At 71.3% G+C, this 55394-nt stretch carries 50 protein-coding genes and 1 pseudogene (2 of these 51 only partly in view); 28 read left to right on the plus strand and 23 right to left on the minus strand.

Translation table 11 applies throughout. The features are described 5' to 3' along the window. Together AC2D8W_RS19245 and AC2D8W_RS19250 are read left to right on the plus strand one after the other, a co-directional pair. A protein-coding gene (locus tag AC2D8W_RS19245; protein ID WP_484672880.1) for a UDP-glucose dehydrogenase family protein crosses the window boundary here: on the plus strand, positions 1–506 show its 3' portion. The gene continues 793 nt to the left of window position 1, outside the view; 506 of the gene's 1299 nt are visible here — the last part of the coding sequence; its start codon lies off the left edge, out of view; it ends in the stop codon at positions 504–506. A gap of 97 nt (positions 507–603) precedes the next feature. Beyond that, positions 604–1116: a DUF6886 family protein gene (locus AC2D8W_RS19250; RefSeq protein WP_484672881.1), complete on the plus strand. Its 513-nt coding sequence runs from the start codon at positions 604–606 to the stop codon at positions 1114–1116. Here AC2D8W_RS19250 and AC2D8W_RS19255 read toward each other — a convergent pair. Both AC2D8W_RS19255 and glmM read right to left on the minus strand, forming a co-directional pair. Next, positions 1113–1274, minus strand: a complete 162-nt coding sequence (locus tag AC2D8W_RS19255; protein WP_293483928.1) for a hypothetical protein — start codon at positions 1272–1274, stop codon at positions 1113–1115. The genes AC2D8W_RS19250 and AC2D8W_RS19255 overlap by 4 nt on opposite strands. Positions 1275–1393: 119 nt before the next feature. Then, the gene (gene glmM / locus AC2D8W_RS19260; protein WP_484672882.1) at positions 1394–2746 is read right to left on the minus strand and encodes a phosphoglucosamine mutase; all 1353 of its coding nucleotides are present in this window, start codon (positions 2744–2746) and stop codon (positions 1394–1396) included. 132 nt (positions 2747–2878) lie between these two features. Here glmM and glmS point away from each other — a divergent pair, with 132 nt between their 5' ends. After that, positions 2879–4699: a glutamine--fructose-6-phosphate transaminase (isomerizing) gene (gene glmS, locus AC2D8W_RS19265; RefSeq protein WP_484672883.1), complete on the plus strand. Its 1821-nt coding sequence runs from the start codon at positions 2879–2881 to the stop codon at positions 4697–4699. Between the two features lie 94 nt (positions 4700–4793). Here glmS and AC2D8W_RS19270 read toward each other — a convergent pair whose 3' ends face one another. Continuing rightward, positions 4794–5042, minus strand: coding sequence for a hypothetical protein (locus tag AC2D8W_RS19270; RefSeq protein WP_293483932.1), 249 nt, complete (start codon positions 5040–5042; stop codon positions 4794–4796). A 159-nt stretch (positions 5043–5201) separates the two neighbouring features. Here AC2D8W_RS19270 and AC2D8W_RS19275 point away from each other — a divergent pair, with 159 nt between their 5' ends. Both AC2D8W_RS19275 and AC2D8W_RS19280 read left to right on the plus strand, forming a co-directional pair. Continuing rightward, the gene (locus AC2D8W_RS19275) at positions 5202–6071 is read left to right on the plus strand and encodes a UTP--glucose-1-phosphate uridylyltransferase (RefSeq protein WP_484672884.1); all 870 of its coding nucleotides are present in this window, start codon (positions 5202–5204) and stop codon (positions 6069–6071) included. Positions 6072–6097: 26 nt separating this feature from the next. After that, the gene (locus AC2D8W_RS19280; RefSeq protein ID WP_484672885.1) at positions 6098–6961 is read left to right on the plus strand and encodes an SDR family oxidoreductase; all 864 of its coding nucleotides are present in this window, start codon (positions 6098–6100) and stop codon (positions 6959–6961) included. A 161-nt stretch (positions 6962–7122) separates the two neighbouring features. Here AC2D8W_RS19280 and AC2D8W_RS19285 read toward each other — a convergent pair whose 3' ends face one another. Continuing rightward, positions 7123–7869, minus strand: a complete 747-nt coding sequence (locus AC2D8W_RS19285) for an alpha/beta hydrolase (RefSeq protein ID WP_484672886.1) — start codon at positions 7867–7869, stop codon at positions 7123–7125. A gap of 45 nt (positions 7870–7914) precedes the next feature. On the opposite strand from AC2D8W_RS19285, the gene AC2D8W_RS19290 reads away from it, so the two are divergent. From AC2D8W_RS19290 to AC2D8W_RS19325, 8 genes are all read left to right on the plus strand, one after another. After that, complete coding sequence (locus AC2D8W_RS19290; RefSeq protein ID WP_484672887.1) at positions 7915–9078, plus strand: glycosyltransferase family 4 protein; 1164 nt, start codon at positions 7915–7917, stop codon at positions 9076–9078. Next, positions 9078–10061 (plus strand): glycosyltransferase family 9 protein, encoded by a 984-nt coding sequence (locus AC2D8W_RS19295; RefSeq protein WP_293479217.1) that lies wholly within the window; start codon positions 9078–9080, stop codon positions 10059–10061. The genes AC2D8W_RS19290 and AC2D8W_RS19295 overlap by 1 nt, the downstream gene beginning before the upstream one ends. 110 nt (positions 10062–10171) lie before the next feature. Next, a complete protein-coding gene (gene infC / locus AC2D8W_RS19300; protein WP_293479219.1) occupies positions 10172–10693 on the plus strand; it encodes a translation initiation factor IF-3 in 522 nt (173 codons plus the stop codon). Further along, positions 10690–11559 (plus strand): subclass B3 metallo-beta-lactamase, encoded by an 870-nt coding sequence (gene bla, locus AC2D8W_RS19305; protein WP_484672888.1) that lies wholly within the window; start codon positions 10690–10692, stop codon positions 11557–11559. The genes infC and bla overlap by 4 nt, the downstream gene beginning before the upstream one ends. A gap of 177 nt (positions 11560–11736) precedes the next feature. Beyond that, complete coding sequence (locus tag AC2D8W_RS19310) at positions 11737–12066, plus strand: GIY-YIG nuclease family protein (protein WP_484672889.1); 330 nt, start codon at positions 11737–11739, stop codon at positions 12064–12066. Between the two features lie 168 nt (positions 12067–12234). After that, positions 12235–13470, plus strand: coding sequence for an MFS transporter (locus AC2D8W_RS19315; RefSeq protein WP_484672890.1), 1236 nt, complete (start codon positions 12235–12237; stop codon positions 13468–13470). A gap of 186 nt (positions 13471–13656) precedes the next feature. After that, positions 13657–13956 (plus strand): hypothetical protein, encoded by a 300-nt coding sequence (locus AC2D8W_RS19320; RefSeq protein ID WP_293484033.1) that lies wholly within the window; start codon positions 13657–13659, stop codon positions 13954–13956. Between the two features lie 138 nt (positions 13957–14094). Beyond that, entirely contained in the window at positions 14095–14937 is an 843-nt protein-coding gene (locus AC2D8W_RS19325) for a hypothetical protein (RefSeq protein WP_484672891.1), read from the plus strand. Positions 14938–15106: 169 nt separating this feature from the next. Here the strand turns inward: AC2D8W_RS19325 and AC2D8W_RS19330 are convergent, their stop codons facing one another. Then, positions 15107–16375, minus strand: coding sequence for a cytochrome P450 (locus AC2D8W_RS19330; protein WP_484672892.1), 1269 nt, complete (start codon positions 16373–16375; stop codon positions 15107–15109). 100 nt (positions 16376–16475) lie between these two features. On the opposite strand from AC2D8W_RS19330, the gene AC2D8W_RS19335 reads away from it, so the two are divergent. Further along, positions 16476–17081: an NUDIX hydrolase gene (locus AC2D8W_RS19335; protein WP_484672893.1), complete on the plus strand. Its 606-nt coding sequence runs from the start codon at positions 16476–16478 to the stop codon at positions 17079–17081. Positions 17082–17118: 37 nt separating this feature from the next. On the opposite strand, the gene AC2D8W_RS19340 is transcribed toward AC2D8W_RS19335, so the two are convergent. Further along, positions 17119–18360: an LLM class flavin-dependent oxidoreductase gene (locus AC2D8W_RS19340; protein ID WP_293484039.1), complete on the minus strand. Its 1242-nt coding sequence runs from the start codon at positions 18358–18360 to the stop codon at positions 17119–17121. Between the two features lie 106 nt (positions 18361–18466). Here AC2D8W_RS19340 and AC2D8W_RS19345 point away from each other — a divergent pair, with 106 nt between their 5' ends. Continuing rightward, positions 18467–19711 carry an MFS transporter gene (locus tag AC2D8W_RS19345; RefSeq protein ID WP_484672894.1) on the plus strand — a complete coding sequence of 415 codons (1245 nt, stop codon included), beginning with the start codon at positions 18467–18469 and terminating at the stop codon, positions 19709–19711. 52 nt (positions 19712–19763) lie between these two features. After that, a complete protein-coding gene (gene aptA / locus AC2D8W_RS19350; protein WP_484672895.1) occupies positions 19764–21092 on the plus strand; it encodes an omega-aminotransferase AptA in 1329 nt (442 codons plus the stop codon). On the opposite strand, the gene AC2D8W_RS19355 is transcribed toward aptA, so the two are convergent. From AC2D8W_RS19355 to dgcA, 5 genes are read right to left on the minus strand one after another with little or no spacing between them, the layout of a single operon-like run. Next, a complete protein-coding gene (locus AC2D8W_RS19355) occupies positions 21076–21855 on the minus strand; it encodes an aminotransferase class IV (RefSeq protein WP_484672896.1) in 780 nt (259 codons plus the stop codon). The genes aptA and AC2D8W_RS19355 overlap by 17 nt on opposite strands. Continuing rightward, positions 21852–23189, minus strand: coding sequence for an anthranilate synthase component I family protein (locus AC2D8W_RS19360; protein WP_484672897.1), 1338 nt, complete (start codon positions 23187–23189; stop codon positions 21852–21854). Before AC2D8W_RS19360 ends, AC2D8W_RS19355 begins: the two co-directional genes overlap by 4 nt. 55 nt (positions 23190–23244) lie before the next feature. Continuing rightward, positions 23245–25557 carry a TonB-dependent receptor gene (locus AC2D8W_RS19365; protein ID WP_484672898.1) on the minus strand — a complete coding sequence of 771 codons (2313 nt, stop codon included), beginning with the start codon at positions 25555–25557 and terminating at the stop codon, positions 23245–23247. 22 nt (positions 25558–25579) lie between these two features. After that, positions 25580–27400, minus strand: a complete 1821-nt coding sequence (locus AC2D8W_RS19370; RefSeq protein WP_484672899.1) for a tetratricopeptide repeat-containing sulfotransferase family protein — start codon at positions 27398–27400, stop codon at positions 25580–25582. A 51-nt stretch (positions 27401–27451) separates the two neighbouring features. After that, positions 27452–28519 (minus strand): N-acetyl-D-Glu racemase DgcA, encoded by a 1068-nt coding sequence (gene dgcA, locus AC2D8W_RS19375; protein WP_484672900.1) that lies wholly within the window; start codon positions 28517–28519, stop codon positions 27452–27454. Between the two features lie 117 nt (positions 28520–28636). On the opposite strand from dgcA, the gene AC2D8W_RS19380 reads away from it, so the two are divergent. Continuing rightward, positions 28637–29329: a class I SAM-dependent methyltransferase gene (locus AC2D8W_RS19380; RefSeq protein WP_484672901.1), complete on the plus strand. Its 693-nt coding sequence runs from the start codon at positions 28637–28639 to the stop codon at positions 29327–29329. Between the two features lie 43 nt (positions 29330–29372). Beyond that, entirely contained in the window at positions 29373–30386 is a 1014-nt protein-coding gene (locus tag AC2D8W_RS19385; RefSeq protein WP_484672902.1) for an adenosine deaminase, read from the plus strand. A 48-nt stretch (positions 30387–30434) separates the two neighbouring features. Here AC2D8W_RS19385 and AC2D8W_RS19390 read toward each other — a convergent pair whose 3' ends face one another. Continuing rightward, positions 30435–30854 (minus strand): GNAT family N-acetyltransferase, encoded by a 420-nt coding sequence (locus tag AC2D8W_RS19390; protein ID WP_484672903.1) that lies wholly within the window; start codon positions 30852–30854, stop codon positions 30435–30437. 117 nt (positions 30855–30971) lie between these two features. On the opposite strand from AC2D8W_RS19390, the gene AC2D8W_RS19395 reads away from it, so the two are divergent. The 4 genes from AC2D8W_RS19395 (at position 30972) to AC2D8W_RS19410 (ending at position 35254) form a co-directional block, all read left to right on the plus strand. After that, positions 30972–32183, plus strand: coding sequence for a parallel beta-helix domain-containing protein (locus tag AC2D8W_RS19395; RefSeq protein WP_484672904.1), 1212 nt, complete (start codon positions 30972–30974; stop codon positions 32181–32183). A 15-nt stretch (positions 32184–32198) separates the two neighbouring features. After that, positions 32199–33254, plus strand: a complete 1056-nt coding sequence (locus tag AC2D8W_RS19400; RefSeq protein ID WP_484672905.1) for an SO2930 family diheme c-type cytochrome — start codon at positions 32199–32201, stop codon at positions 33252–33254. Beyond that, complete coding sequence (locus AC2D8W_RS19405) at positions 33251–34057, plus strand: CAP domain-containing protein (protein WP_484672906.1); 807 nt, start codon at positions 33251–33253, stop codon at positions 34055–34057. Before AC2D8W_RS19400 ends, AC2D8W_RS19405 begins: the two co-directional genes overlap by 4 nt. A gap of 108 nt (positions 34058–34165) precedes the next feature. Beyond that, the gene (locus AC2D8W_RS19410; RefSeq protein ID WP_484672907.1) at positions 34166–35254 is read left to right on the plus strand and encodes an NADH:flavin oxidoreductase; all 1089 of its coding nucleotides are present in this window, start codon (positions 34166–34168) and stop codon (positions 35252–35254) included. Positions 35255–35311: 57 nt separating this feature from the next. On the opposite strand, the gene AC2D8W_RS19415 is transcribed toward AC2D8W_RS19410, so the two are convergent. The 3 genes and pseudogenes from AC2D8W_RS19415 to AC2D8W_RS19425 form a co-directional block, all read right to left on the minus strand. After that, positions 35312–37264, minus strand: a complete 1953-nt coding sequence (locus AC2D8W_RS19415; RefSeq protein WP_484672908.1) for a tetratricopeptide repeat protein — start codon at positions 37262–37264, stop codon at positions 35312–35314. A gap of 7 nt (positions 37265–37271) precedes the next feature. Further along, positions 37272–37370: pseudogene (locus AC2D8W_RS19420) on the minus strand (PEPxxWA-CTERM sorting domain-containing protein); the annotation flags it as partial. Positions 37371–38708: 1338 nt separating this feature from the next. Continuing rightward, positions 38709–39821 (minus strand): S-(hydroxymethyl)glutathione dehydrogenase/class III alcohol dehydrogenase, encoded by a 1113-nt coding sequence (locus AC2D8W_RS19425; RefSeq protein ID WP_484672909.1) that lies wholly within the window; start codon positions 39819–39821, stop codon positions 38709–38711. A gap of 68 nt (positions 39822–39889) precedes the next feature. On the opposite strand from AC2D8W_RS19425, the gene AC2D8W_RS19430 reads away from it, so the two are divergent. Next, complete coding sequence (locus tag AC2D8W_RS19430; protein WP_484672910.1) at positions 39890–40717, plus strand: phytanoyl-CoA dioxygenase family protein; 828 nt, start codon at positions 39890–39892, stop codon at positions 40715–40717. Here the strand turns inward: AC2D8W_RS19430 and AC2D8W_RS19435 are convergent. Then, complete coding sequence (locus tag AC2D8W_RS19435) at positions 40714–41478, minus strand: terminase small subunit-like protein (RefSeq protein WP_484672911.1); 765 nt, start codon at positions 41476–41478, stop codon at positions 40714–40716. The two genes, AC2D8W_RS19430 and AC2D8W_RS19435, sit on opposite strands and share 4 nt — an antisense overlap. Positions 41479–41767: 289 nt before the next feature. Between AC2D8W_RS19435 and AC2D8W_RS19440 the strand changes: the two genes are divergently transcribed. Both AC2D8W_RS19440 and AC2D8W_RS19445 read left to right on the plus strand, forming a co-directional pair. Continuing rightward, entirely contained in the window at positions 41768–42001 is a 234-nt protein-coding gene (locus tag AC2D8W_RS19440; protein WP_484672912.1) for a hypothetical protein, read from the plus strand. Between the two features lie 119 nt (positions 42002–42120). Then, complete coding sequence (locus AC2D8W_RS19445; RefSeq protein WP_484672913.1) at positions 42121–42534, plus strand: endonuclease domain-containing protein; 414 nt, start codon at positions 42121–42123, stop codon at positions 42532–42534. A gap of 209 nt (positions 42535–42743) precedes the next feature. Here AC2D8W_RS19445 and AC2D8W_RS19450 read toward each other — a convergent pair whose 3' ends face one another. From AC2D8W_RS19450 to AC2D8W_RS19475, 6 genes are all read right to left on the minus strand, one after another. Then, a complete protein-coding gene (locus AC2D8W_RS19450) occupies positions 42744–43832 on the minus strand; it encodes an acyl-CoA dehydrogenase family protein (protein WP_484672914.1) in 1089 nt (362 codons plus the stop codon). Positions 43833–44044: 212 nt separating this feature from the next. After that, positions 44045–45250, minus strand: coding sequence for an acyl-CoA dehydrogenase family protein (locus tag AC2D8W_RS19455; protein WP_293482764.1), 1206 nt, complete (start codon positions 45248–45250; stop codon positions 44045–44047). A 173-nt stretch (positions 45251–45423) separates the two neighbouring features. Beyond that, positions 45424–46626 (minus strand): acyl-CoA dehydrogenase family protein, encoded by a 1203-nt coding sequence (locus AC2D8W_RS19460; RefSeq protein WP_484672915.1) that lies wholly within the window; start codon positions 46624–46626, stop codon positions 45424–45426. A 192-nt stretch (positions 46627–46818) separates the two neighbouring features. Further along, the gene (locus AC2D8W_RS19465; protein ID WP_484672916.1) at positions 46819–48018 is read right to left on the minus strand and encodes an acyl-CoA dehydrogenase family protein; all 1200 of its coding nucleotides are present in this window, start codon (positions 48016–48018) and stop codon (positions 46819–46821) included. Positions 48019–48066: 48 nt separating this feature from the next. After that, positions 48067–49278 carry an acyl-CoA dehydrogenase family protein gene (locus tag AC2D8W_RS19470; protein ID WP_484672917.1) on the minus strand — a complete coding sequence of 404 codons (1212 nt, stop codon included), beginning with the start codon at positions 49276–49278 and terminating at the stop codon, positions 48067–48069. Between the two features lie 11 nt (positions 49279–49289). Then, positions 49290–50489: an acyl-CoA dehydrogenase family protein gene (locus AC2D8W_RS19475; protein WP_293482759.1), complete on the minus strand. Its 1200-nt coding sequence runs from the start codon at positions 50487–50489 to the stop codon at positions 49290–49292. 122 nt (positions 50490–50611) lie between these two features. Here AC2D8W_RS19475 and AC2D8W_RS19480 point away from each other — a divergent pair, with 122 nt between their 5' ends. Then, positions 50612–52288 (plus strand): phosphatidylglycerol lysyltransferase domain-containing protein, encoded by a 1677-nt coding sequence (locus AC2D8W_RS19480; protein ID WP_293482758.1) that lies wholly within the window; start codon positions 50612–50614, stop codon positions 52286–52288. Here AC2D8W_RS19480 and AC2D8W_RS19485 read toward each other — a convergent pair. Further along, a complete protein-coding gene (locus AC2D8W_RS19485; protein WP_484672918.1) occupies positions 52285–52491 on the minus strand; it encodes a hypothetical protein in 207 nt (68 codons plus the stop codon). The two genes, AC2D8W_RS19480 and AC2D8W_RS19485, sit on opposite strands and share 4 nt — an antisense overlap. A gap of 132 nt (positions 52492–52623) precedes the next feature. Between AC2D8W_RS19485 and AC2D8W_RS19490 the strand changes: the two genes are divergently transcribed. Together AC2D8W_RS19490 and AC2D8W_RS19495 are read left to right on the plus strand one after the other, a co-directional pair. Further along, positions 52624–55086, plus strand: a complete 2463-nt coding sequence (locus AC2D8W_RS19490) for an SEL1-like repeat protein (protein ID WP_484672919.1) — start codon at positions 52624–52626, stop codon at positions 55084–55086. A 32-nt stretch (positions 55087–55118) separates the two neighbouring features. Then, on the plus strand, positions 55119–55394 hold the beginning of the coding sequence (locus AC2D8W_RS19495) for a sulfite exporter TauE/SafE family protein (protein WP_484672920.1). 648 nt of this gene lie beyond the right edge of the window; 276 of the gene's 924 nt are visible here — the first part of the coding sequence; it begins with the start codon at positions 55119–55121; its stop codon lies off the right edge, out of view.

Raw genomic sequence — 55394 nt, forward strand, 5'->3', positions numbered from 1 at the left:
CGAAGGACACCATCGCCCTTGTGCGCACGGCCCGCGACGCCGGGGCGCCCGTGGAGCTGGTCGAGACCACCGTCAAGGTGAACGACGAGCGCAAGCGCGCCATGGCCCGCAAGGTCATCAAGGCCCTCGACGGCGACGTGAAGGGCAAGACCGTCGGCGTCCTGGGCCTGACGTTCAAGCCGAACACGGACGACATGCGCGACGCCCCGTCGCTGTCGATCATCCCCGCCCTGCAGGACAAGGGCGCCCGGATCCAGGCCTTCGACCCCGAGGGCCACGAAGCGGAGAAGCTGCTGACGGGCGTGGACTTCAAGACCGACCCCTACGCCGTGGCCGAGGGCGCCGACGCGCTGGTGATCATCACCGAGTGGGACCAGTTCCGGGCGCTCGACCTGGACCGCATCAAGCTGCTGATGAAGCAGCCGGTGCTGATCGACCTGCGCAACATCTACAAGCCCGCCGACATGCAGGCGCGCGGGTTCAGCTACTCCAGCGTCGGCCGATAGGGCGGCCTCGAACCCGTCGCCCCTGCCCGTCTGCGGACCCGTTGGGCTCGGCTCCGCCGGATGATATCCGGCGGGCTCACAGCCCGGCGGAGGCGGCGTGAGACTGTTCCACGTCAGCGAGGACTTCACGATCGGCCGCTTCGACCCGCGGCCGTCGCCGTCCAGCAACACGACCCTCGGGACCTGCGTCTGTGCGATCTGCGAGGCGCACCTTCCCAACTACCTGCTGCCGCGGGACTGTCCACGCGTCTGCTTCCGCCGCGGGCCGCAGACGACGGCCGAGGACGCCGAGCGGTTCCTGGGCGGCGCGACGCAGGTGGTGGCGTTTCCGGTGGAGGGGCTGGCGACCGTCAGGACGACCCGGCTCGCGCTCTATGAGTTGCCGCCGGAGACGTTCGTCGAGGCCGACGTCGAGGCCGGCTACTGGATCTCGCGCGAGGCGGTTGAACCCCTGAGGGTCTCGGCGGTCGACGACGTGCTCGCCGCCCTGGCGCGCTCCGGAGCGGAGGTGCGCATCGTGCAGGACATCTGGCCGCTTCGGGATGCGGTGGTGGGATCGAGCCTACGGTTCTCGATCATCCGGTATCGGAACGCCAAGCCGCGGGCCTAGAACCCGGCGCCGGCCATCCGAAGGAAGTTCTCCGCGATCCACGCGGCGCCCGCCCAGAAGGCCGCGCCCAGAACCGCCACGAAAGCGAGGCAGGCCACGGAGCGGACGGGCCGCTCAGCCTGCCGCGCGACGCCCGAAAGGGCGAGATCGCGCCGCATGTATTCCTCCCAAACCGTCTTCTGTCGCCGCCCCCGGGTCGAGCCGGGGACATTGTGTCCAGACTGACACAGCAGATACGGCTTGGCGACCCCCTTTGGTTGCGGCCGCGCTAACCCTGTCAGGCGGCGGCGCGCTTCACGGCGCCGGCGATCTCCTTGACGAGCTGGCTGACCAGCTTCTCGTCGTCGCCCTCGGCCATGATCCGGATCAGGGGCTCGGTGCCCGAGGGGCGGATGACCAGCCGGCCCGATCCGTTCAGCCGCTGCTCGGCCTCGGCCACCACCTGCTTGACCGCGGCGTCCTCCAGCGGCTTGCCGCCGGCGAAGCGCACGTTCTCCAGCTTCTGCGGCACGGGGTCGAACTGGCGGGCGAGCTCGCTCATCCGCTTCTTGCCGGCCTTTAGCACCGCCAGCACCTGCAGCGCCGCCAGCAGGCCGTCGCCGGTGGTGGAGAAATCCGACAGGATCAGGTGCCCGGACTGCTCTCCCCCGACGTTGAAGTCGCCCTGGCGCATGCGGGCCATGACATAGCGGTCGCCCACCTGCGTGCGCTCCAGCTTCAGCCCCCGCGCGCCCAGGAACCGTTCCAGGCCGAGGTTCGACATCACGGTGGCGACGACGCCGCCGCCGCGCAGGATCTGGCGCGCGGCCCATTCGCCCGCGATCAGGGCCATGATCTGGTCGCCGTCGACGATCTGGCCCTTCTCGTCGCAGATCACCAGCCGGTCGGCGTCGCCGTCCAGCGCGATGCCGATGTCCGCGCGGTACTCCTTCACCGCCTTCTGCATGGCGGCCGGCGACGTCGAGCCGCACTCCTGGTTGATGTTGAAGCCGTTGGGGCTCACGCCCACCGGAATCACCTCGGCGCCCAGCTCGTAGAGCGCGGTGGGCGCGACCTTGTAGGCGGCGCCGTTGGCGCAATCGATGACGATCCGCATGCCGGCGAGGTTTAGGCCTCGGGGGAAGGTCGCCTTGGCGATCTCGATGTAGCGGGCCTGGGAGTCGTCGATCCGCTGCACCCGGCCCAGCGCGTCGGGCGGGCACAGGTTCTGCTGCAGGCCCTCGTCCATGCGGGCCTCGATCTCGAGCTCCTGCTCGTCCGAGAGCTTGTAGCCGTCGGGGCCGAACAGCTTGATGCCGTTGTCCGAGAACGCGTTGTGCGAGGCCGAGATCATCACGCCCAGGTCGGCCCGCAGGCTGCGCGTCATCATCGCCACGCCGGGGGTCGGAAGCGGCCCGAACAGGCGCACGTCCATGCCCACCGAGGTGAACCCCGCCACCAGCGCCGGCTCGATCATGTAGCCCGACAGCCGCGTGTCCTTGCCGATCACCACCAGGTGCCGCCGGTCGTCCTTCGACATGAAGAGCTTGCCGGCCGCCATGCCGACGCGCAGGGCCACCTCCGCCGTCATGGGGTGGCGGTTGGCCTCGCCGCGGATGCCGTCGGTGCCGAAATAGGCGCGCTTGCTCATGAGGGATGGCTCTCGGGGACCAGAACGTTCCGCAACAGACTTTTCGTGGGTCAGACCTTAGCTGATGCTAAAGCGCCGCAGGACCGGCGACCCCTCGGGATTCGCCTCTATCACAAAGGACGCTTGGGCCACATGTGCGGCATCATCGGCATCGTCGGGACCCTGCCCGTCCAGGATCGGCTGATCGAGAGCCTCAAGCGGCTGGAGTACCGCGGCTACGACTCGGCCGGGATCGCCGGCGTCGTGGACGGCCGGCTGGTCCGCCGCCGGGCCGAGGGCAAGATCCGCGCGCTGGAGGAGGTGCTCGCCGCCGAGCCGCTCACCGCGACCGTGGGGATCGGCCACACCCGCTGGGCGACCCATGGCGCGCCGTCGGTCCGGAACGCGCACCCCCACGCCCAGGGCCGCGTGACCCTGGTGCACAACGGCATCATCGAGAACTTCGCCGAATTGCGGGACCGCCTGCGCGAGACCGGCCACACGTTCGAGAGCGACACCGACACCGAGATCATCGCCGCCCTCCTCGACAGCGAACTCGCCGGCGGCCGCACGCCGCTCGAGGCGCTGAAGGCGACCCTCGACCAGCTGACCGGCGCCTACGCCCTGGCCGTGCTCGTGGAGGGCCACGACGGCCTCATCATGGGCGCCCGGCGCGGCAGCCCGCTCGTGGTGGGCTATGGCGACGGCGAGATGTTCCTGGGCTCGGACGCCCTGGCGGTGGGCCCGTTCACGAACCGGGTCTGCTACCTCGAGGAGGGCGACTTCGTCGCCATCGACCACCACGAGGCCCGCATCTTCGACGCCGCCGGCCGCCCCGCGAAACGCCCCGTCAAGACCGTCGCCGCCTCCGCAGCGCTCGTCGAGAAGGGCAACTACCGCCACTTCATGGAGAAGGAGATCCACGACCAGCCCGAGGGGTGCCAGCGCACCATTTCGGCCTACGTCGATGCGCTGACCGCGACCACCGCCATCCCCGGCGGCGCCGACTTCGCCGCGCTGGAGCGGATCCAGGTCGTGGCCTGCGGCACGAGCTACATCGCGGGCCTGCTGGGCAAGTACCTGATCGAGCGGCTGGCCGACCTGCCGGTGGACGTCGAGATCGCGTCCGAGTTCCGCTACCGCCAGCCGTCGCTGCGCGCCGGATCGCTGGTGATCGCCATGTCGCAGTCGGGCGAGACCGCCGACACCCTGGCGGCGCTGCGCTACTGCCAGGCCCGCGGGATGGCGAGCGCGGCCGTCGTCAACGCCACGGAGTCCACCATGGCCCGCGAGGTGGACGTGGTCTGGCCCATCCACTGCGGTCCCGAGATCGGCGTCGCCTCCACCAAGGCCTTCACCGCCCAGGTGGCGGTCCTGACGGCGATCGCGGTCGCCGCCGCCCGCGCCCGCGGCCGCATCGACGCCGCCGAGGAGCAGCGCTGCGTGAGGGTGCTGCTGGAGGCGCCCCGCCTGATCGCCGAGTCCATCGAGCTGGAGGACGCGGTCCGCGGCGTCGCCCAGGAGGTCGCCAAGGCGCGCGACGTCCTCTACCTGGGCCGCGGCCCCATGTACCCGCTGGCCCTGGAAGGCGCCCTGAAGCTCAAGGAGATCAGCTACATCCACGCCGAGGGCTACGCCGCCGGCGAGCTGAAGCACGGGCCCATCGCCCTCGTCGACGAGGCGACGCCGATCGTCATCCTCGCGCCGTCCGACAGCTACTTCGAGAAGTCGGCCTCGAACATGAACGAGGTCATGGCCCGCGGCGGCCAGGTGGTGTTCATCACCGACCCGCAGGGCGCCCAGCACGCCCCGAAGGGCGCCCGGGTGGTGGTGACCGCGCCGCCCTGCGACCCGCTCATCGCCCCCATCGTCTACGCCCCGCCCATCCAGCTGCTGGCCTACCACGTGGCCGTGCTGAAGGGCGCCGACGTGGACCAGCCGCGCAACCTGGCCAAGTCCGTCACGGTGGAGTGAGACGCGGCGCCGGACGCGGCCGAGCGCGCAAAGAAAAACGGCCGCCCCATCCGGGACGGCCGTCTTCCAAGCAATCTCGCTCGAAGGAGAAGGCTTACTTCTTCTCGGGCTCGGCGGCCGGCGGAGTCGCGGCCATGGAGCCTTCGGCGGCCGGAGCGGCGGCGGCGTCCGCGGCCGGAGCGGCGGCGGCGTCGGCGGGCGGCGCAGCCGGAGCAGCTTCCGCGGCCGGAGCAGCGGCGGCGTCGGCGGCCGGAGCGGCCGGGGCCTCTTCCTTCTTCTGGCAGGCAGCCAGGCTCAGCGCCAGGACGCCCGCGGCGGCGACGGTCAGAATGCGAAGCTTCATTGAGTTGGCTCCCCTTGGGGGTGAATCCCCGAGCGTCGTGGAGCCTACACAAGTTCGTGCGATCTCAAAATCGTGATCGCGCCGCCCTCCTGAAAAAACCTCGCGCCGCGGCGGGAGGAACGCTTTAGGTGGTCGTTCAACAGCTTCTGGAGGATGCGGATGGCGAGGCGGGTGACGAAGGCGGTGCTGCCGGTGGCGGGCCTGGGGACGCGAGTGCTTCCCGGGGCGAAGACCACGCCGAAGAACCTGCTGAACGTCGTGGATCGCCCCATCCTCAGCTACATCGTCGAGGAGGCGCGGGCCGCCGGCATCGAGCACTTCGTGTTCATCGTCGGCCGCGGCCAGGGCGCCATCGAGGACTATTTCGACTCCATCCCCGAGATCGAGCAGGCGCTGCAGGCCAAGGGCAAGCTGGACATCCTCGAGGACGTCCGGCGCGATCTTCCGGAGCCCGGCCAGATGAGCTTCATCCGCCAGATGGCGCCCCTGGGCCTGGGCCACGCCGTCTGGTGCGCGCGCCACGTGGTGGGCGACGAGCCCTTCGCGGTGATGCTGCCCGACATGCTGATGGCGGCGACGCCCCCCGCGCTGAGCCAGGCGGTCGCGGCCTACGAGCAGGTGGGCGGCAACATCGTCGTCGTGGAGCCCGCCCCCGAAGGCGAGGCCCACAAGTACGGCATCGTGGCCCTCGATGGCCAGGACGGCCGCCTGAACCGCATGGTGGGCATGGTGGAGAAGCCGCCGCCCGGGACCGAGCCCTCGAACCTGTTCATCTCGGGTCGCTACATCCTCCAGCCCGACATCTTCGAGATCCTCGAGACCCAGGAGCGCGGCGCGGGCGGCGAGATCCAGCTGACCGACGGCATGGCCAACCTGATGAAGACCCAGGCCTTCCACGCGCTGGAGTACGAGGGGAACACCTACGACTGCGGCGACAAGATCGGCCTGCTGCGCGCCAACGTCGCCTTCGCCCTGGCCCGCCCCGACCTCGCCGACGCGGCCCGCAAGGCGATCGCCGAGCTCTTGTGAGCGGCGGCCGCCATCCGCCGTCCGACATGAAGCGCCTGTTGATCTTCGGCTACGGCTTCAGCGGCCGGGCGCTGGCCGGGCGGGTGGCGCGGGAAGGCTGGACGACCGCGGCGACCTTCCGAAGGCCCGAGGTCCAGGCCCAGCTGGCCGCCGACGGCGTCGCCGGCGTCGATCTGGCCGACCGTGACGCCCTCACCGAGGCGCTGGCCGAAGCCTCCGCCCTGCTGATCACGCCGCCGCCGGGACCGCAGGGGTGCCCGGCGCTCAACACCCTCGTCGGACCGCTCGCCGAGGCGGGCGCGTTCCCGGACTGGGTGGGCTACCTCTCCACCACGGGCGTGTACGGCGACCGGCGCGGCCGCTGGGTGACCGAGCGCAGCGCCCTGAGCGCCCAGTCCGTCGAGGGCGCCCGCCGCGTGCGGGCCGAGCGCGACTGGCTGGAGGTCGGCCGCGGCATGGGCCTGACCGTGACGGTGTTCCGCCTGCCCGGCATCTACGGACCGGGACGCTCGGCGCTGGACCGCGTCCGCGAGGGCCGCGCCCGCCGCATCGCCGCGCCCGGGCAGGTCTTCTCCCGCATCCACGTCGACGACCTGGCGGCCGGCCTGGCGGCCTCCATCGCCCGCCCTCGCGCCGGGGCCGCCTACAACCTCTGCGACGACGAGCCCGCGCCGAACAGCGAGGTGATCGCGTTCGCCGCGGGCCTCCTGGGCGTCGAGCCCCCGCCGGAGATTCCGCTGGCCGAGGCGGGGCTCTCGCCCGCCGCGATGCGGTTCTACGCCGAGAGCAAGCGGGTCTCGAACGCCCTGGCCAAGGCCGAGCTCGGCTGGCGGCCCGCCTACCCCACCTACCGCGAAGGCCTGCGCGCCATCCTGGCCGGCGGCGGCTGAGGGTCCGGACTCAAGACCCGGTCATCCCCACAAATGGCTCAGATGGGGTTGCGCAGGTTCGGAGCCCCTCCCGGCACGATCTCGCACCTGGATCTGGGTCCCGGCGTTCGCCGAACGGTCGGACGCTGTTGAAATCACGGATCGAATTTGGCCCGAACCCTTCAGGGCAGCTCTTCCACCGCCGCGATCAGGCGGGCAAGGTCCTGGGGACGGGACAGGCGGTGGTCGCCGTCGCGGATCAGGGTGAAGACCACGTCCTCGCCCCTGAGGGTGTTCGCCAGTTCCAGGGCGTGGCCCCACGGCACGTCCGGATCGGCGGCGCCCTGCAGGATGCGGACAGGAACCTCGATGGGGATCGGCTCGCCGCCCAGGATCGACCAGCGGGCGCCGTCCTCGAGCAGGGCCCGGGTGATGGGATAGGGGTCGCCGTACTCGCTGGGCCGCAGCCAGACGCCCTCGCGCTCCAGCATCGCCAAGCCGTCCGGCGGGATCTCGGGCTTCATCAGCGTCTCGGTGAAGTCCGGCGCCGGCGCGATCAGCACCATCGCCTGCACCCGCTCCGGCCGGGCCATCGCGGCCAGGCAGGCCATCCAGCCGCCCATGGACGAGCCCACCAGCACCAGCGGCCCGGCGGTCAGGTCGTCCAGCACGGCCAGGGCGTCGTCGCGCCAGCGGGTGATCGTGCCCTCGCCGAAGTCGCCCGACGACTCTCCGTGGCCGAAGTAGTCGAAGCGGACGTAGGCCCGGCCTCGCGCCTGCGCCCACTCGGCGAGCGCCTGCGCCTTCGTGCCGGCCATGTCCGACTTGAAGCCGCCCAGCCACACCACCGTGGGCGCCGCGCCCTCCACCTTGCGCCACGCCAGCCGGGCCCCGTCGGGCCGTGCGAGAAATCCGCTCGTTTCGCTCATGCGCGCCTCTTAGCAGCCGCCCCCAACTCAGTTTAGAGAGAGGGCGTGCCGTTACCCCCCGATTTCACGCTGCTGCAGGTGATCCCCGAGCTGGAGACCGGCGGCGCGGAACAGAGCACCATCGACGTGGCCCAGGCCGTCGTCCGCGCGGGCGGCTCGGCGCTGGTGGCCACGCGCGGCGGCCGCATGGCCGCCCGCCTGCAGGCCGACGGCGCCCGGCTGGCGCAGATGCCCGTGCACACCAAGAACCCCCTCACGATCCTGGGCAACGCGGCGCGGCTGGTGGCGCTGATCCGCCAGGAGAAGGTCTCGATCGTCCACGCCCGCAGCCGCGCCCCGGCGTTCTCGGCCCTGTGGGCGGCCAAGGCGACGGGGACGCCGTTCGTGGCCACCTACCACGGGGTCTACAAGGCCCAGTCGCCCCTGAAGCGGTGGTACAACGCCATCATGACCCGCGGCGACCTGGTCATCGCCAACTCGGACTACACCCGCGACCACGTCCTGGCCGAGCACGCGGTCGACGCGGACCGGCTCGTGACCATTCCGCGCGGGGTGGACTTCGCGCGCTTCGACCCCGCCTTCGTCACCGCCGACCGCATCGAGGCGCTCCGCGGCGCATGGGGCGTCGCGCCGAACGACCATCGGACCCGCATCCTGCTCGCCGGCCGCCTCACCCGGATCAAGGGGCATCTCACCATCATCGAGGCCGCGCGGCGGATGGCCGAGGCGGGCCGAAAGGACTTCCTGATCCTCTTCGCCGGCGACGACCAGGGCCGCGTCAACTACACCGCGGAGCTGCACGCCGCCATCGAGGCCGCCGGGCTGGGCGAAGCCGTCCGCATCGTCGGTCACTGCGCCGACATGCCCGCCGCCTACCTGCTGGCGGACTTCGCCATCCTGCCCACCAGCGTGCCCGAGAGCTTCGGCCGCGCCGCCGTCGAGCCGCAGGCCATGGGCCGCCCGGTCGTCGCCTCGGCTCATGGGGGCGTGACCGAGACCATCGTCGACGGCGTGACCGGCTGGCTCGCGCCGGTGGACGACGCCGAGGCCTGGGCCAGGGCCCTGTCCCGGGCGATCGACGTGGGGCCCGGCAAGCGCATGGAAATGGGCGAGGCCGGGCGCCGGCGGGCGCGGCAGCTCTACAGCGTGGACGCCATGTGCGCCCAGACCCTGGCCGCCTACGAGCGCGTCCTGGAGGCCCGCCGCTGATGCCCCGCCAGGTCGAACGCATCCTCGTCATCAAGCTGTCGGCGCTCGGCGACTTCGTCCTGGCGCTGGCCGCCATGAAGGTGATCCGCCAGGCGCACGCCAAGGCCCACATCACCCTCCTGACCACCCCGCCCTATGAGGCCCTGGCCCGGATCTGCCCTTACTTCAACGCCGTGGACACCGGCGGCCGGCCTGAGAGCTTCCCCGAGTGGGTGGCGCTGCGCAGGCGGATCAGGGCGGCGCGCTACGACCGCGTCTACGACCTGCAGACCTCGGCCCACTCCAACCGCATCTTCCAGGCCCTGCGGCCGAACCCGCCCGCCTGGTCCGGGATCGCCTTCGGCTGCTCGCTGCCGCACCGGAACCCGCTGCGCAACGGCATGCACACGCTGGAGCGGCAGGCGGACCAGCTGATGTACGCCGGCATCTGGCCCGACGCCCCCACCGAGCCCGGCTCGGCCCCGCCGCCAGACCTGTCCTGGATCGCCAAGGCGCGGCCGCCGGAGCGGCCGGTGGCCGGCGCCAACCGGCCTCGGCCCTATGTGATCTTCGTGCCCGGCGGCTCGGCTCGGCGCATGGACAAGCGCTGGCCCGTCGAGAAGTACTCCGAGCTGGCGCGCATCCTCTACGGGCGCGGCTTCGACATCGTCATCGTGGGCGGACCGCAGGAAACCGCGCTGGCCCATGAGATCCAGCGCACCGTGCCGCGCGCCAGGGATCTCACCGGGCGAACCGACTTCGCCTCCGTCGCCCTCCTGGGGCAGAAGGCGGCGCTGGCGGTGGGCAACGACACCGGCCCGCTGCACCTGGCGGCGGCGGGCGGCGCGCCGACGATCGTGCTCTTCTCCAAGGCCTCGGACCCGGCGCTGGCCGCGCCGCGCGGGCGGGTGGCCGTCCTCAGGGCCGAGAACCTGGCGGATCTGCCTGTGGCGCAAGTGGCGCAGGCGGCGAACTCCCTCGCCCCGTCCCGCGCAACGCCTTGAACCAAAGCCGCCCTGGCGGCATATACTTGTCATGGACGACCGGAGCGCTCCGCGCGGACCGGCGTCTTTTCGTATTCAACAGATCCGGAGCACTGCCTATTCGCCGCCCCATGCAAGCGCCGCCCGTCAAGGAAGGGCCGCGCATGAACGAAGACATCCGCGTTCCCCGCGTCCTCCTCATCGACCAGCACGGTGAGAAGCAGGGCGTGATGCCCACCTCCGCCGCCATCGAGGCCGCCGAGGAAGCGGGTCTCGACCTGGTCGAGATCGTGCCGAACGCGGACCCGCCCGTCTGCAAGATCCTGGACTACGGCAAGTTCAAGTTCCAGGAGCAGAAGAAGAAGAACGAGGCGCGGAAGCGGCAGAAGGTGGTGGAGCTCAAGGAGATCAAGCTCCGTCCGAACATCGACATCCACGACTACGAGGTGAAGTCGCGGTCGATGCATCGCTTCTTCGAGGAAGGCGACAAGGTGAAGATCACCCTGCGCTTCCGCGGTCGCGAACTGGCCCACCCGGAACTCGGCATGAAGCTCCTGCAGAAGGTGAAGGCCGATTTCGAGCCCGTCGCCAAGGTGGAGTACGAGCCCCGGATGGAGGGCCGTCAGATGATCATGATCCTGGCCCCGCGGTGAGCCGCCGAGGGTCCTGGATTTCCGGAGCGGTCGCCCTCGCGGCGGCCGTTTTCGTTTCACCCGCCGCCGCGCAGAACGCGGCGACCTGGGCCAACCCGATCAAGCCGTTCAGGATCGGCGAGGGCCTCTACTACGTCGGGGCCTACGACCTCACGGCGTTCCTGTTCGTGTCGAAGGACGGCCTCATCGTGCTGGACGGCGGCGACCGCGCGGTCGGCCGCCAGGTGGTCGCCAACATCCGCGCCCTGGGCTTCGATCCGGCGCAGGTGAAGATCCTGCTCAACACGCACCAGCACTTCGACCACGCCGCGGGCCTGGCCGAGATCCGCAAGGCCGCGCCGGGCGCGAAGCTCCACGCGAGCGCCGCCGACGGCCCGATCATCGCCGCCGGCGGCGCGGGCGACCCGTTCCTGAAGGGCAAGGCCTACGAGTACGAGCCCGTGCCCGTCGCCCGGACGCTCCGCGACGGGGACAAGGTGACGCTCGGCGGTTGGACCCTGACCGCGCACGTCACGGGCGGCCACACCGCCGGCTGCACCACCTGGACCTTTCCGGTGAAGGTCGCGGGCAAGGTCCGCCAGGCGCTGGTCCACTGCTCGTCCAGCGTGCTGCCGGGCTACCGGCTCGGCCGGACCGAGACCTACCCGGGCATCACCGCCGCCTACGAGAAGAGCTTCGCCACCTGGAAGTCCCTGCCCTGCGAGGTCTTCCTGGCCTCGCACGGCGCCTTCTTCGACATGAACGCCAAGCGCGCCCGGCTCGACGCGGGCGACGCCTCCGCCTTCGTCGACCCCGAAGGCTGCCGCGCCTTCTACGCCCGCCAGGAAGCCGCCTTCCGCGCCGAGCTCAACAAGCAGAACCCGTAGCTCACCGCTTGCACGTTCCTTTTATGTTCCATTAGCTCGTCATCACCCGGCTTGTCCGGGTGATCCACTGGGCTGGGAGCGCGGGGTGGCCGTGGACGTTCCGTCTCGTTTCCTGACCGCCAACTCACAGCCCAATGGGTCCCCCGGACAAGCCGGGGGATGACGCCGGGGGGTACGATGAGCGCGGTCTACATCCTGGCCAGCGCGCGCAACGGGACCCTCTACGTGGGCGTGACCAGCGACCTGCTTCGACGCGTGAGCCAGCACCGGGAGGGCGTCCAGGACGGCTTCACCAAGCGCTATGGCGTGAAGCGCCTCGTCTGGGTCGAGTGGCACGACCGCATCGAGTCGGCGATCCACCGCGAGAAGCGGATCAAGAAGTATCCCCGTGAGTGGAAGATCAACCTGATCGAGCGCGACAACCGAGAGTGGCTCGACCTCTTCCCCGGGTTCTTTCGCGCCGAGGGACCGCTCGCGCACCTGCAGGAACGGGTGCTGCCGCTCTGACGCTGCATCCCACCCGCCGCTACCCGGCTCGTCCAGGGACTGGGCTGGGTCTCGCCGATTCGATGCTGGGAGGGCTGACCGCGGCGGCGCCGCGCCATACGGAGACGATCGCCCCCTTCCGTTCGGATAGCCTTGCCCGCGTTCCGCGCGGCGCTTAACACCCCTGGTATGTCCGAGCCGCCGCCCAAGGAGGCCGCGCCGCCTCCGTGGGCGGCGTTGTCCCTGATCGGGCTGATCTTCCTGAACATGCTGGGCTTCGGGATCATCGTCCCGTTGCTGCCCTTCTACGCCAAGTCGTTCGACGCGCCGGCCTGGCAGATCGCGCTGATCTTCTCGGCCTTCTCGGTGGGCACCTTCTTCGGCGAACCCTACTGGGGCCGGCTGTCGGACAAGTACGGCCGCAAGCCGCTCCTGATCATGACCATCCTGGCGAACGGCCTCTGCTACCTGGCGCTGGCCTTCGCGCCCAACGCCTGGGCGGCGTTCTTCATCCGTCTGGCGGGCGGGCTCTTCTCGGGCAACGGCTCGATCATCCAGGGCTACATCGCCGACGTGACGCCGCCGGAGAAGCGGACCCAGTCCATGAGCTGGATGGGTGCGGCCTGGAACGTGGGCCTCATCGTCGGGCCGTTCCTGGGCGGCGTGTTCGCGAAGCCCTCGCTGGGGCCGATCGGCTTCCAACTGCCGCTGTTCATCTCGGCCGGCCTGTTCATCACCTCGGCCGCCGCCATCGCGCTCTTCATCCGCGAGAGCCGCCAGCGGGACGAGACCCACACCTTCCGCCCCAACCGCTGGTCGGCCACGGGCGAGGCGGTGCGCCATCCCGTGATCGGCCGGCTGATGCTCGTCACCTTCCTGGTCGGCTTCGCCTTCACGGGCATCGAGTCGATCTTCGGCCTGTGGGCCGAGGCGCGCTACGGCTGGGGTCCGAAGGAGATCGGCTGGGCCTTCATGTTCGTGGGCATCGCCTCGGCGATCACCCAGATCTTCCTCACCGGCCGGCTCTCCGAACGGTTCGGCCAGGCGACCATGCTGGCGGTCGGCATGGGCATCACCGTGGTCTGCATCGGGCTGCAGCCGTTCTCCACCGGCGGGACCATGACCATCGTCCTCATGAGTCTGTCCGCCATCGGCCAGTCGGTGGCCTGGCCCAATGTCTCGGCCCTGATCTCCGAGACCGCGGACCCGCACCGCCAGGGTCAGATCCTGGGGTTGAACAACGCCACCGGCGCGCTGGCGCGGGTGGTGGGCCCCTTCTGCGCCGGGCTCTCGTTCTCGGGGATCAGCATCCACGGCCCGTTCATCCAGGGGGCGATCGTGGTGGCCCCGGCGATCTTCCTCGCCATCGCCGCCGGGCGCCGCGCCCAGGCCTGGCGCATCGCCCAGGGCTCCCCGCCGTCGTAGGGTCCGCCGCCGGAGCGTATCGCGTTCCCGATGCCCAGGAAGCGGCTCGCCCTCGCCGCCTGCAGCTGGGGAGAGCGACGGAATCGCCGGCCACCAGGACGTCCAGCCGAAATAGTCCTCACGGCCCCGTGAACAATGCGGCGCCCCGTGGGTTGAGGGGGTGTTCACAAAAACGGGATGCCCCACATGAGACCTCTCCTCGCCGCCGCCGCGCTGACGGCCCTTCTTGGGCTCGCCGCCTGCCAGCGCGACGCCGAGCCTGCCGCCGACGCCGCCGCGCCGGCCACCGCGTCCGACACCACCGGCATGGCCGCCGACGGGACCACCGCCCCGCCCCAGCCCGCGCCCTCGGGCGGCGACACGTCGATGGGCGCGACGCCGCCGGTGAACCCCGACGGGACCACCATGCCGCCGACCAGCGGCACGACCATGCCCGAAGGGACCACCACGACCCCGCAGAGCGGCACGACCACCACCCCGCCCTGATCGCCAGGCGCGAATCGGCGCAGCCGGGGACGGCCCCTCCGTCCCCGGCTGTGGCCGGCCTGCCGGATTGACGGCGGGCGTGGGGAGGATCAGCGTTTTCTTCGAAGATCCGGCATGAGACCGGCTGGGAGAGACGCCATGAGCGACGCGACGACACGGGACGCATCGGCGTCCGACATCTGGACCGGCCCGTTCCGCGAACCGCGCAACATGGCGGCCGAGGTCAAGGGCTCCATCCACGACGACGCCACCGCCACGAAGCTGGGCTTCCGGGGCGGCACGGTGGCGGGCTCGGTGCACATGGACCAGTTCGTTCCGCGCCTGCTGGACCTGTACGGCGAGCGCTGGTTCGAGACCGGCGGGCTCTCCCTCTACTTCACCCAGGCCACCGTCGACCGCGAGGAGGTCCAGGCGGTGGTCGTCGGCGGCGAACCGCGCGCGCGGCTGTCGATGTACAACCGCGCCGGCGCGCAGATCTGCCTGGGCACGGCGTCCGGCGGGCCCGACGCCCAGGCCGAGCTGGCGGGCCGCATGGCGGCGCAGGCGGCGGCCGATCCTTCCGGCCTGCGGATCCTGGCGGCGCTCCGGGTCGGCGACGAGGGCGAGACGCGCGTCCGCATAGACGCGGCGCGCCTGGCCGCCCACCGGGAGATCATCACCGAGGACGTGCCGGCCTACGCCGACGGCGTCCTGCCGCCCTCGCAGGCCATCGGCCTGGCCCACCAGGCCCGCGCCGCGGCTGTGGGCAAGGCGGCCCAGCCGCACGTGGGCCTCTTCGGCGCGCTGGAGGTGCAGCACCTGGACGGGCCCCTGCGCGCCGACGTCGACTACCGGGCGCGCACGCGCATTCTCAAGCTCACCGAAAGCCCGAAGACCGAGAACACCTGGCACCAGATCGTCTTCGCCGACGGCGACCGCGACGTGGCCCGGGTGCTGATGTACCTGCGCTTCCTGAAGGGCTCATCCCCCCTCTGGAGCTGAGACCCGCGGTTCCTCGGGCCGAAGGCCCGTTTGGACGACCACGAATGAACACGAAGAACACGAATGTCCGCGGAGGGGTCCGGGCCCCATTCGTGTGCATTCGTGTTCATTCGTGGTTCGCCGAAAGCGCTTCGCGAGGTCGCCGCGGCGGTCCGCGAAGGCCCGGGGCTCAGGCCGGATGGACGCGCACGGGCAGCGATTCGTAGCCCTTCACGAAGCTCGAGCGCACCCGCGTGGGCTCGCCCACCACCTCGACGAAGCTGAAGCGCTTCAGGATCTCCTCCCAGACGATCCGCAGCTGCAGCTCGGCCAGCCGGTTGCCCACGCAGCGGTGGATGCCGAAGCCGAACGACAGGTGCTGGCGCGCCCGCTCGCGATCGATCAGGAACTCGTCCGGCCGGTCGATCACCGTCTCGTCGCGGTTGCCCGAGACGTACCACATGATCACCTTGTCGCCCTTGCGGATCGGCTGGCCGGCGATCTCGGTGTCTTCCAGCGCGGTGCGCCGCATGTGGGCCAGCGGCGTCTGCCAGCGGATGATCTCGGGGACCATGTTCGGGATCATGCCCGGGCCGCCCTTGCGCAGCTTGTCGTACTCGGCGGGGAACAGGTTGAGCGCCACCACGCCGCCGCTGATCGAGTTCCGGGTCGTGTCGTTGCCGCCCACGATCAGCAGGGTCAGGTTCCCCAGGAACTCGTCCGGGGTCATGTTCCGCGTGGCCTCGCTGTGGGCCATCATCGAGACGAGGTCGCCCGCCGGGGGCCTGGCGATCCGCTCGTCCCACAGCCGCGTGAAGTAGGCCAGGCACTCCTGCAGCTCGGCCTGCCGTTGCTCCTCGGTGTCGACGATGCCGCCGGGCATCGGCAGCGCGGTCGCCACGTCGGACCAGCGGGTGAGCTTGCGGCGGTCCTCGAACGGGAAGTCGAACAGCGTCGCCAGCATCTGGGTCGTCAGCTCGATGGACACCCGGTCCACCCAGTCGAAGGTCTCGCCCACCGGAAGCTCGTCCAGGATGCGGCCCGCCCGCTCGCGGATGATCGGCTCCAGCAGCGCGAGGTTGTGCGGCGCCACGGCGGGGCTGACGGTCTTGCGCTGCACGTCGTGCCGGGGCGGGTCCATCGCGATGAAGCTGGGCCGCCGCAGCTCGGGCCTGGCGTCGCGGATCGTGATGCCGCCCAGGTGGGCCTCGGACGAGAACACCTGGTGGTTGGTGTCCACGGCCATGATGTCGTTGAAGCGGGTGACGGACCAGTACGGGCCGAACTCGGAGTCCCGGCACCAGTGCACCGGCTTCTCCTTCCGCAGGCGCTCGAAGTACGGCCAGAAGCTGTTGGTCAGGAACAGGTCCGGATCGCCCGGGTTCAGGTCCTCCAGCGGCGTGGCGTAGGCCCGCTCGCGCGCGCCTTCCGGAAAGAAGCTGACGGCTCCGTCGGCCATGGTCGTTTCCTCGTTCTTTTCCCGCAGCATGATCCCATCGGCGCGGAGGGGCAAATGCGGCGCTTGTCCCGCCCGCCCGTTCGCGGTTGAAGGGGCGGCCGTGCACGACCTCCGCACCCGCATCGCCGAGAATCTCGCCCGCTTCGACCGGGTGGCCCTGCCCACCGAGGGCCGGCGCCTGGCGGCGGTGGCGATCGTGCTCGCCCCCACCCCGTCCGGGCCGGCCTTCCTGCTCACGCGCCGCGCCCTGCACCTGCGGCGCAACGCCGGCAACTACGCCCTGCCCGGCGGCGGGCTGGACCCGGGCGAGGACGCCGTGGACGCGGCCTGCCGGGAGACCCGCGAGGAGGTGGGCGTCGACCTGCCGCGCGAGGCCACGCTGGGGCTGCTGGACGACTTCGCGACCCTGGGCGGCCATGTCGTCACGCCGGTGGTGCTCTGGAGTCCGGCCCCGCTCTCGCCCGTCGCCAATCCCGACGAGGTGCACATCGTCTGGCAGGTGCCGCTGGCCGACCTCGACCATCCCCGCGCGCCGCGCCGCGAGAAGCACCCGCAGGGCGGCCCGCCGATCCTGCGCATGTTCGCCCGCGGAAGCTGGGTCAATCCGCCGACCGCGGCGTTCCTCTGGCAGTTCCGCGAGGTCTGCCTGCACGGCCGCGTCGCCCGCACCGACCGGATCGGCCAGCCCACCTGGACGGCGCGCTAGCCTACTGTCTCACCCGCTCGTCGCGCCTGCGGCGCGTCTACCGGACCGTCTCGTTGATCTGCGCCTTGGGCCGCGAGGCCGGCACCACCGGGATCTCGTGGTCCTCGAGCGGCTTCATCCGCGGTTTCCGGGCCAGCGCCGCCTCGATGTAGGGCGCCAGCTCGGCGGCCTTCTTCGCCTCGCGCTCCTGGGCCTGCGCCTTGAACTCGGGCATCACCTCGGCGGCGAACAGCTCCAGCGCCTCGCAGATGTGGGCGTGCTTGTTGCGCCCGGCCTGCTGCAGGAAGATCACCTGGTCGACGCCCGCCGCCTGGAAGCCGCGGATGTGCTGGCGGATGTCGTCGGGGGTCCCGATGCCGTTGGCGTTGTACTTGGCGGCCCGGCGCGCGGCGATGATCTCGTCGTCGCTGGCGGCGCGGCTCTTCTGGAAGTCCTCGAACAGCTGCGAGCGGCCCGGCAGCACGTCGTGCGCCACCAGGGCGTTCACGGCGTACGAGAAGAACTCGAACCCCTCCTGGCCGCGCCGGATCGCCTCGTCGCGGTCGTGGTGCACCGAGAAGTTCGACACCATGGCCAGGTTGGCGTTCACCGAGTGGCCGATCGGGACGCACTGGTCGCTCTTGATGATGCCGTAGTAGATCTCGGACCAGGTCTCGGCTTCCTTGGGATCCAGGAACGAGAAGGCCAGCGCCCCGATGCCGTTCTGCGCCGCCACCTTGATCGTGTCGCGGTTGGTGCAGGCCATCCACATCGGCGGATGCGGCTTCTGCATGGGCTTGGGCAGCACGTTGCGGCAGGGCATCGAGAAGCCCGGGCCCTCGTAGCCGGGGTACGGCTCCATCACCATCATGTTGGCGATCTGCTCGGCCGCCTCCAGCGCCAGCGCCCGCTTCTCCCTCGCCGGGATCTTGAAGCCGCCCAGTTCCAGCCGGGTCGCGCCCTCGCCGATGCCGAAATCCAGGCGCCCGCGGCTGATGATGTCCAGCGTGCCCAGCCCCTCGGCCGTGCGCGCGGGGTGGTTGTAGTGCGGGATCACCTGGCGGATGCCGTGGCCCACGCGGATGGTCTTGGTCAGCGCCGCGCAGGCGGCCAGGAAGACCTCGGGCGCCGAGGAGTGCGAGTACTCCTCAAGGAAGTGATGCTCCACCTCCCAGGCGTAGTCGTAGCCCAGCCGGTCGGCCAGGACGACCTGCTCCAGCGCCTCGTGGAAGAGCCGGGCCTCGTCGCCCTCGTTCCAGGGCTTCGGCAGCTGGTGCTCGTAGAAGATCCCGAACCGCATGGGCATTCCTCCCGCCCTTGTTTGGACCACCATCCCGCGCCTCCGCCGGGGAAGGCAAGCGCCCATGCTTGGCCGCGCGGGCGACTCGCCGGCCTGATCGACCGCCATGGCGCACCCCTACGCCCAGCTCCTGGCGGACAGGACGCTCCGCGCCTTCTGGGCCGGCATCACGCTGTCGGCGGTGGGCAGCGAGCTCTACCGCGTGGGCGCGATCTGGCTGGCGGCGGGGCTCGCGGGTTCGGACGCGGCGCTGCTGGTGACCGCGCAGTCGGCGGCGATGCTGGCGGTGAGCCTCTTCGCAGGGCCGGCGGTCGAGGCGCTGCCGCGGCGCGGCTTCCTGGTGGGGACCGAGGTGGTCTGCATGCTGATCTGCGCCGCCGTGGTGGCGGCCGGCCTCGGCGCCGGGCTCACCTTCCCGATGCTGCTGGCCGCCGGCGTCGCCCTGGCCGGCGTCCAGGCCATGGCCCGGCCGGTCTTCCTCTCGGGCATTCCGGCGTTCGCGCCCGGCCGCGTGCGCGAGGCCAACGGCCTCTTCGACTCCAGCGTCCGGATCGCCCAGGCCGCGGGACCGTTCCTGGCCGCGGCGATGCTCAAGGCCGTCCCCGCGATCCACCTGCTCACCGCCAACGCCCTCACCTTCCTCGCCTCGGCGGCCGCCTGCGCCTTCGCCGGCCATCGTCTCGACGCCGCGCGGGCGCCGGCGCCGCAGGCCGGCCTCGTCCGGCGGCTCGCCCGCGGCGTCACGGCCGCGCGGGGCTGTCCCGGCGCGTGGAGCGTCCTGGCCGCGACCAGCGTTCGGGGCGGCGCCTACGCCCTGGGCTACAGTGTCGCCGTGCCGCTGCTGTTCGCCCAGGGCGGCGCGGCCGGCGGCCTCTCCGGGCTCGCGCTGGTGATCGGCGCCGGCGCAGCCGCCGAGATCCTGTCGACGCCCTTGCTCGTCCTCACCCAGCCCCGCCGGCCCCTGCGCCGCCTCTTCGAGGGCTATGTCCTGATCGGCGTCAGCCTCGCGGCCATGGGCCTCGCCGCCGCGGCGCCCCCGGCCTGGCAGGTTCCCGCCCTGGCCGCCGCAGCCGTGCTCATCGGGGTGGGCAACAGCATCGCGACCCTCCAGATCACCACCTTCTTCGCCTCGCGCCTGGCGGGCGACGACTACGCCGCGGTGCTGCGGGTCCGGATGGTGGTGATCGTGGGCGCGATCATGCTGGCCACCGCCGCGGGGCCGCTGGTGCTGGACGCCCTGGGCCCGTCGCGCACCATCGTCGCCTGCGGCCTCGTGGCCCTCGCGGCCGGGCTCGCCGGCCTCGCGGTCGCGCCGACACGCCGCTACGGCCCGGGATTCGAGCGGGCCTAGGCTAGCCCTGCGACCGGGAAGCTGGTTTCGTGGCCTCCTGGGAGGGACCGAGATGGACGACGCGACCCACGACCTGGCGAACCGGACCGACCTGTCGGCCTTCTGGATGCCGTTCACCGCCAATCGCCAGTTCAAGGCGGCGCCGCGGATGCTCGTGGGCGCAAGCGGCATGTACTACCGCACCGAGGACGGGCGCGAGATCCTGGACGGCACCGCCGGCCTGTGGTGCGTCAACGCCGGTCATGGCCGCGCCGAGATCGCCGCCGCCGTCCAGCACCAGATGATGACGCTGGACTACGCGCCCAACTTCCAGATGGGCCATCCGCTGGCGTTCGACTTCGCCGCCCGCCTTGCGAAGGTCGCGCCGCCCGGCCTGGACCGGGTCTTCTTCGTCAACTCGGGCTCGGAAGCCGTCGACACCGCGCTGAAGATGGCCATCGCCTATCACCGCGCCCGGGGCGAGGGGCAGCGCGTGCGCCTGGTGGGCCGCGAGCGCGCCTACCACGGCGTGGGCTTCGGGGGCATCTCGGTGGGCGGGCTGGTCAACAACCGCCGGGTCTATCCGACGCTCACCGCCGACCACCTGCGGCACACCCACGACCCGCGCAACCGCTTCGCCCGCGGCCTGCCCGAGCACGGCGCCGAGCTTGCCGACGACCTCGAGGCGATCGTCCAGCTGCACGGCGGCGAGACCATCGCGGCCTGCGTCGTCGAGCCGGTCGCCGGCGCCGGCGGCGTGCTCCCGCCGCCCCGGGGCTACCTGCAGCGGCTGCGCGAGATCTGCGACCGGCACGGCATCCTGCTGATCTTCGACGAGGTGATCACCGGGTTCGGCCGGCTGGGGACGCCCTTCGCGGGCCACTTCTTCGGCGTCACGCCCGACATCATGACCACCGCCAAGGGCATCACCAACGCCGCCATCCCCTGCGGCGCGGTCTTCGCGAGCCGCAAGGTGCACGACACCGTGGTCGGGGGCGGGGCCGAGGGCGCCGTCGAGTTCTTCCACGGCTACACCTACTCGGGCCATCCGGCGGCCATGGCGGCGGGCCTGGCCACGCTCGACATCTACGAGCGCGAGCGCATCTTCGAGAACGCGGCGGCCATGGCGCCCATCTGGGAGGACGCCGTCCACGGCCTGCGCGACGTCCCCATGGTCACGGACATCCGCAACGTCGGCCTGATGGCCGCCATCGACCTCGAGCCCCGGCCGGGCGCGCCGGGCAAGCGCGGCTACGACTCGCTCGTGAAGGCGCTGGAGCTGGGGCTGACCATCCGCATGGCCGGGGACTTCGTCGCGCTGTCGCCGCCCCTGATCATCAACGCCGATCAGATCGGCCGGATCGCCGACACCCTGCGCAAGGTCATCACGTCCCTGGACTGACCGTCGCCGCCAGCCGGGCCACCAGCGGGGACGCCGGGACGGGCCGGCCGTCCAGGCGCGCCACGGGCCGCACGCCGGTCAGGCTGTTGGTGAGGAACATCGGCGCGTCCTGCAGGCGCTCAAGGCGCGCCCCGCGCACCTGCTTGACCTTCACGCCCAGCCGGCGGCAGGCGCGCAGCACCTCCGCGCGCATGATCCCGTCCAGCACGCCGGCCTCCAGCGCCGGCGTGAACAGGACCTCGCCCTCGATCCAGAACACATTGGCCGCCGCCGCGCAGGCGACCTTGCCGCGGGTGTTCAGCATCAGGGCCTCGTCGGCGCCGGCCGCGCGCGCCTCGGCCCGCGCCAGGACGTTGTCGAGGTAGGCCAGGCTCTTGATCCGCGAGGCGGCGGACCGGTCGTTGCGCCGGGTCGCCGCGGTCGCCAGCGTCGCGGGCGCCGGCGGCGGTCCGAGCGGCGCCGCCGAGGCGGTCAGCACCGGCTCCGGGCGCGACGGCGGGTCGAGCCCGCGGTCGCCGCGCCCGGCGCTCCAGTTCAGCCGCACGGCCGCCCGGTGCGGGCGGTCGGCCGCCTCGAGCGCCGCCTCGACCACGTCGCGGCAGGCGAGCCGGTCCGGCGTCGGCAGCCCCAGCACCGCGCAGCCGCGCGCCATCCGGTCGAGGTGGGCGTCCCAGTGGCCTGGATGGTGGTGGTCCCACAGGATGGTCTCGAACAGCCCGTGCCCGAGGGCGAAGCCGCGGTCGTCCAGGGTGATCGGCGTCACGCCAGCGCCCCCAGGATCGCGGCGATCTTCGCCGTGGTCTCGGCGGTCTCGGCCTGCGGGTCGCTGTCGGCCACCACGCCGCCGCCGGCCCGCGCCTCGAACGCCCAGCCGTCCGCCGCCTCGACGAGCGCCACCGTGCGGATCAGGACCGACGCCTCCAGCGCCCCGTCCACGCCCGCCCAGAAGAGGCTGCCGCAGTAGGGACCGCGCGGCGGCTCGTGGTCGGCGATCACCCGCATGGCCTGCAGCTTCGGCGCGCCCGTCACCGAGCCGGGCGGGAAGGCGGCCAGGAAGGCGTCCCACGCGCCCGCGCCGGGGGCGAGCCGGCCCCGCACCCGGCTGACCAGGTGGTGCACGTTGGCGTAGGACCGGAGGCCGAAGAGCTCCGGGACCTCCACCGTGCCGGGCGCGCAGACCCGCGCCAGGTCGTTGCGCATCAGGTCCACGATCATCAGGTTCTCGGCGCGGTCCTTCCCGCTGTCGGCGAGCTCGGCCGCCAGGGCCGCGTCCTGCGCGGGATCGCGCCCACGCGGGCGAGTGCCCTTGATGGGCTGGGTTTCCACGCGGTCGCCGCGCACCGACAGGAACCGCTCGGGCGAGTTCGAGACCAGCGCCCGGCCGGGCAGCCGCAGGTAGGCCGCGAAGCCCGCGGCGCTCCGCGCGGCCAGTCGGGCGAAGAGATCGAAGGGTCCCGCGCCCGGCCGCAGCCGGCCCGTCCACGGCCGGGCCAGGTTGGCCTGGAAGATCTCGCCCGCGGCGATGCGCGCGACGGTGCGCGCCACGGCGGCGGCATGGATGGCGTCGGACGTCTCGAGCGTCAGCCTGACCGCCAGGGGCCCGTCCGCGGCCGGCCGGCGCGGCAGGTCGAGCCACGAGAGCGCCACGTCGGCCTGCTCGGCCGCCCGGCGGGGATCGGCGCCGCGTCCCACGGCGAACGCCCGGCCCGTCCCCTGGTGGAAGGCTAGCAGGGCCGGGTAGCGGAGCAGCGTCAGGTCGGGCCAGGCGCCGCGCGCCTGCGGGGCCGTGGCCTCCAGCTGGGCCGACAGCTCATAGCTCGCCAGGCCCACGACGCCGCCCTGGAACGGCGGGCCGTCCGGCAGGGTCTCGCCCGCGCCCAGCAGTCCCGGCAGGTCGCGGCCCGCCTCGACCACGGCGTCCGGCGCGCGCAGCACATACGACCAGCCGTCCGCGCCCGACAGCAGGACGGCCGCGAAGGCCTCGTCGGCGAAGGCGCTGGCCACCGCGACCGGGTCGGCCCAGGCGGTGGCGCGCATCGCGACGCAGGCGAGGTCGCGACGGACGGGAACGGAACGGCTGGCCGGCAGGCTCGTCACCCGCGCGGCTATAGCGCGGTTGGCCGGGCGCGGTCACGCCCGGCCGCCGCCTGCGTCAGAACGACTGGCCGAACTTCAGCCCCACGATCCGCGGCCGGATCGGGATCGTGTAGACGCGGGTGCAGACCGACGAGGCGCACTGCACGAAGCGGTCGTTCTGGCCGTCGTCGTCGAACAGGTTCTTGGCGTAGGCCTCGATCCGCCAGCTCCCGGTGGCCAGCCCCGCCACCAGGTCGACCGTGGTCGAACTCGGCGTCTTGCCGATCACGCGGCGGTCTTCGGTGCGCAGGTCAGGGAAGGCCGAGCCGCTGTGCACCAGGGAGCCCTGGACGTGGGCGTCCATGTCGTTCCAGGTCCACTCGTAGCGTGCGGTGACGTTGCCTTTGAACTTGGGCGTGACCGGAAGCGAAATCCCCTTGGGCGCCTCGATCGGGGACGTGGGCGAGGGACGGTAGTCCTGGTCGAGCTCGGCGTCGGTGTAGGCCGCCCCGGCGATGACCGTGAAACCCTCGGCCACCAGCCAGTTCAGGTCGGTCTCGACGCCCTTCATCTTCGCCTTGCCGCCGTTGCGGATCTCGGTCAGGCCGTTCGCGCCCAGGAAGGAGAACTGGTAGTCGTTCCACTTCTCCGAGAAGAGCGCGCCGTTCCACCGAACCCGGTTGCCGGCCCAGCTGGTCTTCCAGCCGACCTCGCGGTTCTTCAGGAAGTCGGCGTCATACGGCGGCAGGGTGCCACGCCTGTTGACCCCCCCAGGCCGGAAGCCGGTCGAATAGGTGGCGTAGATCAGCTTGTCGTCGTCGAACTTGTAGGTGGCGTTCAGGCGGTAGGTGCGCCCGTCGCCCTTGGTCGTCTTGTCGACGTTGGTGCAGGGCCCGCCACGCACGATCACGGTCTGGGTGAAGCAGGCGGCGACGCCGGTCCGGGAGGAGAAGTCGCGGTCGAAGCCGAAGAATCCCTCCAGCGAGTTCTTGTACTTGAAGAAGCGTATGCCACCCGTGATCGAGAAGCGGTCGGTCACGTCGAACGTGCCCTCGGCGAAGGCTGCATAGTCGCGGTCGGTGCGGAGCTGCTTGGTGAGCCACAAGGTGTCGAACCAGCCCGGGATCTCGATGAGGTCCTGCAGGTTGTCGATCCGGTAGCGCTGCTCGATGTTGTGCGTCTGGCGCTGATAGAACAGGCCCGCCACCATCTTGAAGCGGTTCTCTGCCGGGCTCGCGATCCGCAGCTCGTGGCTGGTCTTCTTGAAGTAGTCGCGGCCCTGGATGTACTGGGACGTGTTGATGGGATTCCCGGCGTTGTCGGTGGTGTAGGCGCCGTAGCCGAACAGCACGTCGTAGAAGTAGCTGTAGTCGGAATAGTCGCTGTCGGTGTCGATCCAGCGACGCATGTGCGCGCCGGAGTACAGCACGTCGAGGTTGGCCAGCTGGCCCTCGATGGTCAGCGCCGCCTGGGCCCACTTGTCGTCCGACCCTTCGGGATAGTAGCGGCGGATCTTGTAGTCGCCGAGGGTGGGGTCGGCCGCGAAGCCGCCGTCGGCCTGGGTGCGCTGACCCATGAGCTGGGGCGTCACCGTCCAGCTCTCGTTGAGGTCGATCTTGAGCGCCGCGCGGGCGCCGACGACGTCGACCTCGTTGTAGTCGTTCTCGACCTCGCGGGCGTTGTTCACGCGGACCGATCCGGTCGGGAAGACGAACGAGCCGGGGACGTTGTCGATGTAGCCGGCGTCGTGCTGCGCCCAGGCCACCAGGCGGATGGCCGCTCGGTCCCCCAGCGGCAGGTTCACGAAGCCCTCGGCGGCATAGCCGAAGTCCCCGTGCGCGACCGAGTTCACCTCGAGGTCGTAAGAGGCCTCGAAGCCCGAGGTGCTGGGCTTGTTGGTGATGATCCGGATGGTTCCGGCCTGCGAGCTCGCGCCGTAGAGCGTGCCCTGCGGCCCCTGCAGGACCTCGACACGCGCGACGTCGTAGATGTGCACGTCGAGGGGGCCGGTGATCGTCGTGACCGGCTGCTCGTCGAGATAGACGCCGACGCTCGGGAGCGGGCCCGAGTGGTTGTTGTTCTCACCCGAGGCCACGCCGCGCATGTAGAAATTGGAGAAGCCCGGCGCGCCGGTCGGCGCGACGACGCTCGGCATGAACCGGACATAGTCGTTGGTGTCGGAAACCTGCAGGGCCTCCAGGCGCTCGGTCCCGATCGCCTGGATCGAGATCGGCACGTCCTGCAGGTTCTCGCTGCGCTTCTGGGCGGTGACCACCACCTCTTCCAGGCCGACGGCTGTGTCCTGCGCCGCCGTCTGAGCGAACACGGGCGAGCCCACGGCCGTAAGCACCGTCGTCGCCAGCAGAGTGATGGGTAGGCGTTGTCTCATGTGATCCCCCACAAACTTCGGGTCAGTCGCCCCCGGGAGCTTCCGGATAGGCCGTAAGCACGTCCCCCAGCGCGGCCTTCAGGGGGCCCAGCCAGGGTTCGTAGTTCCGCCAGTGGTCGGCGGCGTCGGTGAAGATCGGTCGTCGCACCTGTTCGGAACTGGCCGTCCGAACCGCGCGATCGTTCTCGTAGAAGCGCAAGCAGGCGTCTTCGAACGGCAGGCCGCATGCGGCGAGCAGCGCCCGTGTCTCGGCTTCCGGGTCGCTGACCATCCGTTCGTAGATCACACGGTGGACGCGGCCGGGCAGCACGCGGTCGACGTGCGCCATCAGGTCCACGTAGTCGGCGTAGTAGCGGCCGATGTCGGTGAGATCGTAGGTGAAGCCCTGGCCGCGGGCGAAGTGCTGCTTGAAGGCCGAGAAGCCGCAACCCATCGGATGGCGCCGCGCGTCGACGATCTTCGCGTTGGGCAGGATCAGGTGGATCAGCCCCACGTGGGCCCAGTTGTTGGGCATCTTGTCGATGAAGAACGGCCGGCCCAGCTTGCGGTGCGGCCGCGCCCGCTCGAGGTACTCCGCCCCCAGCGCCGCGAGGTCGTCCGGGCCCAGGTCGGCGAGAACCTCGGGATAGCGCCCCTCGGAGGCCCGCTTCGCCCGGCCGCCCAGCCGCCGCGCGAGGCTGATGATGTCGGGCAGTTCCTGGGTGCCCTCGACCTCGCTGTGGCTCGCCAGGATCTGCTCGACCAGCGTCGAGCCTGCCCGCGGCAGGCCGACCACGAAGATCGGATCGGCCGCCGGGCATCCCTGCCCCGCCCGCGCCGCCAGGAACGCCGGCGTCAGCAGCGCCTTCGCGCGGCGGACCTGGTCGCGGGTCTCGTCGGCGTCGTAGTCCAGGCCCTCGCGGCGCAGGGCGGCGCCGCGCGCATAGTGTCCGAACGACGCTTCGAACGCGCCCTCGTCCTCGCGCGCCTTGCCCAGCGCGAATTCCAGGTGGAAGCGGTCTTCCTCGCTCAGGTCCGCCCGGCGCAGCTGGCCCTCCATGGCCGCCACGTCGGCGTCCGAGAACCGCACGGTCTTCAGGTTGGCCAGGCTCCACCACGCCTCGCCGAACTGGGGGGCCAGGGCCACGCACCGGCGGTAGGCGTCGATCGCCTCGGCCTGCCGGCCCACCGTCTTCAGCGCGTGCCCCAGGCTCATCCACACCTTGGGCTGGCGGGGCTGGTCCCGGACCACCGAGCCGTACAGCTCGATCGCCGCCTCGAACTCGCCGATCCGGCCCAGCGCCGCGGCCTTGAGGTTGCGGTAGCCGGGGTTGGCCGGGTCCTCGGCCAGCAGGCGGTCCACCTCGGCGATGGCGGCCACGGGCTTGTTCTGCCGGTAGAGGACCGTGGCGTAGTTGTGCCGGGCGGCCGAGAAGCCGGGCGCCAGCTCGACGCAGCGCGCCAGCAGCTTCTCGGCGTCGTCGTAGCGCCCCAGGCGCATGCCGGTCTCGGCCAGCATCCGGATCGCCGCGACGTCGGTCGGCCGCCGCATCAGGACGCCCCGCAGGGTCTGCTCGGCCACGGCCAGCCGATTCTCGCAAAGCGCGGCCGCGGCGCGCACCAGCTCGGGATCGCCCACCGAAGCCTTCACCGAGCGCAGGTAGGCGGCCTCGGCCGCCTCGGTCTCGCCCTGCCGTCGCAGAGCCGCGCCCAGCAGGCGCAGCGCCTGGGGCTCCTCGCCGACGACCCTCAGGATCTCCCGCGCCTGCGCCTCGGCGGCGGCGGCGTCCAGGGGCAGCAGGCGCGCCGCGTGCTCGAGGGCGACCTCCAAGGTGCCGACTGTCTCTGTCGCAGCGCCCGACACGGGGACTCCGTCATTTCACGGAACGATGACATCGATGATGCGCCGGCAAAGTCAACGCGATGCGGACGCAGCCTCGCCCCAGAAGCCAAGCTGTGGCGGATAGAGCACGCCCCGCTCGATCCGGCAGCCGCCCGCCCGGTCCTGCGCGAGCCACCAGGGCCCGTCCAGGTCCACCGCGTCGGCCACCGCGCCGACCCACATCGCAGGCGCGATCGACAGCGAACTCGACACCATGCAGCCGGCCAGGACGCCCAGGCCCAGGTCCCGCGCCTGCTGCACCATGGCCAGCGCGGCGGAGAGGCCGCCGGCCTTGTCGAGCTTCACGTTGACGCTCTGGTAGCGCCCCAGCAGCCGGCCCACGTCGCCGGCCACATGCGCGCTCTCGTCGGCGCAGATGGGCGCGGGATAGTCCAGCCCCTCCAGGGCCAGGTCGTCGCCTGCCGGCAGCGGCTGCTCGACGAGGATCACGTGCAGCCGCGCCACGAGGTCGGCCATCCGGTCCAGGACGTCGGGGGTCCAGCTCTCGTTGGGATCGACGATCAGCCGCGCCTCGGGCGCGCCTTCCGCCACCGCCAGCAGCCGCTCGCGCGGCGAGTCCGCGTCCAGCTTCACCTTCAGCAGCGGGGCGTCGGCCATGGCCGCGGCGGCGGCGCGCATGGCCTCGGGCGAGTCCAGGCTGATCGTCACCGCGGTCGCCATCCGCCCCGGGCGGCTGCGGCCCAGGCGCGCTCCGACCGTCCGGCCGTCGCGCCGCGCCGCCAGGTCCCAGAGCGCGCAGTCCAGGGCGTTCCGGGCCGCGCCGGGCGGCAGCGCCGCGACGACGCGCCGCGCGTCCTCGCCCCCCGTCAGCCGGAGCGCCGCGGCCCGCAGCTGGGCTTCCACGGTGTCGGTGGTCTCGCCGTAGCGCGGATAGGGCACGCACTCGCCCCAACCCTCGGCCTCGCCGTGCCGCAGCCCGACGGTCACCACGTCGGCGTGGGTCTTCACCCCCCGGGAGATGCGGAACGGGGCGGAAAGCGCCAGGCGCTCCGGCCGGATCGTGATCTCCAGGCTCACCTCGACCTCGGACTCCCGCTGCGGCTCGGCGCGTCGACACCTAACCTCACGCAGGGTTAACATCCCCCACCGCGAGGTCGGGAGCCCGGGCGCGGGCCGCACGAGCCTTCCGGGGAACGCGCGAAGCGGGCGCGTCGAATCCGCCGGGGTTCGAACGTCTCTCCGGCAGGAGGAACCTGCATGAGCTTCATCGCCCTTGCGGCCGCGCTGGCCGCCATCCTCGCGGCCCCCGGCCGGACCGAGGCCGACCGCGGCGCCGACGCGGCCCGCAGGCCGTTGCAGGTGCTGGAATTCTCGGGCGTGCGGCCGGGCTGGAAGGTGGGCGAGTACACCCCCGGCGGCGGCTACTTCACGCGGCTCCTGTCGCCCGCGGTCGGACCCGCCGGCCACGTCTACGCCTATCCCCCGGACGAGATCGTGCGCCTCCTGCCGCGCCACCTCGCGGACGCCAGGGCCGGCGCGGCGGCCGCGCCGCTGAGGAACGTGACCGTGGTCACCGGCGCCACCGCGGCCTTCGCGGCGCCCGAGGCGCTGGACCTCGTCTTCACCGCCCAGAACTACCACGACCTGCACACCCGCTTCGCCCCGCCCGGCGCCGCGGCGGCCTTCAACGCCGCCGTCTTCCGGGCGCTGAAGCCGGGCGGGACCTACGTCGTCGTCGACCACCGCGGCGACGAACCCGACCGCCTGCACCGGATCGATCCGGCCCAGGTCCGGCGCGAGGCCGAGGCGGCCGGGTTCCGCTTCGAGGCCGCGGGCGACCAGCTCGCCAATCCCGCCGACCCGCGGACCGCATCGGTCTTCGACCCTGCCGTGCGCGGCCGCACCGACCAGTTCATGCTGCGCTTCCGCAAGCCTGGACCCGGCCCTTGACCTGCCCCTTGACCCTGGGGGCCGCAGGCGCGACGACAATCGGATGAGCGACCTCTCCGCCTTCATCCGCGGCCTCCCCAAGGCCGAGCTGCACCTGCACATCGAGGGCAGCCTCGAGCCCGAGCTGATGTTCGAGCTGTCGCGCCGCAACGGGGTGGCGATCCCCTTCCGCAGCGTGGAGGAGGTGCGGGCGGCCTACGCCTTCGGCAACCTCCAGGACTTCCTCGACATCTACTACCAGGGCGCGGCGGTGCTGCTCACCGAGCGCGACTTCCACGACATGGGGATGGCCTACTTCCGCCGCGTGGCCGCCGACGGCGTCCGCCATGTGGAGCTGTTCTTCGACCCCCAGACGCACACCGACCGCGGCGTGCCGTTCGCGGTGGCCGCGGACGGACTGCTGGGCGCCATGGCCGAGGCCGGGCGCGACCTCGGGATCACCTCCAGCCTCATCCTCTGCTTCCTGCGCCACCTGGACGAGGACGCCGCCTTCGCCACGCTGAAGGCCGCCGAGCCCTACCTCGACCGCATCGTGGGCGTGGGCCTCGATTCCTCCGAGGTGGGCCACCCCCCGTCGAAGTTCGCCCGGGTGTTCGCCGCCGCGGGCCAGCGGGGCCTCAAGCGCGTCGCCCATGCCGGCGAGGAAGGCCCGCCCGCCTACGTGTGGGAAGCGCTCGACCTGCTGCACGTCGACCGGATCGACCACGGCAACCGCGCGCTGGAGGACCCGGCGCTGGTGAAGCGCCTCGCCGCCGAGGGCCTGACGCTGACCGTCTGCCCGCTCTCCAACCTCAAGCTCTGCGGCGTCAGCGACCTGCGCCAGCACCCGCTGAAGCGCATGCTGGACCTGGGCCTCAGGCCCACGGTCAACTCCGACGATCCCGCCTATTTCGGCGGCTATGTGGGCGAGAACTACGTGCAGATCGCGAACGCCCTCGACCTGTCCCGGGCCGACCTCGTCACCCTGGCCCGCAACAGCTTCCAGGGCTCGTTCCTTCCCCCAGACCAGGCCGCCGCCCACATCGCCGCGCTCGAAGCCTACGCCGCTGCGAACTAGGGGTTGGGCGCCGCCGGGGGGCTTAACCTGCGGCGTCGGAGGGGGGGATCAGTCCTCCAGTTCGTACACCACCATTTCCGTCCCCTTGAACCGGCGGCTCTCGTAGAGGCCTCGCGCCTCGACGTTGTCCAGTTCGGTGCCGAGCCAGGCGTACGCGCAGCCGCGCTCGCGGCCCCACGCCAGCAGTTCGTCGAGCAGCCGCCCGCCGATGCCGCGCCGCCAGAGGGCCGGCGTCACGCCCATGTTGTCGATGTAGAGCCCCGGCGGCTGGTCGGGCGACAGGTGCACGATCCCGCGGGTCTGGCCCACCACCTGACCGTCGGCCATCGCCAGCACCATGAGGTGGCGGTCGTCGGCCAGGTAGGCCGCCAGGAAGGCCGGCGAGATGTCCTCGTCGAAGACGTCCTGCGCCACCCGATCCAGGAGGCCGTCGTCCGAGGGCCCAACGCGCACGATCTTCGTTTCCATGGCGCGACCTTAAGGGTTGCCACCGGCTTGTGAACAGCGGCAGGGTCCAAACCTGAACGGGGCGTCAATTCCGGTCTCACCGACGCGAAGGCCGGGGCCCCGAGGGAGGCCGGATCCATGACCCGTTTCGCCATCGCCCTTCTGGCCGCCACCGCGCTCGCGGGCGCCGCCGGCGCGAAGACGCTCACCGTCACCCCGGGCCCCGACGCCCAGGAGCGCATCCAGACCGCGCTGCTCGACGCCAAGCCGGGCGACGTCGTCGAGCTCGCTGCGGGCCGCTACGACCTCACCGACGGCCTGTCGCTGGACGTCGACGACGTGGTGGTGAAGGGCGCGGGCCCCGACAAGACCGTGCTCTCCTTCAAGAGACAGAAGGGCGCGGGCGAGGGCCTGCTCGTGACGTCCGACCGGGTGACCCTGCGCGACTTCGCCGTCGAGGACACCAAGGGCGACGGGCTGAAGTCGAAGGGCTCGGACCAGATCAGCTTCATCAACGTGCGCGTCGAGTGGACCGGCGGCCCGAAGGAGACCAACGGAGCCTACGGCGTCTATCCGGTCTCGTCCTCCAACGTGCTGGTGGACCGGACCCTCGTGCGGGGCGCGTCCGACGCCGGCATCTACGTGGGGCAGTCGAAGAACATCGTGGTCAAGCGCAGCCGCGCCGAGTTCAACGTCGCCGGGATCGAGATCGAGAACTCGATGAACGCCGACGTGTTCGACAACGTGGTCACCCGCAACACCGGCGGCATCCTGGTGTTCGATCTGCCGAACCTGCCGGTCATGGGCGGCCATTCGCACCGCGTGTTCCGCAACCAGGTGGTCGACAACGACACGCCGAACTTCGCGCCGAAGGGCAACATCGTGGCCGGCGTCCCCGTGGGCGCGGGCATCATGGTGATGGCCAACCGCGACGTGCACGTCTTCGAAAACCGCATCGACGGCAACCAGACCGCCGCCGTCATGCTGGTCAGCTACACCCAGAAGTTCGACGACAAGACCTACAATCCCCTGCCCCGCGACATCGTGGTGCGCGACAACCAGCTGGGCCGGAACGCCTGGGACCCGCAGTTCAGCGGCGGGCAGGTGATCAAGGCCATGCTGGGCGGCAAGGTCCCGCCGATCATGTGGGACGGGGTCACCACCCACGCCCAGAGCCCGGGCGTCGCCAAGGTCCGCATCTCGGACGGCCCGGTGCTGAACCTCAACCTCCCGGCGCCGGGGCAGGTGGAGGCCGCCAAGCCCGCCATCACGCCCACCGTGGGCGACGTGCACGTCGCCGAGCCGAAGGCCGTCGTGCTGCCCAAGATGCAGGCCGACCTTGGCGCCTGAGTCCGATCCGGTGTGATGCGTCTGGGTCTTGCCCTTCTCGCGGCGCTGGCCAGCCTCGGCGCCGCCCCGAAGCCCGAGCCGGTCGCGCTTGAGGCGCTGTTGGCCGAAGCGCCCGCCCCCAGGCTCAGCGACTACCGCCTGTTCGCCGACGCGGCCGGCCGGCGGCCGAACGCGGGCGTCACGCCCTACGCCCTCAACACGCCGCTGTTCACCGACTACGCCGAGAAGTTCCGCTACCTCTACCTGCCGCCGGGGGCCAAGGCGCGCTACCGCGCCGATGGCGTCTTCGACTTCCCGGTGGGCGCCGCCCTGGTGAAGACCTTCGCCTATCCGGCCGACCTGCGGCGCCCGGACCAGCAGGTCCGCTACCTCGAGACGCGGCTCCTGGTGCGCAAGGCGGACGGCTGGGTTGCGCTGGCCTACGTCTGGAACGCCGAGCAGACCGAGGCCGTGCTGAAACGCGCCGGCGCGCGCTTCGAGGTCGCGTTCACCGACGGCCAGGGCGCGCAGCGCCGCATCGACTACGCCGTCCCCAACCAGAACCAGTGCAAGGAGTGCCACCAGCTCGACAGGACGCTGCAGCCGGTCGGGCCCAAGGCGCGCAACCTCAACGGCGACTTCGCCTATGCCACGGGCCGGGAGAACCAACTCGCGCACTGGACCCGCCAGGGCCTGCTGGCCGGCGCGCCGCCGCCGGCGCGGGCCCCGCGCACCGTACGCTGGGACGACCCCGCCGAGCCGCTCGAGGCGCGGGCGCGCGCCTACCTCGACGCCAACTGCGCCCACTGCCACCAGCCGCGCGCCATCGCGTCCAACTCGGGCCTCTTCCTCAACGTGGAGGAGACGCGGCCCGCCCACCTCGGCGTCGGCAAGGGTCCGGTGGCGGCCGGCCGCGGCTCGGGCGGGCTGAGCGTGGGCATCGCGCCCGGGCGGCCCGACGCCTCGATCCTCGCGTTCCGCATGGCCTCGAACGAGCCCGGCGTGATGATGCCCGAGCTGGGGCGCTCGCTGGTCCATGACGAAGGCGTCCGCCTGATCCGCGAGTGGATCGCCGCCATGCCGGCCTCATGAGGGTCACCCGGCGCGCCGCGATGGCCGCGGGCCTGGCCGCGTTCGCCGTTCCGGCCGCGGCCGACGGGATCCGCGACGCCGCCCCGCCCGCCACGGACGTCGCTGCCTGGCGCGCCTACGAGGCGCGGCTTCGCGCCCGCATGGCCGACGCCGGCGGCGGGCGCTTCGACGAGACGGCCGCCCGCGCGACCTTCGATCTCGGCAACGCCGCGCGCCGCGCGGCCGGCGCGCCCCCGCTCGAGTGGCGCGAGGACCTCGCCCAGGCGGCCCGCGCGCATGCCGGCGACCTCGCGCGGCGGGGCTACGTCGAGCACCTCTCCCCCGAGGGGTTCGACCCCAGCCATCGCTTCTGGCTGCTCGCCCGCCGCACCATAGGCTCTCCGTCCGAGAACATCGGCTACCACTCGGGCGCCCCGGTCGGCGCCGACCACTTCCTCCGCACCTGGCGGCGGAGCCCGGGGCACTGGGCCAACCTGCTGCGCGCCAGCCATTCCCACGGCGGCTACGCCTTCGTCCGCGGGCCCCGCCAGGCCGTGGCGGTCGGCCTCTACTGCCGGCCGCTCGCCGAGCTGGACGAGCCGCTGCCCTTCCAGGCCACCGGGCCGGACATCGCGCGCGCCTTGCGGAACCTGCCCGCCGAGCTGCGGCCGCGCCTCGCCGTCCCCCAGGGCTCGCGCCTCGGCCGGGTCGAGGGGGCGCCTCCGGTGATGCAGATCACCGCGCTGCGCCGTGTGGACGTCGGCCGCGCGGACGTCATCGGCGGCCCGATCTTCCTGGCCGCCCCGGATCCCGCGGCGGGCTGAACCGGCGCAAGGCGGCCTCCAGGCTGACGGCGCTTGCAGAAAGGCTGGTTTGCCGGACGCCGGGGAACCCCGCTAACGATCGCCGCCACGCCCTTCCGGAGCTTCGCCTTGGCCGACCTCTTCTCGCCGCTGTCCTTCGCCCACGGCCCCGCCATGAAGAACCGCTTCATGCTGGCCCCGCTCACCAACCTGCAGAGCCATCCCGACGGCCGCCTGTCGGACGACGAGTACAAGTGGCTCACCATGCGGGCGCAGGGCGGCTTCGGCCTGACCATGACCTGCGCGGCCCACGTCCAGGCGGTGGGCCAGGGCTTTCCGGGCCAGCTGGGCATTTTCGGCGACCAGCACCTCGAAGGCCTGACCCGCCTCGCCGCCGGCATCAAGGCCGCCGGCAGCGTCTCGTCGGTGCAGCTTCATCACGCCGGCAACCGCAGCCCGAAGGACCTGGTCGGCACGCCCGTCTGCCCCTCCGACGATCCCGAGACCGGCGCGCGGGGCCTGTCCCTGGGCGAGGTGGAGCAGCTGGTGGAGGACTTCGTCGCCGCCGCCGTCCGCGCCGAGCGGGCCGGCTTCGAGGGCGTGGAGATCCACGGCGCCCATGGCTACATCCTGGCCCAGTTTCTGTCGCCCGAGCTCAACCGGCGCGAAGATCGCTACGGCGGCTCGGTGGAGAACCGCGCCCGGATCGTCCGCGAGATCCTCGACGGCGTCCGCGCCCGCACCGGCCCGGACTTCCAGCTCGGCCTGCGCCTGTCGCCCGAGCGTTTCGGCCTCAAGCTGGCCGAGATCCTCGAGACCGCGCAGGCGATCCTCAGCGACGGCAAGATCGACTACCTCGACATGAGCCTGTGGGACGTCGCCAAGGAGCCGGTCGAGCCCGAATTCCAGGGCCGCAGCCTGATGAGCTGGTTCACCGCGCTGGACCGCGGCCAGGTCCGGCTGGGCGTCGCCGGCAAGGTGACCTCGCCCGCCATCGCCGCGAAGATGCTGGACGACGGCGCCGACTTCGTCCTGATCGGCCGCGCCGCCATCCTGCACCACGACTTCCCGGAGCGGTCGCGCGACCCGGCCTTCACGCCCGCGCCGCTGCCGGTCACCGCCGAGCACCTGCGCAACGAGGGCCTGGGCCCGGCCTTCGTCACCTACATGTCCACCTGGCCCGGCTTCGTTCAGGCGCCGGAGACCGTCGACGCCTGACGCGGGCCGCTTCGCCGCACCGGGTCGGTGGGCCTGGAGGCGGCGCGCGGCGCCGGCCTAAAGCCGCGCTTGTCGGGAGGTTCCCAGCGCCCCGCACTCGGCCGCCATCTGCCGGGTGAAGCTGGCGTTCGCCCCCAGGGTCCTGCGCAGGATGTCGATGCCCGCCGCGCAGTCGACGCGCGCCTCGCCCATGCGGCCCGCGCGCGCCAGCACCTTGGCCCGGTTCACCAGCAGGTCGCCGTGGTTGGGGTGGATCTCGCCGTAGCTGCCGTCGTAGTTCCGCTTGGCGTCGGCCAGGGTGGCCAGCGCCGCCTCGGTGCGGCCGGTCTCGCTCTCGATCAGCGCCAGGTACACGTCGGCGATGCCGATCAGGTAGTGCGGCTGGCCCTCGAAGGCCTTGCGGTAGATGGTCACCGCCTCGCGGAGCGCCCGCTCGGCCTCCGCCAGCTTCCCGCGGCCCTGCAGGATCTGGCCCTGCATCGACAGCGTGTCGGCCAGCAGGGGGTTGTCGCCGTCCAGCACCACGCGCTGGATCTTCAGCGCCTGGGCGATCTCGCTCTCGGCGCCCTCCAGCTTCCCGGCGTTGAACGAGTTCTGCGCCAGCGCGAACCAGGCGCGGCCGGTGAGCAGGTGGTTCTCGCCCGAGGCGCGGCGGAAGATGGCCAGCGACTGCTTCAGCGACGCCTCGGCCTGGTCGAACTGGCCGTCGTCCGAGAGCAGCAGGCCGCGGTTGTTGTAGGCCACCGCCATGTCGCGTGGCGAAGCGTCGGGCGCGACCCGATAGAACGCCAGCGCGCGGTCGAAGGCGGCGACGCCCGCCTTCACGTCCGACCGCGAGGTGGCGATCCGCCCCTCGGTCAGCGCGGCCTGCGCGCGCAGCTCGGGGTGGTCCTCGGGGTCGGGGCCCAGCAGGGCCACCGCCTGCTTCACGGTGGCCGCCGCCTTGTCCAGCGCGCCCTGGCGCACATAGGTGGCCGAGAGCACGAGCAGCGCCTCGGCGCCGTCGGGGCCGGCCTTGCGGATCGCCGGCAGCGACGACTCCACCGCGGTCTTCGCCTCGCCCAGCAGGCCGAGGTTGTTGTACGCGCGGCCCAGGGTCGCCAGCAGCCGCACCTGGATCTCGGGCTGGTTGGCCAATTCGGTGCGCGCCCGCTCGGCGCTTCGGCCCAGGATGGTCAGGGCGGTGATGGTGCGCGGGTTCTCGGTGGCGGGATTCGACAGCTCGAACGTGCCGACCAGGTAGTCCGAGGCGGCCCGGGCGGCGGCGCTCTCCTTCTCGGCGATCAGGCGCTGCCGGTCGGCCTCGATCCGCTGGAAGTTGGCGTAGACCGCGAGGCCGCCGGTCACGACCATGCCGGCCATGGCGCCCGAGGCCACCATCATCAGACGCTGGTTCCGGCGCTGCGCCTCGCGCTGCACCAGCTCGTCCAGCCGCAGGCCGGTCAGGCCCGCGATCAGCTTCATCTGCGCCAGGCGCTTGCCGTCGCCCTCGGGCCGCAGGTCGGCCGCGATCGGCTCGGCCGGGACGTCCGAGAGCTCGCCGTCGGGCCCCAGCTTGAAGCGCAGGCTGAGCGGGAAGCACTCCTCGTCCTCCTGGCCCGGGGTGTTCGAGGCGTAGGGCGTGCCGTCGACGATCAGGGCCAGCACGCGGCTCTCGCCGTGCAGGCGCTTGAAGCTGAGGATCTCCTGCATCACCCAGTGCGACTTGGCCGAGGCGCGGCTGCAGATGACGATCAGGAACATCGACCGCTGCAGCGCCGACATCAGCTCGCCGCCGAGGTCGGCCGACGCCGGCAGTTCGTCACGGTCGCGGAAGATGGGGGACGGGCGCGCGGGCGCGGGCCCGATCGGGGTCTCCTTGCCCACCAGCTTCTTCGGAATGCGGTAGGCCTCCACCGTGCGGTGGAGCCACGCCGCGTGCTGCTTGTCGCGGTGACTGTAACTTATGAAGGCCCGGTAGGCGCGGCCGCCTTGCGACGGCGCGCCCCCGGGCGACTCTGTTTGCGTCATGCCGACGCTAGATATGCGCCGGAATACGACGGCGCCGCAACGCCGCTCCCATCGCGCCGAAGCCGAGGATCATCAGGGCCCACGTGCCGGGCTCCGGCACCGCGCCGGCCGTGCTGGAGTCGTAGGTGAGCACGCCGTTCCGGAACACCGGCAGCCCGAACCGGGCCGGCGAGAAGTTCAGGCCCTGGATCAGCCCTTCCGGCAGGGGGTGCATCGGCTCGTCGTCCAACCCCAGTTGGTCCGGCATGCCGCCGAGCAGCATGCCGCTGCGCAGGGCGGTGGCGCTCAGCGCGTCGATGCCGCCGCCCCGGCCGATGGGATCGCCGAAGCCCGAGTAGGCCAGGAGGCAGATCTCGCCGGTCATGCCCATGCAGTCGGTGTTGGTCAGGCTGAACACCGAGGTGCGGTACTCGATGGTGTGCTCGCCCGGCAGCAGCGACAGCAGCACCGGGGTGGCGTCCCAGCCGAACGCGATGGCCGAGGTGTCGGTGATGTCGGTCTGCCGCGCGAAGCCGTTCAGCGACCGCGCGCCGGTGGCCTCGACCAGGAAGTCGCCCTCGTAGAAGGCCTCCTCGCCCAGGCCGTCGACCACGCAGTAGCCTTCGCAGCCCAGGGTGTTGCGCGCCAGCGCCAGGAAGCCCGACAGCGTGTAGAGCGTGTCCCCGTTGTCCAGGATGTCGAACTGGAAGCCGACGGCGCCGATGATCCCGTTCGTCTCGCCCGGCGCGTAGAGCTGCGAAAGCTGCGCCTCGTGGTGCGAGACCTGGACGCAGCTGTTGGTGAAGAGGCAGCCGCCGCTGGTGTTGGCCAGGTACATGCCCAGGCCCTGGGGCGTGATCTCGGAGTGGAACGCGATCGGCGCGTCCTCGGTGTTGAGGAAGTCGAAGCTCACCGTCGAGAACGACTGGAACGAGCTGAAATTCCCCTCCGACGTCGAGTTCGAGCTCTCGAAGAAGATCGACGAGGGCCCGATGTTCACGAACGAGTTGTACGCCGCCCCGCCGTTCGAGCCCGGGGCGTTGCGCAGCACGCCCTCGCCGCCCGGCAGCTCGATGTCGTTGTTGCAGATGGAGGACACGCAGCCCTCGCCGCCGCTCGGAATGTTCGCCCGCGAACCCGCGGTGGCGTTGATGTTGCTGATCTCGCTGGCCGCCGCCGAACCCGCCGACAACAGAGCCACCGAAGCGACCGCTAGGAACAAGCTACGCATGTGTATGACCCCCCAGACAGCGGACCGCCCCGGAGCCTCCATGGCCCATGGCGGCGTTAAAGCCTGGGTAACCAGATAACATGGTGTGCCGGGGACCCGACGGGATTCTTCTGTGAGTTGTGTAACATGGTTAACGGCGCCCACCTCTTGGGCGCTTGCGGCGCGCTTCGGAAGCCGTCCGCATGACCCCGGTCGCGGCGCCGCTCCGGGCCGGCCGCACTACTTATGCGGGTGCTAATAGACCACGACGGTGCGGATGCTCTCGCCCGCGTGCATCAGGTCGAAGGCCTCGTTGATGCGGTCCAGCGGCAGGCGGTGGGTGATCATCGGGTCGATCTCGATCTGGCCGTCCATGTACCAGTCCACGATCTTCGGAGTGTCGGTGCGGCCCCGCGCGCCGCCGAAGGCCGTGCCCTTCCAGACGCGCCCGGTGACCAGCTGGAACGGCCGGGTGGCGATCTCCTTGCCCGCCTCGGCCACGCCGATGATGATGCTCTCGCCCCAGCCGCGGTGGCAGGCCTCCAGCGCCTGGCGCATGACCGTCGTGTTGCCCGTGGCGTCGAAGGTGTAGTCCGCGCCGCCGTCGGTCAGCTCCACGAGGTGCGCCACCAGGTCCTTGTCGCCCAGCCGGTGCGGGTCGACGAAGTGGGTCATGCCGAACCTGCGGCCCCATTCCTCGCGCTTGGGCTGGATGTCGACGCCCACGATCTGGCTCGCGCCCACCATCTTCAGGCCCTGGATCACGTTCAGCCCGATGCCGCCCAGGCCGAACACGATGCAGCGGCTGCCCGGCTCCACGCCGGCGGTGTTCACCACCGCGCCCACGCCCGTGGTCACCCCGCAGCCGATGTAGCAGGCGGTGTCGAACGGGGCGTCCTTGCGGATCCTGGCCACCGCGATCTCGGGCAGCACCGTGTAGTTCGAGAAGGTCGAACAGCCCATGTAGTGGTGGATCGTCTGGCCCTTGTACGAGAACCGGCTGGTCCCGTCGGGCATCAGGCCCTTGCCCTGGGTGCCCCGGATCGCGGTGCAAAGGTTCGTCTTGCGCGACAGGCAGCTTTTGCACTGCCGGCATTCCGGCGTGTAGAGCGGGATCACGTGGTCGCCCACGGCCACCGAGGTCACCCCCGGCCCCACCTCCACCACCACGCCCGCGCCCTCGTGGCCCAGGATCGACGGGAAGATGCCTTCCGAATCCAGCCCGTCCAGGGTGTAGGCGTCGGTGTGGCACACCCCCGTCGCCTTGATCTCGACCATCACCTCGCCGGCGCGCGGGCCTTCCAGGTCCAGCTCCACGATCTCGAGCGGCGTCTTGGCCGCGAAGGCGACGGCGGCGCGGGTCTTCATGCGTGGGTCCTCGACTCGGCTGGCCGCGCAGCATTTACCTATGCCGACAGCAATGTGAAGCCGCCCCCATGGACGATCCCGGCCCCCTGGACCGCACGACCCCGCGCCGCCACCCGCAGAGCGAGGGCTTCGAATGGCGCCTCGCCCGCCCCGACCCCGCGCGCCGCCTGGCGCCGGCCGAGATCGACGCCTTCGACCGCGACGGCTACTGCGTCGTCCGCGGCGCCTTCACCCCCGCCGAGATCGCCGCCGTCGCCGCCGAGATCGACCCGATGGAGGCCGCCCATGCCGAGTTCGCCCGCGCGCGCGGCGGCCGCGTGCGGCTCACCGACGCCGAGGCCATCACCTTCACCCTGCACCTGGTGAAGCGCTCCGCGGTCCTGCGGGCCTTCGCCGCCCATCCGGCGATCAAGGACATCGTCCACGACCTCATCGGCCCCGACGTGCGCCTCTACTGGGACCAGGCCGTCTACAAGAAGACCGAGAAGCCGCAGGATTTCCCCTGGCACCAGGACAACGGCTACTCGTTCGTCGAGCCCCAGCAGTACCTGACCCTCTGGATCCCGCTGGTCGACGTGGACGAGGCCAACGGCTGCCCCTGGATCGCGCCCGGCCTGCACCGCCTGGGCACGCTCGAGCACCGCCCCACCGACATCGGCCTCGTCTGCCTAGACGCCGCGCCCGACGCCGTGGCCGCCCCCGCGCGGATCGGCGACGTCGTGGTCTTCTCCTCCCTCGCCCCGCACCGCACCGGCCCGAACCTCAGCGACGCGGTGCGCAAGGCCTACATCCTGCAGTACGCCCCCGACGGCGCCGTCGTGGTCCTCCCCGACGGCCAGCGCCTCCCCCAGAGCGACCCCGACCGCCAGTTCTTCGTGCTGCAGGGCGGGCGCTAGGCCTTCGGCGCCCTCGGCCCGCGCGGCGGCCGCACCCGGACGCCGCCCGTCCCCAGCCCCGGCGCCCGCACGTCCCGGTGATAGGGCTGCAGTTCGCTCTCGGCGCGCGCCCGCTCCGCCTCCGGCTCTTCGCGGTAGAGCTTCGGCATCAGCCGCCCCTTGCGCGCGAACAGGGCTCGCCGCGCCACGGTCGCCTGGGCGATGCCCATGGTCATGTCGGCCACGTCGTAGACGACCTCCTCGGCCTGCATGTCGAGCCTGAAGGCCCGCCAGGCGCAGGCGTCCACGAACGCCGCCCGGAACCCCGGGCACTTCCTTACCCGCGAATAGAGCGCCTTGGCCGAGGGCGCGCCCTGCGCCCGCACCGCCTCGCCGGCCGACGCCCCGTCGCGGATCGCCTGCAGCAGGCCCGCCAGCGCCGCCGCCGGAACGCTCTCGCGCCGCCCGCCGCCGGTCCGCCGCCGTCCCGTCGCGCGGCGCCGCGCGTCCGCGTCCTCGCGCCGCGCCTGCGCCAGCATCGCCCGCAGCTCGGCCACCTTCGCCCCGAACTCGGGCACGACGTTCATCCAGCGGAACACGGTGCAGTAGGCCGGCATCCGCGGATCGGCGGTGATCTCCTTCATCGTGTCCCCATCCGCGATCCGCTGCAGGATCAGCCGCCCCATCGCCCAGGTGAACGCGGTGTCCTTGTCCCCCGGCTCCTTGTCCATCGGCGGTATGGGCCACGCCCGGGCCAGCCGCGGGTCGATCGGGTAGGTCATCCGCCCAACCTGCCCCCCACCCACGCCAGAACCGGACGTCCTCTTACCTCCCCCGCGAAGCGGCGGGAGGGGGACCGACCGCCGAGGCGGCGACAGCCGCCGTAGAGCGGTTGGTGGAGGGGGCGAGCCTCCCCCACGACCTGCGCTACCGCCCGGACCCGCCGCCCGCACCGCCGCTCGCCCCCTCCACCACGCGCTCTTCGCCTGCGGCTCGGCGCGCGGTCCCCCTCCCGCCGCTGCGCGGGGGAGGTGAGTTGCGTTTGTTCTTCCTATGTTCCAGATGATCCTTATGAGGAACCACTTGATCACCAGCCGCGCCCGGGCGCTTCGCAAGGCGATGAGCGACGCCGAAGTCATCCTGTGGACCCGCCTGCGAGGTCGTGGTCCCGATCACCCTTACCTCCCCCGCGAAGCGGCGGGAGGGGGACCGACCGCCGAGGCGGCGACAGCCGCCGTAGAGCGGTTGGTGGAGGGGGCGAGCCTCCCCCACGACCTGCGCTACCGCCCGGACCCGCCGCCCTGACCGCCGCTCGCCCCCTCCACCACGCGCTCTTCGCCTGCGGCTCGCCGCGCGGTCCCCCTCCCGCCGCTGCGCGGGGGAGGTGAGTTGCGATTGTTCTTCTTATGTTCCATAAAATCCCCATGCGAAACCGCCTGATCACCAGCCGCGCCCGGGCGCTCCGCAAGGCGATGAGCGACGCCGAAGTCATCCTGTGGACCCGCCTGCGAGGTCGTGGTCCCGATCACCCGACATTCCGTCGCCAGCACCCCTTCGGATCGGTGATCCTCGACTTCTATTGCCCCTCCGCCCGGCTCGCCGTGGAGGTGGACGGCCGCACGCATTGGGACGACGAGGCCCAGGCCCGCGACGAGGCCCGCGACCGCTGGCTGGCGTCCCAGGGCGTCGAGGTGATCCGCATCCCCGCCGGGCGCGTCTACCGGGATCTCGGCGCAGTGGTCGACGGCATTCTCCGCGCCGTCGCCGCCCGCCGCATTACCTCCCCCGCGAAGCGGCGGGAGGGGGACCGACCGCCGAGGCGGCGACAGCCGCCGTAGAGCGGTTGGTGGAGGGGGCGAGCCTCCCCCACGACCTGCGCTACCGCCCGGACCCGCCGCCCTGACCGCCGCTCGCCCCCTCCACCACGCGCTCTTCGCCTGCGGCTCGGCGCGCAGTCCCCCTCCCGCCGCTTCGCGGGGGAGGCAAAAGAGAACCCCGCCGGTCTCTCGACCGACGGGGCTCCGTCAACTCGGCGATGTGGGGTCGATCAGTACCCCTGGATCCGCGCGTAGCGGTCCCGGTGGAACGCCTGGTTCCCGTAGGCCGCCTCGGCCGCGCGGGCGCGCTTCAGGTAGAAGCCCGCGTCGTGGGCGTCGGTCATGCCGATGCCGCCGTGCATCTGCACCATCTCGTTCGAGATCAGGTGGAAGGTGTCGCCCATCTTGGCCTTCGCCAGGCTGGCCAGCTCGGGCACGTCGGGCGAGTCCGCGTCGATGGCCGCCAGCGCCGCCTCGACGGCCGAGCGCGACAGCTCCAGCTCGGTGAACATCTTGGCCGCGCGGTGCTGCAGGGCCTGGAAGCTGCCGATGACCTGGCCGAACTGCACGCGGGTCTTCAGGTAGTCCAGCGTGGTCTCGAAGGCCTGGGTGGCGGCGCCCAGCATCTCGGCGGAGATGCCCGCCCGCGCCCGGTCCAGCACCTTCTCGAGCAGCGCCGCGCCGCCCGAGAGCTTCTCGGCCGCCGCGCCGTTGAACTCGACGTTGGCCGCCCCGCGGCTGTCGGCGAGCGACAGCTTCTGGCGCGACACGCCCGGATCGTCGGCCTTCACCAGGAAGAGCTCGACGGCGCCGTTCTCCTTGGCCGAGACCACGAAGACGTTGGCGGCCATGCCCTCCAGCACGAAGGTCTTCTTGCCGGTCAGCTTGCCGCCCGAGACGGTCGCCTCGACCTTGTCGGGCCGGTGGTGCGGGCCCTCGTCGACCGCCAGGGTCGCCACGGCCGAGCCGTCGGCGATCTTCGGCAGCCACTCGCCCTTCTGGGCGTCGTTGCCGCCCAGGATCAGGGCCGAGGCCGCGGCCAGGCCCGAGGCGATCAGCGGGGAGGCGGTGAGCGTGCGGCCCAGCTCCTCGAGCACCAGGCCCAGGCTCAGGTAGCCGAAGTTCGAGCCGCCGTACTCCTCGGGGATGATCACCCCGGCCCAGCCCATCTCGGCCATCTCGTTCCAGGCGGCCACGTCGTAGCCCAGCTCGGCCCCGCTATCGCGCATCTTGCGGAAGGCGGTGACGGGCGACTTCTCCTGGACCCAGCTCTTCGCCGAGTCCCGCAGCATGCTCTGTTCTTCGGTCAGTACGGCCATGTCTTTCCTCGTGAAATTCTGTGCGTTTTCAATAGTGTCCGCCGCCGGCGCGGCGACCAGAATAATTTCGACCACGGACCACACGGACCACACCGACAATCGACATGCCGCTGGCAGGACCGCGCGCCGTCGGCGCGCCTCCACTCAAGTTTCCCGCGGCTGGTCCTGTCACGCGTTCGTCCGTGTTGTCCGTGTGGTCCGTGGTCAATCCATCACTTCGCTTGCGTAAGGTCAGGCAAGCCCAGGATGCGCTTGGAGACGATGTTCGACTGCACCTCCTGGCTGCCGCCGAAGATCGTGAAGGCCTTGCCGTAGAGCCAGGCGCGGACGATCTCGAGTTCGGACTTGTCGAAGGCCTCGCCCTCCCAGCCCAGGCCCTGGTGGCCCATGATCTCCAGCGTCAGCTCGTGGCGCTCCTGGGCGATCCAGGTGCCGGCGTTCTTCATGATCGAGGTGGCGGCCGACGGACCGGAATTGCCCCGGCTCTCGGCCATCACGCGGAACGCGGTCTGCTGGAAGACCTTGGTCTCCATGGCGTTGCGGATGATCCGGTTGCGCAGGTCCTGGTCGTCGATGCGGCCTTCCTCGTCCACGCCCACGTACTTCTTGGCGAGGTCCGAGAGCGAGGGGCCCATCATGCCGCCGCCCATGCCCGAGATGCCGCTGCGCTCGTGCTGCAGCAGGCGCTTGGCGATGGTCCAGCCGCCGTTCAGCGGGCCCACCAGGTCCTTCTTCTCGGCGCGCGCGTCGGTGAAGAAGGTCTCGCAGAAGGGCGCCTGGCCGTTGATCAGGACGATCGGCCGCACCTCGACGCCCGGCTGGTGCATGTCGATCAGCACGAACGAGATGCCCTCGTGCTTCTTCGACGGGTCGGTCCGCACCAGGCAGAAGCACCAGTCGGCGTACTGCGCGCCGCTTGTCCACACCTTCTGGCCGGTGATGGCGAAGTAATCGCCCTTGTCCTCGGCCTTCGTCGACAGGGCCGCCAGGTCAGAGCCGGCGCCCGGCTCGCTGAAACCTTGGCACCACTGCAGGTCGCCGCGGCAGATGGGCGGGATGTGCTCGTTCTTCTGCGCCTCGGTGCCGTATTCCAGCAGCGTGGGGCCGAACATCATGACGCCCATGCCGCCGATGGGGTTGTAGGCGCCGGCCCGGGCGAACTCGCCCTGGATCACGCGCGCCTCGGCCGGCGAGAGCCCGCCGCCGCCGTAGGCCTTCGGCCAGGTGGGCGTGCCCCAGCCCTTCTCGCCGACGGCCTTGCGCCAGGCTTCCTGGTCGGCCGTGGGCTTCTCGGCCCGGCCTTCGCCCGCCATCGGGTTGGGCTTGCCCTTGAGCGAGGCGGGGAAATTCGCCTCCACCCACTCGCGGACCTCCTTGCGGAAGGTGTCGAGATCCGCACCGCCACCAAAATCAGCCATCGGAAATATCCGTCCTCTTCAAAATCCTTGTGCGCGTCATCCCCCGGCTTGTCCGGGGGACCCATTGGGCTGTGAGTCGAAGGCGACCGACGGCGGCGCCCCGCACTCTACCGTCACCTCACAGCCCAATGGATGGCCCGGACAAGCCGGGCCATGACGGATGTGGGAACTCCTTACCCCTTCTGCGTCGCCTCCGGCAGTCCCAGGATGCGCTTCGAGATGATGTTGAGCTGGACCTCCCAGGAGCCGCCCGCGATCGTCCCGCTCTTGCCGCGCAGCCAGGCCCGCGTGGCGCCCAGCTCGTCCGCGTGGAACGCCTCGCCCGTCCAGCCCAGGCCCTGGTGCCCCAGGAGCTCGACGGTCAGCTCGGCCTTGTCCTGCCGCACCTTCGAGCCGACGTTCTTCAGCACCGAGCTGGCCGCCGACGGCCCCGAGTTCGACCGCGCCTCCTCGGCCGCGCGCCGGCCGGTGAGCTGGAACGCCCGCTCCTCCATCAGGTGCTCGGTCAGCCGGCGGCGCAGGTCGGGGTCGGCCAGCCGGCCGGTGTCGTCGAGGCCCACATAGGCCGCCGCCTTCGCCTCGATGGGCCCGCCCGGCGTCACGCCCGGCGCGCCCGTCTGGTTGGCGCCCGAGATGCCCTGCCGCTCGTGCTGCAGCAGCCGCTTGGCGATGGTCCAGCCGCCGTTCAGCGGCCCCACGAGGTTCTCCTTCGGCACCTTCACGTCGGTGAAGAAGGTCTCGCAGAAAGGCGTCGTGCCGTTGATCAGAAGTATCGGCCGCGTCTCCACGCCCGGAGAGCGCATGTCGATCAGCAGAAAGCTGATTCCTTCATGCTTCTTCGTGTTGTCGGTCCTGACGAGGCAGAAGCACCAGTCGGCCGTATGGGCTCCGCTTGTCCAGATCTTCTGGCCGCTGACCAGCCAATGGTCGCCCTTGTCTTCGGCTTTTGTTTGCAGCGACGCCAGGTCACTGCCCGCGCCGGGCTCAGAGAAGCCCTGGCACCAGCGCAGGTCGGCGCGCACGATCGGCGGGATGTGGCGCTGCTTCTGTTCTTCGTTGCCGTACTCCAGCAGCGTGGGCCCGAACATCATGACGCCCATGCCGCCGATCGGATTGTAGGCCCCGATGGCGGCCAGCTCCTCGGCGATGACCCTCGCCTCCGCCCGCGACAGCCCGCCGCCGCCATAGGCCTTGGGCCAGGTGGGCACGCCCCACCCCTTCTCGCCCATGGCCCTGCGCCAGGCGTCCTGATCCGGCGTCAGCTCCCGCCCCTCCGGAGGCGCCTGCCCCTTCAGCGACGCGGGGAAGCTGGCCGCCAGCCAGTCCCGGACCTCGCCCCGGAACGCCGTCAGATCAGGTCCGCCGAAGTCAGCCATGTCCAGCTCCTCCCTGTTCCCGGCCCATCGTCGCCGCTGCCCGTCGTCATCCCCCTCCCCCGGCTCGTCCGGGGGATCGTCCGGGGGACCCATTGGGCTGTGAGTCGAAGGCGACGGATGGCGGCGCCCCGCACTCCAACCGTCACCTCACAGCCCAGTGGATGGCCCGGACAAGCCGGGCCATGACGGATGTCACACCGCCTGCGTCGTGTCCGGCAGGCCCAGGATCCGCTTCGAGACGATGTTCGACTGGATCTCCTGGCTGCCGCCGAAGATGGTCCAGGCCTTGCCCGACAGCCAGCTGCGCACCGCCTCCAGCTCGTCCTTGTCGAAGGCCTCGCCCTCCCAGCCCAGGCCCTGGTGGCCCATGATCTCCAGCGCCAGCTCGGCTCGCTCCTGGCCGATCCAGGTGCCGGAGTTCTTCATCACCGAGGTCGTCGCCGAGGGGTTCACGTTGCCCTTCGACTCCTCGATGGCGCGGACGATGGTCAGCGCGTGGGCCTTGGCGTTCATCTGGTTGGCCACGACCCGCGAGCGCAGGTCCAGGTCGGCCAGCCGGCCCTCGTCGTCGAGGCCCACGTACTTCTTGGCGAGGTCCGAGATCGAGGCGCCGCCGGTCATGCGGCCGCCGCCCTGGCCCGAGCGCTCGTGCTGCAGCAGGCGCTTGCCGATGGTCCAGCCGCCGTTCAGCGGCCCGACCATGTCGTCCTTCTCGGCCCGCGCGTCGGTGAAGAAGGTCTCGCAGAACGGCGACGACCCGGCGATCAGCCGGATCGGCCGCGTCTCGACGCCCGGTTGGTGCATGTTGATCAGGACGAAGCTGATGCCTTCATGCTTCTTCGAAGTGTCGGTTCGAACAAGACAGAAGCACCAGTCGGCGTATTGAGCCCCGCTTGTCCAGATCTTTTGGCCGTTGATCTTCCAGTGATCTCCAGCGTCCTCGCACTTCGTCTGTAGAGACGCCAGATCAGATCCTGCGCCGGGTTCCGAATACCCTTGGCACCAGCGGATTTCACCACGAACGATGGGCGGAATGTGCCGCTGCTTCTGCTCCTCGGTGCCGTATTCCAGCAGCGTCGGGCCGAACATCGAGAGACCCATGCCCACCATCGGGTTGTAGGCCCCGATGCGCTCCATCTCCTGCTGCAGCACCCGCGCCTCGGCCGGCGACAGGCCGCCCGCGCCGTACTTCTTCGGCCAGGTCGGCGTGCCCCAGCCCTTCTCGGCCATGCGCTGCTTCCAGAGCAGGTGGTCGCCCTCGGGCTTGAAGCCGCCGACCATGGCGCGCTCGCCGGCGCGCCGGTCCTCGCGCAGCGACTTCGGATAGTTCTCCTCGAGCCACGCCCGCGCCTCGGCGCGGAAGGCGTCCAGGGCGCCGCCGGAATCCGCCATCGCCGTTTCTCCCTATTCGCGGCTTCTCGTACCGCTTCTTCTAAGACCTTACTTCGGGTCCGGCAGACCGAGAACCCTTTTCGAGACGACGTTGAGGTTGATCTCCGAGCTGCCGCCCTCGATGGAGTTGGCCTTCGAGCGCAGCATCGAGCGCATGGCGGCCAGTTCGCCGGCGCCGAAGCCCTCCCCGTCCCAGCCCAGGCCCTGGTGGCCCAGGCTCTCGATCACCAGCTCGTTGCGGTCCTGGGCGATCTTGGCGCCGGCGTACTTCATGGCGGCGGCCAGGTTGGACGGCCCGTTGCCCGCCTTGGCCTCGTCGCGCTGGCGGCTGACGGTGAGCTGGAAGGCCCGATTCTCCATCAGGTGCTCGGTGACGCGGCGGCGCAGGTCGGGGTCGGCCAGCCGGCCGGACGCGTCCAGCCCCACGTTGGCCTTCGCCGCCTCGATCACCGTCGGCACGACCGCAGCCCCGCCGATGTTCCCGGCGCCCAGGCTGGCCCCGATCCCGTCGCGCTCGTGCTGCAGCAGGCGCTTGGCGATGGTCCAGCCGCCGTTCAGCGGCCCGAACAGCTGGTCCTTCGGCACCTTCACGTCGGTGAAGAAGGTCTCGCAGAAGGGCGACGTGCCGTTGATCAGCAGGATCGGCCGCACCTCGACGCCCGGCGCCTTCATGTCGATCAGCAGGAAGCTGATCCCCTCATGCTTCTTTGAGGTATCGGTACGCACCAGGCAGTAGCACCTATCGGCGTACTGAGCTCCAGAAGTCCATATTTTTGAACCATTTACGAGGAAGTGGTCGCCCTTGTCCTCGGCCCGAGTCTGCAGGCTTGCAAGGTCGGAACCTGCGCCCGGCTCGGAGTATCCCTGGCACCACCAGACGTCGCCCGAGACGATGCCGGGGAAGTGCTCCTGCTTCAGCGCCTCGCTGCCGTACTCCAGCAGGGTCGGGCCGAACATCGACACGCCCATGCCGCCGATGGGGTTGCGGGCGCCCACCTTCGCCATCTCCTCGGCCAGCACCCGCGCCTGATCGCGCGACAGGCCGCCGCCGCCGTACTTCGTCGGCCAGGTCGGCGTGCCCCAGCCCTTGGCGCCCAGCGCGCGGCGCCACTTCAGGGCGTCCTCGCTCTCGGGCCGCGCCTGCAGCTTGGCCAGCTGGGCGTTGACGTCGTTCGCCAGGCTCTTCGGGAAGTTGGCGTCCAGCCAGTCCCGCACCTCGACCTGGAAGGCGTCCAGGTCCGCGCCGCCGAAGTCGGCCATCGGGGTTGCTCCTATTTCGGGTCGGGCAGGCCCAGCACGCGCTTGGCCACCACGTTGAGGTTCACTTCCGAGGTGCCGCCCTCGATCGAGTTGGCCTTGGTCCGCAGCCAGCCGCGGGTGGCCATGATCTCGGGCGTCTCGAAGCCCGGGCCGTCCCAGCCGAGGCCCTGGTGGCCCAGCGCCTCGATCATCAGCTCGGACCGCTCCTTGGCGAACTCGGCGGCCGCGTACTTGATGATCGACGTCGTCGCCGAGGGGCCGTTGCCGGCCCGGGACTCCGCGGCCGAGCGGGCGATCGTCTGCCGCAGCGCCTGGAAGTTCATCTTGTTCTCGGTGATCCGGCGGCGCAGGTCGGGGTCCTCGGCCGCGCCGTAGGTCTTCGCGATCGAGGCCAGGTCGCCCGAGGCGCCGCCCGCCGAGCCGCCCTCGCCGAAGCCGGCCGAGATGTTCTGGCGCTCGTACTGCAGCAGCCGCTTGGCGATCTCCCACCCGCCGTTCACCCGGCCGACGAGGTTGCCCTTGGGGATCTTCACGTCCGTGAAGAACGTCTCGCAGAACGGGCTCTCGCCCGAGATCAGCTGGATCGGCCTTGTCTCGACGCCCGGCGACGCCATATCGATCAGCACGAAGCTGATGCCCTCGTGCTTCTTCGAAAAATCGGTACGGACCAGGCAGAAGCACCAGTCCGCCTTATCGGCATAGCTGGTCCAGATCTTCGATCCGTTGATCAGCCAATGGTCGCCCTTGTCCTCGCAGCGGGTGGCGAGCCCGGCCAGGTCCGAGCCGGCCCCCGGCTCCGAGTAGCCCTGGCACCACCGGATCTCGCCGTTGACGATCTTCGGCAGGTGCTCCTGCTTCTGCTCCTCGTTGGCGTACTCGAGCAGCACCGGTCCCAGCATCCAGATGCCGAAGGCCAGCAGCGGCGGGCGGTACTTCGCCAGTTCCTTCTCGACCACCCGCGCCTCGGCCGCCGACAGCCCGGCGCCGCCGTAGGCCTTGGGCCACGTGGGCGTGGTCCAGCCCTTGGCCGCCACGCGCTTCATCCAGGTGACCTGGGGATCGTCCGAGCCGGCGAAGCGGCGACCGCCCCAGACCGCTTCCGGGTCCGTCCGCGCGCTGCCGTCCTTGAGCTCGGGCGGGTACATTGCGGCGAGTTCCGCGCGAACTTCGCGGGCGAACGCGTCGAGCTCCGAGGCGCCGAAATCGGCCATGCCGGTCTCCCAAGATACTTGCACTTTGATCGCCAACTCTAGCGACCGCCGGACCACGGGCAAGGGCAATCAAACGGACGTTTGAGCACACCGCAGCCAACGTCGCCTATACAAGCGATTCGATGCGCTTTCTCCGCCATCCCGCCGTCACCGCCCTCGCCCCCTGGGGCGCCGCGTTGCTGACGCTGGCCTTGGGCGTGCTGCTGCTGGCGTCCGGCGCGCGCCCCTCGATTCCCACGCGCTTCATACGCGTGATGGAGATCGAGCCGGCGATCCTGATCGAGATCAGCCACTTCCTGTCGAGCATCCTCGGGCTGGTCCTCGTGGTCCTGGCCTTCGGCCTGCGCGCCCGGCTCGACGCCGCCTGGGCGGCCACCATCGTGACCCTGCTGGTGGCGGCCCCGCTGAGCCTGATCAAGGGCTTCGTCTGGGAAGAGACGGCCATGCTGGCCGCGCTCGCGGTCGCCCTCGCGCCGTTCCATCATGCGTTTCCCCGGAAGGCCGCGCTCACGCGGATGGAGGTGACCCCCGGCTGGCTGTTCTCCGCCGCCTGCTTCCTGCTCGGCGCGGGGATGATCGGCCTGTGGTCGTTCCAGAACGCGGACTACGGCGAATTCCCGTGGTGGCAGGTGATGGCGGACGAGGACGCCGCGCGTTCCCTCCGGGCCTGGGGCGGCGCGGCCATCCTGCTGTTCGTGTTTGGGGTCTGGCGCATGCTGGGATCGGCCGCGATGCCGCCGATCGTGGGCGAGGAAGACCCCGACCTGGACCGCGTCAGGGCGATCCTTGCGAAGGCCGAGGTCGCGCGGCCCACGTCGAACCTGGCCCTCCTCGGCGACAAGCGGTTCCTGTTTTCCGCCTCGGGCGAGAGCTTCCTCATGTTCGGCGTCCGGGGGCGCAGCTGGATCGCCCTGGGCTCGACCGTGGGGCGGCGCGACGAGCGCCTGGAGCTGCTCTGGCGCTTCCGCGAACTGGCGGACGCCCACGCGGCCCGCCCCGGCTTCTACAATCTCGAGGCCGACGACCTGCCCGACATCGTCGAGCTGGGTTTCGCCATCCAGAAGATGGGCGAGGGCGCGGTGGCGCCCCTGGAGAGCTTCACCATCGAAGGCACGCGCCGGGGCAACCTTCGCCGCGCGTGGCGCCGCGCCAAGGACGACGGCGCCGTCTTCGAGATGATCCAACCGCCGGATATCCCGCCTCTCATGCCCGAGTTCCGCCGCATCTCGGACGCCTGGCTCGAGACGCACGCCGGCGGCGAGAAGGGATTTTCCCTCGGCGGCTTCATCGAGCCCTATGTGCTGGAGTTCCCCATCGCCGTCGTGCGCTGGGACGGCCGGATCATCGCCTTCGCCACGCTCTGGCCGGTGGCCTCCCGCAGCGCCTTCTCCATCGACCTGATGCGCTTCGTGCCCGAGGGCCCGCCGCGGATCATGGACTTCCTGTTCGTGGAGCTCATCCGGTGGGGCCAGGAGCAGGGATACGCCGCGTTCGACTTCGGCATGGCGCCGCTTTCCGGGCTCGACGACCGTCCCCTCGCGCCGACGCTCAGCCGGGTCGGCCGGCTGATCTATGACCGGGGCGAGGAGATCTACAACTTCCAGGGCGTGCGTCACTACAAGGCGAAGTACGACCCGACCTGGCAGCCCCGCTTCGTGGCCGCGCCGCGCAAATGGGCGATCCCGCGGCTGATGGCCGACGCCGGCCTCCTGGCCTCGGGCGGCATGGCCGGCCTCGCGAAACGACCGAAGCGCAACGGCGACCCGCCCGGCGCCTCAGAGCCCAAGGCGGCGGCTTAGCGAGGCGGCGACCCGAACCCGGCGAGCTGCGCAGCGGCAAAGCCGAAGATGATCGCGCCCGAGACCGCCAGCAGCATGAGGAAGCGCCAGGGAACCATGCGCGGCCCCCGCATCGGATCCGGTGGTCGCGCGCCCCGCCAGCCCGCGAGGACGCCGACCGCCAGACAGGCTCCTGAGAGCGCCAGCGCCGTACGGATATCCATGCAGGAGCCCTAGCGCAATCGCGTCGCGCCATCCACAGGAACGGTGGCTCGCCACTAGATGTTGCGTTAAGGCTTCGTTTACACCCCCACAAATGGCCGGTAGCGTTTCGCTTCATCGGAGATGCGATTCGGATGAGCGCGGGGGCGCCCTGGAGCGTGAAGGGGATCGACCCCAAAGCCCGAGAGGTCGCCAAGGACCTCGCCAGGCGCTCTGGCATGACGCTCGGCGAGTGGCTGAACCGGGTCATCCTCGAGGATGACATCCCCGACGAGATCACGGTTGAGAGCCAGTTCGGCGAGCGCCTGTCACGCGTGGCCGAGGAGCCGCGCCTGCGCCCCGTCCCCAGCGCGCCGCCACAGCCGGAACTCGCCGGCGTCGCCGCGGCCCTGGACCGTCTGACCGACCGAATCGAAGCCTCGGAAACGCGCACTGGCCTTGCCATCAACGGCATCGAGCATTCGGTCCGCCAGGCCCTGGCGCGGATCGAGGCGTCCGAGCGCGAGCAGCAGGCGCGCTCGAACCATCTGGAAAGCCTGCTCGCCGAGGCCCAGACCCACCAGGGCAGCCTGGGCGAGCGGCTGGGACGGCTGGAGTCGGAGCCGGCCGGCCCGCGGTCGGCCGAGGCGCTCCGCGCGCTCGAGACGCGACTGGCCCGGGCCGAACCCGAGATCGTCGTCGAGACCGTGCTGCAGCGCCTGGGCGAGCGCCTCGCCGCGGCCGAGGCTCACACGACGACGGCTCTCGAGGACCTGACGAACGCCCTGGCGGGCCTCGACCGGCGACTCTCCGCGGTCGAGGGAGGCGCGAGCCACTCGGCGGCTCCCCTGGACGCGCGCTTCGAAACCCTGGCCCAGACGCTCACGGAGAAGGTCGAGGCGACCCGCGGCCAGGTGGCGGAGATGCTCTCCACGGCGGCCGGCGCCGGCATCGAAACCCGGTTCGCGGAGCTCACCGAGCAGGTCCGTGCGGCGGAGCGCCGCTCCGTCCAGGCGGTCGAAGACATCGGCCGCCAGGTGCTCGCCATGGCCGAGGCGGTCAGCCGGAAGCTCGGCGACGTCGACGCGAAGAGCGCCGAGGCCATCGATCAGGTGGGGACGGAGGTGGCGCGCATCGCCGGCGCGGTGGAGTTGCGGCTCGCGCGCCAGGAGCAGACGCAGGCCGAGGCGTTCGAGCGCCTGCAGGCCGAGCTGGCGAAGGTCACCGAATCCCTATCCGGGCGCCCGGCTGCGGACGCAGCCACGCTGGACGAGGCCATCGCCCCCGCCGTCGAGGCCGCGCCTGCGACCGCGTCGGAGACCGATGCCGCCGATCCGAACTGGACCGACATCGTCCGGAGCCTGAATGCGGGCGCCGCAGACCCGGCCGCAGCCCCCTTCGGGCCCGAGCTCCTGTCGCGCGCGGAGGCGGAGCCGGAGCACGAGGTGGTGAGCCCGCCGTGGCGCCGCCTCGACCTGGACGTTCCAGAGGCGGACATCCCGAAGGAGTTCGCGCCGATCGCCGATGACGTCGACGAGGCGCTGTTCGAGTCGCGCACGGAAGCGGCCGAAGCGAACGCGGAGCTGTCCACGCGCGAGGTGATCGAGCGTGCAAGGGTCGCGGCGCGGGCGGCCAAGGCGCAGCCGCTCGAGATGCGCGCGCGGGTCGACGCCGCGGCCGCGACGGGGCGGCTGTTCCAGGGGTTTGGCGGCAAGCCTCGCCGGCCCGCGCCCAACACCGCGCTGCAGACCGCGATGATGATCGCTGGCGGCGCGGCGTTCCTCAGCGTCGGCGCCGCGGGTCTCACCCTCATGCAGGGCCCGGCTCCGGCCGTCGAACAGGCGAAGCTGCCCGAGACGTCGCGAGCCGCCATGGCCCGCGGCCCCGCGTCGCTGGCCGCCTCGCCGGTCGATGCGACCGACCGCGCCCCGCCAGCGGTCTTCGCCCAGGTCCGGGCGGATGTGGAAGCCGGCCTCCCGGGCGCCCTGCAGCAACTGAAGGCCCTCGCCCAGACGGGTCATGCCCCGGCGCTGCTGTATCTCGCCCAGCTCTACGACAGCGGCGAAGCCGGCCTGCCGCGCGACCCCGTGGAAGCCCGTCGCCTGACGATCCTGGCGGCCGAGGCCGGCGACGCCAAGGCCATGCACAACCTGGCGGTCTATCTCTTCCGGGGGGAAGGCGGGCCGGCCGATGCGGTCAGCGCCGCCCGCTGGTTCCAGAAGGCGGCGGAGGCCGGCGTCGTCGAGAGCCAGTACAATCTCGGCCTGCTTTATCAGTCCGGCAGCGGCGTGCCGCGGGATCTCGCCGCGGCGCGCCACTGGTTCGGTCAGGCGGCTTCGCGCGGCGACGCGGAAGCCCGGCGCGCGCTGAGCGACCTCAGCCCGCGGACGAAGCCGGCGGCGAAGCCCATGGCGTCCCGCGAGCCGGCTGCCGGCGTCGGCGGGGCGAGCCTGGCGGGCGGGTCCATGAACGTGCGGCAGACCCAGGGCGTCCTGGCCCGCCTCGGCTACTACAGCGGCCCCATCGATGGTCGCGCCAGCGTCGCCTATGATCGCGCCCTGGCGGAATACCGCCGCGAGCAGGTCGACAGCGGCCCCATCATCACCGCGGCGCGTTGACCTCGGACCCGCTCCGGTCGTAGCGCGGGTCCGTGGACATCTATCTGCCCATCGCCGAAGTCTCCGTGAACGCGCCGCTCATCGTCGCCCTGGGCGCCGTGGTGGGCTTCATCTCCGGAATGTTCGGCATCGGCGGCGGCTTCCTGATGACCCCGATGCTCGTGTTCCTGGGGATCCCCGCCCCGGTCGCCGTCTCGTCCATGGCCAACCATGTGGCGGCGTCCTCGATGTCCAGCGTCATGGCCTACAGCCGGAGCCGGGCGGTGGACCTGCGCATGGGCGGGGTCCTGGCGGCCGGCGGCGTCGTC

This window comes from Phenylobacterium sp. T106 (assembly GCF_057219735.1).

Excerpts from the sequence above, each read along its gene's own strand:
- AC2D8W_RS19255 (WP_293483928.1), bottom strand. The coding sequence starts at position 1,274 with ATGCGGCGCGATCTCGCCCTTTCGGGCGTCGCGCGGCAGGCTGAGCGG.
- glmM (WP_484672882.1), bottom strand. The coding sequence starts at position 2,746 with ATGAGCAAGCGCGCCTATTTCGGCACCGACGGCATCCGCGGCGAGGCC.
- glmS (WP_484672883.1), top strand. The coding sequence starts at position 2,879 with ATGTGCGGCATCATCGGCATCGTCGGGACCCTGCCCGTCCAGGATCGG.
- AC2D8W_RS19270 (WP_293483932.1), bottom strand. The coding sequence starts at position 5,042 with ATGAAGCTTCGCATTCTGACCGTCGCCGCCGCGGGCGTCCTGGCGCTG.
- AC2D8W_RS19275 (WP_484672884.1), top strand. The coding sequence starts at position 5,202 with ATGGCGAGGCGGGTGACGAAGGCGGTGCTGCCGGTGGCGGGCCTGGGG.
- AC2D8W_RS19280 (WP_484672885.1), top strand. The coding sequence starts at position 6,098 with ATGAAGCGCCTGTTGATCTTCGGCTACGGCTTCAGCGGCCGGGCGCTG.
- AC2D8W_RS19285 (WP_484672886.1), bottom strand. The coding sequence starts at position 7,869 with ATGAGCGAAACGAGCGGATTTCTCGCACGGCCCGACGGGGCCCGGCTG.
- AC2D8W_RS19295 (WP_293479217.1), top strand. The coding sequence starts at position 9,078 with ATGCCCCGCCAGGTCGAACGCATCCTCGTCATCAAGCTGTCGGCGCTC.
- infC (WP_293479219.1), top strand. The coding sequence starts at position 10,172 with ATGCAAGCGCCGCCCGTCAAGGAAGGGCCGCGCATGAACGAAGACATC.
- AC2D8W_RS19310 (WP_484672889.1), top strand. The coding sequence starts at position 11,737 with ATGAGCGCGGTCTACATCCTGGCCAGCGCGCGCAACGGGACCCTCTAC.
- AC2D8W_RS19315 (WP_484672890.1), top strand. The coding sequence starts at position 12,235 with ATGTCCGAGCCGCCGCCCAAGGAGGCCGCGCCGCCTCCGTGGGCGGCG.
- AC2D8W_RS19320 (WP_293484033.1), top strand. The coding sequence starts at position 13,657 with ATGAGACCTCTCCTCGCCGCCGCCGCGCTGACGGCCCTTCTTGGGCTC.
- AC2D8W_RS19325 (WP_484672891.1), top strand. The coding sequence starts at position 14,095 with ATGAGCGACGCGACGACACGGGACGCATCGGCGTCCGACATCTGGACC.
- AC2D8W_RS19330 (WP_484672892.1), bottom strand. The coding sequence starts at position 16,375 with ATGGCCGACGGAGCCGTCAGCTTCTTTCCGGAAGGCGCGCGCGAGCGG.
- AC2D8W_RS19340 (WP_293484039.1), bottom strand. The coding sequence starts at position 18,360 with ATGCGGTTCGGGATCTTCTACGAGCACCAGCTGCCGAAGCCCTGGAAC.
- AC2D8W_RS19345 (WP_484672894.1), top strand. The coding sequence starts at position 18,467 with ATGGCGCACCCCTACGCCCAGCTCCTGGCGGACAGGACGCTCCGCGCC.
- aptA (WP_484672895.1), top strand. The coding sequence starts at position 19,764 with ATGGACGACGCGACCCACGACCTGGCGAACCGGACCGACCTGTCGGCC.
- AC2D8W_RS19365 (WP_484672898.1), bottom strand. The coding sequence starts at position 25,557 with ATGAGACAACGCCTACCCATCACTCTGCTGGCGACGACGGTGCTTACG.
- dgcA (WP_484672900.1), bottom strand. The coding sequence starts at position 28,519 with ATGTTAACCCTGCGTGAGGTTAGGTGTCGACGCGCCGAGCCGCAGCGG.
- AC2D8W_RS19380 (WP_484672901.1), top strand. The coding sequence starts at position 28,637 with ATGAGCTTCATCGCCCTTGCGGCCGCGCTGGCCGCCATCCTCGCGGCC.
- AC2D8W_RS19385 (WP_484672902.1), top strand. The coding sequence starts at position 29,373 with ATGAGCGACCTCTCCGCCTTCATCCGCGGCCTCCCCAAGGCCGAGCTG.
- AC2D8W_RS19390 (WP_484672903.1), bottom strand. The coding sequence starts at position 30,854 with ATGGAAACGAAGATCGTGCGCGTTGGGCCCTCGGACGACGGCCTCCTG.
- AC2D8W_RS19395 (WP_484672904.1), top strand. The coding sequence starts at position 30,972 with ATGACCCGTTTCGCCATCGCCCTTCTGGCCGCCACCGCGCTCGCGGGC.
- AC2D8W_RS19400 (WP_484672905.1), top strand. The coding sequence starts at position 32,199 with ATGCGTCTGGGTCTTGCCCTTCTCGCGGCGCTGGCCAGCCTCGGCGCC.
- AC2D8W_RS19405 (WP_484672906.1), top strand. The coding sequence starts at position 33,251 with ATGAGGGTCACCCGGCGCGCCGCGATGGCCGCGGGCCTGGCCGCGTTC.
- AC2D8W_RS19415 (WP_484672908.1), bottom strand. The coding sequence starts at position 37,264 with ATGACGCAAACAGAGTCGCCCGGGGGCGCGCCGTCGCAAGGCGGCCGC.
- AC2D8W_RS19425 (WP_484672909.1), bottom strand. The coding sequence starts at position 39,821 with ATGAAGACCCGCGCCGCCGTCGCCTTCGCGGCCAAGACGCCGCTCGAG.
- AC2D8W_RS19430 (WP_484672910.1), top strand. The coding sequence starts at position 39,890 with ATGGACGATCCCGGCCCCCTGGACCGCACGACCCCGCGCCGCCACCCG.
- AC2D8W_RS19435 (WP_484672911.1), bottom strand. The coding sequence starts at position 41,478 with ATGACCTACCCGATCGACCCGCGGCTGGCCCGGGCGTGGCCCATACCG.
- AC2D8W_RS19440 (WP_484672912.1), top strand. The coding sequence starts at position 41,768 with ATGAGGAACCACTTGATCACCAGCCGCGCCCGGGCGCTTCGCAAGGCG.
- AC2D8W_RS19445 (WP_484672913.1), top strand. The coding sequence starts at position 42,121 with ATGCGAAACCGCCTGATCACCAGCCGCGCCCGGGCGCTCCGCAAGGCG.
- AC2D8W_RS19450 (WP_484672914.1), bottom strand. The coding sequence starts at position 43,832 with ATGGCCGTACTGACCGAAGAACAGAGCATGCTGCGGGACTCGGCGAAG.
- AC2D8W_RS19455 (WP_293482764.1), bottom strand. The coding sequence starts at position 45,250 with ATGGCTGATTTTGGTGGCGGTGCGGATCTCGACACCTTCCGCAAGGAG.
- AC2D8W_RS19460 (WP_484672915.1), bottom strand. The coding sequence starts at position 46,626 with ATGGCTGACTTCGGCGGACCTGATCTGACGGCGTTCCGGGGCGAGGTC.
- AC2D8W_RS19465 (WP_484672916.1), bottom strand. The coding sequence starts at position 48,018 with ATGGCGGATTCCGGCGGCGCCCTGGACGCCTTCCGCGCCGAGGCGCGG.
- AC2D8W_RS19470 (WP_484672917.1), bottom strand. The coding sequence starts at position 49,278 with ATGGCCGACTTCGGCGGCGCGGACCTGGACGCCTTCCAGGTCGAGGTG.
- AC2D8W_RS19475 (WP_293482759.1), bottom strand. The coding sequence starts at position 50,489 with ATGGCCGATTTCGGCGCCTCGGAGCTCGACGCGTTCGCCCGCGAAGTT.
- AC2D8W_RS19480 (WP_293482758.1), top strand. The coding sequence starts at position 50,612 with ATGCGCTTTCTCCGCCATCCCGCCGTCACCGCCCTCGCCCCCTGGGGC.
- AC2D8W_RS19485 (WP_484672918.1), bottom strand. The coding sequence starts at position 52,491 with ATGGATATCCGTACGGCGCTGGCGCTCTCAGGAGCCTGTCTGGCGGTC.
- AC2D8W_RS19490 (WP_484672919.1), top strand. The coding sequence starts at position 52,624 with ATGAGCGCGGGGGCGCCCTGGAGCGTGAAGGGGATCGACCCCAAAGCC.